Origin of the sequence: Citricoccus alkalitolerans (assembly GCF_039528175.1) — a bacterium.
GTDB lineage: Bacteria > Actinomycetota > Actinomycetes > Actinomycetales > Micrococcaceae > Citricoccus > Citricoccus alkalitolerans.
In genome coordinates this window covers 1,172,505-1,230,175 of the sequence record NZ_BAAALH010000001.1, presented here as the reverse complement: position 1 = coordinate 1,230,175, position 57,671 = coordinate 1,172,505, and the positions used below count along the sequence as shown (strand labels likewise).

Here is a 57,671-nt window from a genome sequence, read left to right as displayed (position 1 = left end):
CCTTCTGGAAGTGACCGGGGTGCTCCCAATTGCGGCGGGCGTTGACGCCCGCGACGCGCGGCAGCAGGCCCTTGGGGAGCCGCAGCCCCTTCAGGACATCAGCCAACTCCTCGTCGAGCTGCGCACTGGTCACGGTGACAGGGGCCAGTACTTCCGTCACGGAGAGGAGTGAAGCATTGGAGTGACGGAATGTCGCGTTGCCTTGCACTATGGGGCCTGGTCCGTTCGTGGGGGTCAAGGGGTTGGATAGTAGGGAGGCGGCGGTGTGGACGCCACCAACGCCCCAGCCTAGCGAACCCCGGCCGGTCGAAAGCCGGGAGTCGGCTGGGAGGCTCCTGAATGACGGCCCGGAAGTTCGGGGCGGGCCTCCACGGACGGCGATCCGGGGCGGCCGTGTCTACAGCAGCAGCACGAGCGGGAAGACGGCCAGGCACAACGCTGCCAGGACGACCGCGAGGCGCACAGCCACCGGCAGGGGGTCGGCGGGGGAGAGCAGGCGGTACAGGCGCAGGGTCAGGGGGACGGACCCGTCGCCCTGGACGTTCTCCGCCCGTGACGGGGCCGGTGCCGGCGAGGTCGGTGCCCCGGCCTCACCGGTGAGCACGATGGCGCGCACCAGGTCTCGGCGGTCGTGGACGGCCAGCGCGGCGTCGTCCGCCATCATCTCGGTGAGGCCGGCCACGGCCCGTTGGGCTATCGCGGTGGTGGGCAGCCAGGCCACGGCCCGGTGCCAGGCCTCGAAGGCCAGCCGGAGCAGGTCGTGCCGTTGGCGCAGGTGGGCCCGCTCATGGGCCACGACAGCGGCCACCTCCGGTTCGGACAATTGGTCCAGCAGGCCGCGGGAGAGCACGGTCAGGGAACCGGTCAGGCCGGGCAGGCAGTAGGCCAGGGGGACATCGTGGGGCAGTACCCGCGTGGGGGTCCCGGAGACGCCCTCTGCCAGGCGGCTGCGTTCCGAAGGCGGCGCAGCCAGGAGTTCGACCATCTGGCGGTGGCGGCGGCGGTTGGCCACGGTCCTCACGGCGGTGACGGCCAGGGTGAGCACGAGGTGGGCGAAGAGCATCAAGGCGAGGGTGGCGGCGGCGATGCGTGTGGGCAACCACGGGTCATGCGCCAGCAGCGGGATCCAGGAACCCTCGACGAGGGCCCGGATGAAGGCGGGGGCCGCCTCGACCACGGAGTCCCCGAAGGGGGTGAGCCCCCACAGGAGCGGGAAGCCGATCAGGGAGAGGCCGCCGGCGAGGGCGACGGACTGCCAGAGCGCCATGGCGGCGGCGGGAGCCCGGCGCACCCAGCGTGCGCGGCCGAGCAGGACCGGGACCGGCCAGGCCAGGATCAGGGCCAGCGCGGCGAGCAGCATGACGGACACGAGGGAAAGTCTAAGGGGCGAGATCCCCGGCCTTCAGTCGACGTGGGGTGGGCGTCAGGGCGTCAGGGCCACCCCAGGTCGACTCAAAGTCGGTACCGCGAGTCGAAATCGCGAGACGGATCAGGATTCCAGGAGCCGACGCACGGTAGCTGCCTCATCGGGACCGATGCCGCCGATGAAGCGGGCGAGGACGGCCTCGCGGTCCGGCACGGAGCCGAGTACCTCGTTGAGCAGTCCGACGGTGTGGTCCTCACGGGACGAGGCGGCGGCATAACGATGGGGCCGGCGCCCGCCGTCGCGGTGGACCAGGCCCTTCTTCTCCAGGCGTGACAGCACGGTGAGCACGGTCGTGACGGCGAGGTCCCCGGCCAGGGCGTCGCGCACGTCATTGGCCGTATGGGCTCCCGGCCGGTCCCACAGCAGGTCCATCACGGACCGTTCCAAATCTCCCAGTGCCACGGGTGCCTCCCTCAAAGCAATGATCTCCACCACAGGTGTCCATCCGGACTCGCCTTTATTCTACAGGACGTAGAACTTAGGGCTAGTCTGGTTTCTACAAGCTGTAGAAGTCGAGTGCCGGACGCCCCCTTCGCCCTGGTGAGGCGGCGTTCGGTCCGGACCGGTGCGGACCCATTCCGCATCGAGGGAAGGGTGTACCCATGGATCCCCTGGACATTGCCCGGTGGCAGTTCGGCATCACCACCGTGTATCACTTCATGATGGTCCCGCTGACCATCGGACTGGGCCTGGTGGTGGCCACCCTGCAGACCATGTGGCACCGCACCGGCCAGGAGCACTACCTGCGGATGACGAAGTTCTGGGGGAAGCTCTTCCTCATCAACTTCATCATGGGCGTGGCCACCGGACTGGTGCAGGAGTTCCAGTTCGGGATGGCCTGGTCCGAGTACTCCCGCTTCGTCGGGGATGTGTTCGGGGCTCCGTTGGCGCTGGAGGCGCTCATGGCGTTCTTCCTGGAGTCTGTGTTCCTCGGTCTCTGGATCTTCGGCTGGCAGCGGTTGCCGAAGCGGGTGCACCTGGCCTCGATCTGGTGCGCCGTCATCGGCACCGTGTTCTCGGCCTACTTCATCCTGGCCGCCAATGCGTGGATGCAGCATCCGGTCGGAGTCGAGATGGTGGACGGCCGCCCCGTGATGAACGACATCTGGGCTGTGCTGACCAACAACACCCTGCTCGTGCACTTCCCGCACACCCTGGCCGGGGCCCTCTCAGTGGCCGGAGGCTTCCTGCTCGGCATCGCGTGGTTCCACCTGTGGAAGCGGCGCCGGGACGGCATCGACGCCGTGGCCGCCGACGGCACCGTACTGGTGGCCACCACCGGCTCCAAGGGCCGGGACGAGACCGACTACCGGGTCTGGTACTCCTCCTTGCGGTGGGGTGCCTGGATCGCGCTTGTGGCCTTCCTCGGCACCGCCTTCAGCGGCCACGCCCAAGCGCAGCTGATGATCCAGCAGCAGCCGCTGAAGATGGCGGCCGCGGAGGCGGCCTGCCATGACGGGACGGCGTTCTCCGTGCTCTCCGTGGCCGATCTGCGCAGTGACGGTGCCACCGACTGCGACGACGTCGTGGGCGTCTTCGAGGTCCCCGGGCTGCTGTCCTTCCTGGCCCACAACGACTTCACCACCGACGTTCCCGGGGTGAACACCCTCATCCCGCAGTACCAGGCTGACTACGGCACCCACCTGCCGGACGATCCGATGTACGGCGAACGAGCCGGCCAGGAGATCGACTACCTGCCGGTTATGGAGGTCACCTACTGGGGCTTCCGCATCATGATCACCTTCGGTGGGCTCGCGGCCCTGGCGGCGGCGATCGCGCTCTGGCTGACGCGGAAGGGCACGGTGCCGGCGTCCAAGCCGCTGATGCGGCTGGCAGTGGCCGGCATCCTGGCGCCCTTCGGCGCCAATGCGGCCGGGTGGATCTTCACCGAGATGGGACGTCAGCCGTTCGTGGTGGCCCCGAACCCCGATCCGACCGGTATCGACCAGGTCTGGATGTACACGGCCGCGGCCGTGTCCCCAGGGGTCAGCGCGGCGGAGCTGTTGTTCTCGCTCATCCTTCTCACCACCATCTACGCGGTGCTCCTGGTGGTGGAGGTCGTCCTGCTCACCCGCTACGTCAAGGGCGGGGTGCCGGCCGGCATGCCCGAACTCACCCAGGACGAGCACGATGACGACGCCGACGGCGCGGGAGGGGGCGGCACCGTTGACTCCGATGTCCTCGCCTTCGCGTACTGACCGTGCCCCTGCGGTCCCCGCGACAGTTCCGGCAGCTGCGGCAGCCGCGGAAGCTCCGACCGTTCAGATCCCCGAGATCCCCGAGACTCCCGAGAGGTAGACCGTCATGGAATCGATCGAGTTCCTTCCCACCTTCTGGTTCATCCTGGTCGCCGTGCTCTGGGTGGGCTACCTCATCCTCGACGGCTTCGACCTCGGCGTCGGCATGCTGATGAGGGGCTGGGCCCGCAACGAGAGCCAGCGCCGCGTCATCCTCAACACCATCGGCCCCGTCTGGGACGGCAATGAGGTCTGGCTGGTCACCGCGGCGGGTGCCATGTTCGCCGCCTTCCCGCTCTGGTACGCCGCCCTGTTCGCCGGCCTCTACATCCCGCTGACGATCACCCTGCTGGCACTGATCCTCCGGGCCGTCTCCATCGAGTACCGCGGCAAGGCCCTGACCGCCCGGACCCGTGACCGGTGGGACCGGTGCATGGCCGGCGGCTCGGCCGTGGCGGCCTTCAGCATCGGTCTGATGCTGGCCGTGTCCACCACGGGCCTGCCGCTGAACGCCAACGGGGACCGCATGGGCGGGCCGTTCGCCTGGCTGTCCTGGGAGGGGGTGCTCGGTGGCCTGGCCGTCGTCGGGTTCTCGCTGGCCATGGGCTGGGCCTATCTCGGCCTGAAGACCGACGGCGCCCCGCGGGAGGCGGCGCACCGTCACCTCACCCGTTGGCTGCCCCTCTACCTGCTGCCGATGGGGGCGTGGGGCGTCGTGGTGGTCTCACGCCAGAACAGCCTCATCCCGTGGGTCCTGCTGGCCCTGGCCCTGGCCAGCGCCCTGGGAGCCCTGATGGCGGCGGGGCTCCGCCGCGAGGGCTGGACCTTCATCGCCCTGGGCGCCTCCCTGCTGGCCGGCGCCGCGGGCATCTTCCTGGCGGTGTTCCCCGTGGTGCTGCCCTCCACCATCGATCCGGCTTTCAGTCTGACAGCCATGAACTCCTCCTCCTCGGAGTACACGCTGACCTTCATGGCCTGGGTCGCCGTGATCATGGTGCCGATCATCCTGGCCTACTCGGCCTTCGTGTACTGGGTCTTCCGGCAGCGGTTGCACGAGACGCACATCCCGGAGTCGCACGTGGTGACACCGGTGTGAGACCCGAACTGCCCACCTCCCGGACCGGCCGGGCGGCCCTGGCACTGCTGGCCCTGCTCGCCGGCGTCAAGGCCGCCGGCTGGATCCTGCTCGCCACTGCCCTGGCCCGGGGCATCACCTGGCTGGCCGAGCGCCTGCCCGCGCCGGAGAGCAGCGACCTCCTCGGCCTGCTCTTCGCACCGGACCCGGCGTCCTACGACCCGCTCGCCCACGGGCTGCTCTCGGATGCAGCCGGCGCAACCCTCGCCCAGGTCATGACCCTTGGCCTGGCCGGTGTCCTCGCCCGGGCCGCCGCCACGTGGGGACAACAGGTCTTCTCCCGGCGCGCAGCCCTGGGCGCCAAGGAGGAGCTGCGCCACCGGACGGTCGCCCACCGCCTGGTGTCCGCCGGGGCCGGGGCGGACCGGGCAGGGGGGGACTCCGTGCTCGCGTCCTCCGGCCTGGACGGGCTCGACAAGTACTTCACCCAGTACTTGCCCGCACTGCTGACCGCCGCGGTCATGCCGTTCGTGCTCGGGGTGTGGATCCTCACCCACGACTGGGTCTCGGCCCTGGTGCTGGTGTTGACGATCCCGCTCATCCCCGTGTTCATGGTCCTGATCGGGCGGCACACCGAGGACCGTGTCCAGCAGGCCGCAGAGGGACTTGACCGGCTGTCCCACCACGTGCTGGAACTGGCGCGGGGACTGCCCGTCCTGGTCGGACTGCGCCGGGCCGGCACGCAGCGTCAGGCGCTGGCGGGGGTCTCGGACCGCTACCGGGACACCACCATGACCACCCTGAAGACGGCCTTCATGTCCGGCTTCGCCCTCGAGCTGATCAGCACCCTGTCCGTGGCCGTGGTCGCCGTCTTCATCGGCGTGCGGCTCGTCTACGGGGAGCTCGGCCTCTACACCGGGCTGCTCGTGCTCACCCTTGCCCCCGAGGTCTACCTGCCGTTCCGGGACATCGGCGCCGCCCACCACGCCTCCGAGGATGGGGTGGAGGCCCTTCGCCGCGCCCGCGCCGACCTCGATCGTCCCGTCCCGGCCTCGCTCTCGGGCGTCCTCGGCACGGACGTCGTGCCGGCCGGAGAGCCGGTCGTAGAACCGGCCACCAGTCAGGGCGCGGGCCCGGCCACAGAGCCGTCGGCCCACGCGGGCGACGACCGGCTGGTACTCCGCAGCCTGCGCATCGCCTACCGGGACCCCGACGGCGGGACATTCCCGGCCGTCGTCGGGCATCTGGACCTCGACCTGGCCCCCGGTGAACTGACCGTCCTCGGCGGACCCAGCGGGACGGGCAAGACGACGGCCCTGTCCGCCCTCGCCGGAGTGCTGCGGGGCGGTGGGGCCGAGTTCAGCGGCACGGCCGCGGGGCTGGGCGGCCGGCGCGTGGCCTGGCTCGGCCAGCACCCTGCGTTCAGCGAACCGACGGCCGGCGCAGAGCTGGAGTTGTACGCCGCGGCGTCCGCTGGTCCGGACGGCGCCTCGGGCCGGGGCGGCGACGCAGGCCTTCTGGTGGCCGAGGCGCTGGCCGCCTGCGGCCTCGACGGCTTCGCACCCCGCCACCCGGACGAGCTCAGCCCCGGGGAACGACGGAGGCTCGGCCTGGCCCGCGTGCTGGTCCGCCTGATGGCGGATCCGGCAGCGGACCCCGCCGCCTGGCTGATCGTCCTGGATGAGCCGACGGCCCACCTCGACACCGGGAACGCCCAGCGGATCCGCGCCGTCCTGGCCGCACTACGATCCGGGCACCTCCCGGACGGCCGTGCCGTGGAGGCCATCCTGCTGGTGGCTTCGCATGACCGAGACCTGCAGGCGCTCGCGGACAAGGTCATCGGGACGCCGACGGGGGGACCACAGAGGCCCCCGGCTTCGCCGGAGCCGCAGCTGCAGCCGCATCAGCAGCAGCCGCCACGGGTCGTGGCCTCGTGCGCGACGCCGACTGCAGACGACGGCGGCGCTTCCACCATCACCGCCGTAGTTCCTGAGACGCCGGTCGCGGCCAACGCCGGCCCCCGGGGCGACGTCCGAACCTGGCAACGCTGGCGACGCTGGAGCGGCTGGCTCCGGCTCCTGCCGCTCACGGAGCGGACGTTCATCTCCGGCGTGGCCTGGGCGACGGCAGCCACGCTGGCCGCGGCGCTGCTGTCCGCCCTCTCCGGGTGGCTGATCGTGCAGGCGGCCTATCAGCCTCCCGTGCTCCACCTGCTCTCGGTGATCGTGTTGGTGCGGTTCTTCGGCATCGGCCGAGCCCTGTTCCGCTACCTCGAACGGCTGGACACCCATGACGCGGTGCTCGCCTGGGCGAACCGGATCCGGCTGCGGCTGTGGGACGCGCTCGGCACGCAGGCGGCCCAGTGGGGCCGGCTGACCCGTTCCGGCGGGGCGCTGTCCGTGCTGGTGGCGGACGTGGACGAGCTGCGCGATGCGATGCCGCGCGTGATCGTCCCGGTTCCGGCCGCCATCATCAGTTGGCTGATCACCGTCCTCATTGTGGTCCTGATGGCACCGGCGGCCTGGTGGCCTGCGGTGGTCGCCGGGCTGGCCGGCCTGGTACTGGTGCCGCTCGTGGTGGGGCTGGCCGATCGGCAGACCACCCGCGCCCTGACGGACCACCGGACCGGACTGCTGCAGCGCACCACCACCCTGTTCGCGGCGGCTCCGGACCTGGCTGGCAACGGCGCGGCGGCACTCGCAGCGGACCGATTCGGGGCCGACGACCGCGCCGCGGACCGTCCCCTGAAGCGCAATGCGGCGGCCGCCGGACTCGGGCAGGCCCTCGCTTCCCTGCTCTCCGGCTGGGCGGCGGTGCAGACCCTGGTGCTGTGCGTCCAGAACGGCGTGACCGCACCCGTCACCGCCATGGTCGTGTTCCTGCTGCTGGCCCTGGCCGAGCCCCTGGGCCTGTACAGCACCGCCTGCCAGGAGGCGGCGATCCTGTCCCGGCAGCTGGCCAAGACCGCACCTCTGCTCACAGCGGGAAACGACTCGGGCACCGCCCCGGGGAGTGTCACCACACCCGACGCCGGGTCCGTCACCGACCTCGGGGCCGACCCAGTGGCCGATCCCATTGCCGTCACCGGGATCGTGCTCTCGGCAGCCGCCGTGCGATACCCCGGGGCGGGGGCGGACGTGTTCCAGAACCTGGACCTGGCGGTCCGCCGTGGTCAACTCGCGGTCGTCACCGGACCCTCGGGGTCCGGAAAGTCGACCCTGCTGGCGGTCCTGCTCGGCTTCCTGCGGCCCCGGCGGGGCCGGTACGCCCTGGAGACCGCCGGTGGACCGGTGAGCTCGCCAGACGCCGTCCTGAGTGCCGTGGCCTGGTGTCCGCAGGACGCGTACCTGTTCGATTCCACGCTGCGCTCCAACCTGAATCTGGCCCGAAATCCGGAGGATCGTCCCTCGGACGGTGAGCTCATCTCAGTCCTGGAACTCGTGGGCCTGGGGGACTGGCTGGGCGCCACCCCGAGCGGCCTGGACACGAGGGTCGGGCCCTCCGGACACTTCCTTTCCGGTGGCCAGCGCCAGCGGGTGGCCGTCGCACGGGCCTTGATGGCCCGTGCCGACGTCGTGCTCCTGGACGAACCGACAGCCCATCTGGGGGCCGACGAGGCGGCCGACCTGGTGGCGGACGTGCGCGCGGCCCTGGCGGACCGCACGGCGGTGATGGTGACCCATGACCGCCGGTTTGCCGGCTCCGGTCAGGTGCACCTGGAGTTGGACGGAGCCGGAGTGGTCAGTCCCCGGTGATCACCGCATCGGAGCCGGCCGCGAAGGGATCGATGTCCGTCGGAGCCTCGGCCAGGCCGCCGCGGCCCTCGGTCTCGCCGAAGAGGGTCTCTTCGAACAGGGATGGTTCCGCGGTGTCCGCCGGAGAGCCGCTTCCGGGCTGAGCAGCGGCGGTCGCTTCGCCGGCAGCGGCACCAGGCACGGAGGCCGGGGCGGAGGCGACCGGAGAGGCTCCGGCACCGAGAGCCTCGATGAGCTGGTCCATGGCCAGTCCGGAGCCGTCTCGGGGGCCGAACTCGGCTGGCAGCGCACGGGCCACACCCTGGGCGGAGGCCCCGAGTACGGGCTCGGCCCCGGCCCACGCCAGGGACAGCAGTGTCTCGCCCTTGAGCAACCGGTGGGCGCGGACGCCGCCGGTGGCGCGGCCCTTCGCCGGGAACTCGTCCAGCGGGGTTCTCTTCACGGATCCCGGAACGGTGCCGGGCAACGTGTCCTCACCCGTCGCCACCGTCACGACGACGGCCCGGTGGCCCTCCTGCGCATCCTCGCCGACGGTGTCGGCCGGGACGGCGGAGAAGTCGATCACGGCATCGTCCGCAGCCACCTTGATGCCGGCCATGCCCCCGGCGGTACGGCCCTGCGGCCGCACCATCGATGCGGCATAGCGCAGCAGCTGGCCCTTGCGAGTGATGAAGACCAGCTGGTCCTCATCGCGGGCGGTGCCGGCACCGACGACCACGTCGTTTCCCTTGAGTGCGATGGCGTCGAAGTCGTCGCGGTTCAGCGGCCACTCGGGGTTGACGCGCTTGACGATGCCGTTCTGGGTGCCCAGGGCCAGCACGGTGTTCAGGGGAACCAGGGCCACGAGCGATTCGCCGCGCTGCAGGGTGAGGAAGTCCTTCACCTTCACCCCTGCGGTGAGGTTCGGCGTGGGGGAGGGCTCCGTCAGGGCCGGGATGTCCACGACCTGCACGCGCTGGATGCGCCCGGAGGAGGTGAGGGCGCCGATCTCGCCGCGCGCCGTCGCCGGGACCACTGAGCGGTACGCATCATGGCGCTGGCGGCGCCCGCCCGTGGCCAACGGGGTGTCGTCGGCGGTACGGGCCAACTGGCCGGCCGTGCTGAGCACCACCCAGCAGGGGGTGTCCGGGACCATGAGCCCGCCACCGGTTAAGTCGGCCCGGGCGGACGCGCCGGCACCGGCCGCAGGGCTGGCCCCGGCAGTGGCGCTGACGGGAGCGAGGTTCTCGGATTCCAGCAGCACCGTGCGGCGGTCGTCGCCGTGCTCCTCGGCCACGTCTGCCAGTTCATCGGAGACGAGGTCGCGCAGTTTCTGCTCCGAGGCGAGGATGGCCTCGAGCTCGGCGATCGCCGTCCGCAGTTCGTCCTGCTCGGCCTCGAGGTCGAGCCGGGAGTACTTCGTCAGCTGGCGCAGGCGCAGCTCGAGGATGTGGTTGGCCTGGATCTCGGTCAGGTCGAAGACGCCCATCAGCCGGGACCGGGCCGCCGCCGTGTCATCCGAGGTGCGAATGATCTGGATGACCTCGTCGATGTCCACCAGGGCCAGCAGCAGACCCTCCACCAGGTGAAGGCGATCCTGCTTGCGTCCCAGGCGGTAGGCGCTGCGCCGGCGGACCACGTCGATCCGGTGGTCCACGTACACCCGCAGCAACTCCTGCAGGCCGAGGGTGCGCGGCTGGCCGTCCACGAGCGCCACGTTGTTGATGCCGAAGGACTCCTCCAGCGGAGTCGTCTTGTACAGCTGGGCCAGGACGCCCTGCGGATTGAAACCGCTCTTGAGCTCGATGACGAGCTTGAGGCCGTTCTTGCGGTCTGTCAGGTCCAGGACGTCCGCGATGCCCGTGAGCTTCTTCGCATTGACGGCGTCCTTGATCTTCTCGATCACCTTCTCCGGGCCGACGCCGTAGGGCAGCTCGGTGACCACCAGTCCCGTCTTGCGGGCGGTCACCTGCTCGACGGCGACCTTGGCGCGCATTTTGAAGGATCCGCGCCCGGACGCGTAGGCGTCCCGGACACCGTCCAGGCCGACGATGCGGCCGCCCGAGGGCAGATCGGGCCCGGGGACGTGCTCCATGAGGTCCGCCAGGGTCGCCTCCGGGTGGGCGAGCAGGTGGCGGGCCGCGGCGATCACCTCGCGCAGGTTGTGCGGGGCCATGTTGGTGGCCATGCCGACCGCGATACCGGATGCACCATTGACGAGCAGGTTGGGGAACGCGGCGGGCAGCACGGCGGGCTGCAGGAACTGGTTGTCATAGTTCGGCACGAAGTCCACCACGTCCTCGTCCAGCGAGGTCGTCATGGCCAGGGCGGCCGGGGCGAGCCGGGCCTCGGTGTAGCGCGGGGCGGCGGGGCCGTCGTCGAGGGAGCCGAAGTTGCCGTGCCCGTCTACCAGCGGCAGGCGCTGGGAGAACGGCTGGGCCAGGCGCACCATGGCGTCATAGATCGCCGTGTCACCGTGCGGGTGCAGTTTGCCCATGACCTCGCCGACCACGCGGGCGGACTTCACATGGCCTTTGTCCGGGCGCAGCCCCATCTGGCTCATCATGTACAGGATCCGCCGCTGCACCGGCTTCATGCCGTCACGGGCGTCCGGCAGGGCACGGGAGTAGATCACCGAATACGCGTACTCGAGGAACGAGGTCTCCATCTCCGAGGAGACGTCGATGTCCACGATGTTCTCCTGCTCCAGCGGGATCGCCTGGGCGGCCGGGGCGGAATTCTTCTTGGGGGTACGGGCCATGGGGTGCTCTGAAGTCCTTGTCGATCGCCGGTCGGTCGCGGCCCTGCCGCGGGAACGCGCCAGCGCGAGGGGCGGGAATTGTCTACTGTGATCCTATGGGTGAGAAGCCGAAAACCCCCGAATATCCGGCCTACTGGGAAGCCGATGTCGTCTTGCGGGACGGCACCACGGCACATCTGCGCCCGGTGCGGCCCGAGGACGCCTCGGGGCTGGCCCGGATGCACGAGGGGCAGTCCCAGAGCTCCATCTACCTGCGATTCTTCACCTTCAAGTCCTCCCTGTCCCGCAAGGAACTGGAGCGCTTCACCCACGTGGACTACCGGGACCGGGTTGCGTTCGTGGTGTTGCGGGGCGAGGAGATCCTGGGCGTCGGCCGCTACGACCGGCTGGATGACCCCCTCGAGGCCGAGGTCGCCTTCAACATCTCGGATGCCTCCCAGGGCAAGGGCATCGGCTCGATCCTGATGGAGCACCTGGCCGTGGCTGCCCGCGAGAACGGTATCCGCCGGTTCACCGCGGAGGTTCTGCCGGAGAACCGCAAGATGCTCTCCGTCTTCCAGGACACCGGGTTCGAGGTCTCCCGGCACTTCGACGACGGTGTGGTCGCCGTCGCCTTCTCGATCGACCCCACCGCCAAGTCGCGCGCCGTCATGGAATCCCGTGAACACCGCGCCGAGGCCCGGTCCGTGGCGGAGCTGCTCGCGCCCGAGGCCGTGGCCGTGATCGGCGCCAGCCGCCAGTGGGGATCCGTGGGCTTCGCCCTGCTGCAGAACATCATCGAGGGCGGGTACACGGGGCCGGTCTACGGCATCAACCCCGAGGCGCTGGAGGTGGCCGGGATGATCTCCCGCGCCTCCCTGGCGGAGGTCCCCGGCCCCGTGGACCTCGCCGTCATCGCCGTCCCGGAGGCCGAGGTCCCCGCCGTGGTGCAGGACTGCGCCCGCCACGGTGTCAAGGGCCTGCTCGTGGTCACCACCGGATACGCCGACGCCGGCCGGGAGGGCCTGGTGCGCCAGCGCGCCCTCGTCCGCCAGGCCCGGGCCAACGGCATGCGCGTGATCGGTCCGGCCTCCGCAGGCCTGATCAACACCGCGCCCGAGGTCTCCCTGAACGCGTCCGTGTCCCCGTTCCTGCCCGTGCGCGGACCCGTGGGGCTGTTCTCCCAGTCCGCGGTCATCGGCGTGACCCTCTTCGCCGCGGCCCACCGCCGGGGCATCGGGCTTTCCTCGATGCTCTCCGCGGGCAACCGCGCTGACGTCTCCGGCAACGACGCCATGCAGTATTTCGAGGACGATCCGGCCACCGGTGCCGTGGGCGTCTACCTCGAGTCCTTCGGCAATCCCCGCAAGTTCTCCCGCATCGCCCGGCGCCTGTCCCGGTCCAAGCCGGTGGTGGTGGCGCGCTCCGATGTCATGGGCCGGCGCCTGCCCCCCGGTCACGGGACGCGCACCACGCAGGCGCCCACCGGAGCCGTTGACTCCATGCTGGAGCAGACCGGCGTCATCCAGGTCGAGAACCATGACGATCTGATGGACCTGATGCAGACTGTGGCCAGTCAGCCGCTGCCGACGGGTCCCCGCGTGGGCGTGGTCGGCAATTCCCTGGCCCTGAACCGGGTGGCGATGGACTACGTGGAACACCACGGGCTGACCGTGGCGAGCACGGTCCACGTCCCCAACCTGGATGCCGCACATGTGGTGGACGAGGCAGTGCGAGCGGTGGGCCGCGCCGTGTCAGAGGCCATTGCCACCGGCGAGGTGGATGCCCTCCTGGTCGTCACCCAGGCGGGCATGCAGCAGGAGGTGGGCGACGCCGACCGGCTGGCCGCCGCGGTTGAGGAGGCCTCGCGCGGAACGTCTGTCACGGTCCTGGCCTCGCTCACCGGTGTCCTGGACCTCACCTACCGATCAGCCAGTCTGCGCGGCTCCGGCCCGTCCACCGAGGACGGGCTGCAGCGCGGAGTCCCGGTCTTCTCCTCGCCCGAGCAGGCCGCCCACGCCCTGTCACGCCTCGTCTGGTACAGCGCCTGGCGGGAGGCAGAGGCCGGGGTTCCTGTGGAGCCCGAGGGAGTCGACCGCAACCGTGCGGAGGAACTCATCGAAGGCTGGGCCTCGCGTGCCCATGGCACCGATCTGGTCCGCCTCACGGCGGAGGAGGCCGGAGAACTGCTCGGGTGCTACGGCATCCCGGTCCTGCCGGCGGCCCGCTTCACCACTGAGGACGAGGCAGTCCGGGCGGCCGACGATCTGGGCTGGCCCGTTGCGGTCAAAGCCGTGGACTCCTACCTGCGGCACCGGCTGGACCTCGGCGGGGTGCGGCTCAACATCGTGGACGCGGAATCACTACGGCGCAACGTGGCCCAGATGCGCCAGGTCCTGGAGCCCTTCGGCAGCCCCGGCCTCGAGGTGCAGTCGATGGCCCCCTCCGGGCAGGCGTGCACCATCACCGCCCTCGAGGACCCGCTCCTGGGGCCGGTGGTCTCCTTCGGCATCGCCGGGGACGCCGTGGACCTGCTGGACGACTGGGTCCACCGGGTGCCACCGCTCACCAACCAGGATCTGGACCGGATGATCCGCGCGCCACGGGCCGCCGCCAAGCTCTTCGGCTATGGGGGGCTGCCCGCCGTGGACACGGAGGCCCTGCAGGACCTGCTGGCCCGGGTGGCCGCCCTGAAGGACGATCACCCACAGGTGGCCCGGATTCGGTTCAACCCGGTACTGGCCTCGGCCCGGGGCGTCACGGTCCTCTCCGCGGACATCGACGTGGCCAACGCCGCCCAGCGGACCGACTCCGCACGCCGAGCCATGCGGGATTGACCCGCTGGCCCTGCCGATAGCATGGACACCATGACTCCACTGCGCAGGAACCCGGGACCGGGCCAGCAACCCTCCGGGCATCACTCCTCGGGGAACTCCAACACCGGGTCCGGAGCCGACTCGAATGCTCCGCAGCACCGGCCCGCACCGCCGGCCGAGAGGTCGGGGGCCTCGATGCCCAGCCTCGGGGCGGACATCGAGCGCGCCGGATTCTACCCGGAGCTCGTGGCGGACGTCCTGGACTCCGTCCTGGACTCCGTCCTGGACGGACGGGAGGTCTCGAGCCATCTGGTCCACGTGGACACACACTTCGACTATGACGAGATCCACCGCCACATCACCGTGCTGGCGCTCGCAGGGGACATCGTGGCGGCCCTGCACCTGGACGACCACGCGATGGACGACGCGGGCCAGCAGATCATGGCCCAGGTCTCCACCGAGGTGATCTCCGTGCGCCAAATCGACTCCGTGGTGGCCACCACCATGCACCCCCAGCCGCAGAACTTCCGCCGCGGCGACCCCATCGCCGAGGTCACCCTGTCCGTGACCTGGGCCGGCGGCCAGCGAATCGACCTGGCACCAGCCGCCTGCGGCGACCCCGAGTGCGAGGCCGACCACGGGTACACCGGCACCTCCACGCGCGAGGACCTCGTGCTGCGGGTCGCCGCGGAGGCCGAAGGTCAGCAGGCCGTCGACCAGGCACTGGCGTTCTATGGAGAACTGCGCCGGGCGACCACGGACGACTCCGGGGCCCGGGCCGGCTGGTGACGTCAGCACCACCGCTGCCCGCAGGTCCTCCCTTTGCCGGCAGATCCCTCTCCGGGGTCCTCACCTCCGCCGCGGCGGCCCTCGGCGCCGACGGCTTCACCAACTCTCTGCAGCTGCCGCGGACCCGGCGCGCCGTCGTCGTCATGGTGGACGGTCTCGGCAAGGCGCTGCTGAAGCGGTACGCCGGCCACGCCCCCTTCCTCCGGTCAGTCCTGGAGCGGGATGCCGCCACCCTGCAGGTCGCCTTCCCCACGACGACGGCCGCCTCCCTCTCGAGCCTCGGCACAGGTCTGGAGCCGGGCCTTCACGGCCTGGTCGGCTACGACGTCCTCGACCCGGAGCGGGACACGGTCATCAACCAGCTCGGCGGCTGGGACCCGCTGACCGATCCTCGCACCTGGCAGCCGCATCCCACGGTGTTCGAGCGCCTTGCCGCCACGCGGCCGGTGTCAGCCGGCGGCACCGGTGACATCGGCCGGAGGACCTCGGCCTTCGACGATCCCGGCGTGGATGCCGTGACCGTCTCCCTGCCGGCGTTCGAGGGCTCGGCTCTGACGGAGGCGTCCCTGCGGGGCTCACGGTTCGTCGGCGCGAAGACCCTGCAGGCCCGCTTCCAGAAGGCCAAGGAGGAACTGCACGCGGCCACCGGCCCGGTGCTCCTGTACCTCTACCTCAACGAACTGGACAAGGCCGGTCACCAGCACGGAACGGGTTCCGAGCAGTGGCTCTACGCCCTCGAGGAGATCGACGCCGCCGCCCGTCGCCTCAGCGCCGCCGTGCCGCGGGACACGCTGCTCATGCTCACGGGAGACCATGGAATGGTGGACGTGCCCGAGGCCGGCAGGATCGACTACGCCGACCTGCCGGCCCTGGTGGACGGTGTCCGGCACACGGCGGGGGAGCCCCGCTTCGTCCAGGTGCATTTCGAGGCGGACGCCTCGGAGACCGTGCGCGAGTCGACGGTGACAGCGTGGCAGGACGCCTTCGCCGACCAGGCGTGGATCCTGACACGAGAGGAAGCCGTCCGGGCCGGGTGGTTCGGGGCGGTGGACACGCGGGTGGCACCGCGCATCGGCGACCTCCTGGTGGCCGCCCACGGGCCGGTCGCCCTGTATGACGGCCGGAGGGTGGCGCCGGCGGCCTTCGAGATGGTCGGCCATCACGGTGCACCGACGCGGGCGGAACGGGAGGTGCCGCTCCTGATGATGCACCGCCCCCGGCGCTGACCACGGGGCTACGGCAGGGGAGTGGTCAGTCGCCCTTGCGGCCGAAGACGATCTCGTCCCAGCTGGGCACCGAGGGACGTTTCGACTTGGTCCCCGCATTCCGGGTCCCGTGCTTGCGCACTGGCGCCCGGCCCTTGTCCCCGGCGGCCGTGGCGGGTCCGTCCTCATCGTTCCGGGGCCGCGGCGACCCGTCGGCACTGAAGTCCAGGGCAGTCTGGTCCGGATGTACCTCGGGGACGTCGGGCTCTTCACCTGTCCGGTGACCGCCGATGGCCGTATCGGCGGGCCTGCCGTCCTCGCTGGCTCCGCCGTCCGCGTCATCGTCGCTGCCGCCGAGTCCACCGTCGATGGTGTCGTCGGCATCGTCCTCCGCGATCGCCCAGGCGTCGTGGTCAGCGCTGCCAGCCGGTGCCGTGCGGCCGAACCGACGATCCCAGCGACTGTTGCTGGTCTCTGTCTCGTGCGCGGTGTCCCCTCCCGCGTCCTCAGCAGTGCCGCCGTCGTCGTCAGCCTCGTCTTCCGGGCCAAAGGGGACGGAAGCCACGGTCAGTCGGGGCCGAGGGGCTCCTGCGGAGGACTGCTCGTCACGGGTGAGCATGAGGGCCAGCTCGTCGTCGCCGTCCTCGTCCACGCCGAGGCGTTGACCGCGGCGCGCCCGCAGCACGTCCAGCAACTCGTCCTGCGAATCGTGGTCAACCGCCGGACGGGCCACGGCGGACGTTGTGGAGGTGGGCGGCGCAGGGGTCTCGTCCTCTTCCACGTTGAACGGCCGGTCGCCCACGGCGGAGAGCCGGCGGCCCCCGAACAGCCCGTCCAGAGGGTCCAGTTCGGACAGGACCTGGGCCCAGCGGTTCTGGTTGTCGAGGTGCTGGCTGGATTGGCGATAGGTCCACAGGGCGGGCGACTGGTCTCCGATCGCGGAAGCAGACCCGTCGTGTCCGTCCGTGGAGAAGTGGAGACTGATGGTCCAGGAGCCCTCGGGGTTACGCCAGGCGTCCCACTGGGCAGTGGCCGGATCCATGCCGAGGGACGTCAGACGGTGGCGGACCATGTCACCCAGGAGGGCGGGCTCCTCTCCGAAGGTGCTGCGGTACAGGTCGTGTCCGGTCTGCGGTGCCGCGACCTCGACCTGGCGGGCCAGGTGGGCGATCCAGTCACGTTCGGCCAGGACCGGGCCCTCGTACTTCCGGACCCGTTCAAGGTCCACGCCGGACTCGGCGGAGACCTCTTCGGCGGTGGCACCGGCGCGGATGCGGGCTTGGATGTCACGGGGCGTCATCACGCCGGCTGCAGCATCGGCGGCGCGGGCGGAGGGCCGGCCGATGGGGCGGGTCGCTGCGGATCGCAGGGCCTCGGTCACCGGCAGGGAGAACTCCTCGCCGGCCTCGTTGCTCAACAGCAGGTGTCCGCCATCCTCCTGGACACCAACGAGACGGAGTTCCTGCATGTTTGTCCTCCACGGTCGGTCTACCCACATTCTCCCACCGACTTTGCCACGATTCGCCGGGGCATGCACCACGCCGGTCCGGTGTGGCGCGGATCCGTGGAAAGCAGCCGGTGCGTGTCCGCTCTCAGCGATTTGGTTTTTCCGCAGACGTGGGGAACAATCTCCACGACGCGCAGACTGAAGCCAAGGCCCTGAGGGCCTTTTGCCCCCGGTTTCTCGCGGCCGGTTTCCCCAGCCATCCCCGGGGGATCCGGTGACCTTGTCGCAACATCCCACCCACGGTCGGTCATCGCCGGCCACAGCAGCGGAGCGTGAATACACCCCTTATGGCCACCGATTACGACGCGCCACGCAAGAACGAAGATGAGCTGAACGAGAGTTCCATCGAGGAACTGAAGAACCGCCGCACGGATACGCAGTCCGCTGTGGTGGACGAGGATGAGGCTGAGGCCGCGGAAGGCTTCGAGCTGCCCGGAGCCGACCTCTCCGGCGAAGAACTGATGGTCCGGGTGCTTCCCGCCCAGGCCGACGAGTTCACCTGCGCCTCCTGTTTCCTCGTGCGCCACCGCTCCCAGGTCGCCAAAGAGAAGGACGGCCTGCTGTTCTGCAAGGACTGCGAGGGCTGAGTCAGAGGCTCTCCCAGGGGCTGTGTTCCAGCCGGACACCACACAGGCCGGCCAGGTTCTCCTGGCCGGCCTGTGGTGTTCTCGGTTCCAATCGGTTCAGTCGGATTCGACCTCGCGGGCCATGGCGCCGCCCAGGACCTCGACGAGTTGCTCCGGGTTCCTCGTGCTGGTCAGCCAGTACGGGGTCCGGTCCCGCTGGTCCTCGATCTGGATGCGGACCACTGGGTCAATCCAGCCGCGGATGCACATGAAGGCCAGGCCGTGCAGGGCCGGGCCTCGCTGGTGGGTCGCATCGTCTCCGCGGTACCCGGTCACAGCGCCGACGTGGCGGCGCTCGATTCTGGCCCGGCCGACCTGCAGTGACCGTTCCGTGACCTGGATCCTGGGTGTGGAGAGTGTCAGCAGGATCGCGATGATCGCGAAGACCACCACGGCGGCTCCCAGGCCGATCTCCAGTCCGATCGGTACGAAGACCAGAATGGACAGGCCTGAGATCATCAGGGCCATCAACCAGATCCACAGGGACGGACTCAGTCTCTCGTGGTAGAGGACCCGGTCGGGCGCCTCCGGGGTGGGTGGAAGACCGGGCTGTTCCGCAGGGACCGAGGAGGATTCGTGCATGCCTTCTAGAATCCCACGTTTCGCGTGGCAAGGTGAATCGGCGTCGTTGATCCGCAACCGGGTGGACCGGGGTTCTCCGGTACAGTGGCCGCGTGAATCAGCCAGCAGAGTCCCTCGATATGCCTTCCGTTGACGGTGCCGTGGAGCGGCCCACGATCGCCCTGACCATGCTCGACGACGGCATCGAGCCCCCGGCGTACGCTCTTCCGGGTGACGCCGGTGCGGACCTGCGGACCACCGAGGACGTGGTGCTGGAACCGGGCGCACGCGCCCTGGTGCCGACCGGCGTCGCACTGGCGCTGCCCGTGGGCTTTGTGGGCCTCGTGCACCCGCGGTCCGGACTGGCCGTGCGCCAGGGGCTCAGCCTCGTCAACGCGCCCGGGACCATCGACGCCGGGTACCGGGGTGAGATCAAGGTGCCGCTGCTGAATACGGACCGGACCGAGGCGATCCGGCTCCGGCGGGGGGACCGGATCGCCCAGTTGGTCATCCAGAGGGTGGCCCAGGGACAGTTCGTGCTCGTGGATCAACTGCCGCCCTCGGACCGCGGTGCCGCAGGGTTCGGCTCGACCGGCGGATTCGGTACGGAGGCCCCGGTACCCGGGGCGTGACGGTTCTGCCGCACCGCCGCACTGACCTAAGCTGGACTGGCCCTCCCAGCACGGACGGCCGGCCCGGTCCAGTCCGGTCGGCCGGACGGCGGCACCGGCCAGGTAAGAACCAGGCATCTCCTACAGCATCTTCTACACGTGACACGGATTGGCAGGCAGGCACATGATCTTCGGCCGTAACCGGAACGTCAAGACCGAGACGGTCGTCCTTCCAGAGGAACTCCAGGATCCCCGGGACCAGCTGACGACCGAGCCCGAAGTCGAGGCCACCGGCCCCTTCGACATCGCCGACCGCCCCGACGCGGACGGCTACCTTGACCTGGGGTCCCTGCGCATCCCGGTGGTGAAGGATATGAAGGTCCGCCTCGACCTTGAGGACACCACCAAGCGCCTGATCGGCGTGACCCTGCAACTGGGCCAGTCCTCCCTGCAGGTGCAGGCCTTCGCGGCCCCGCGCGCCGGTGGCATCTGGAACGAGATCCGTGCCGAGATCCTCGAATCCGTCACCGTCACCGAAGGCGCCCAGGTGGGGGAGCAGGAGGGTCAGTTCGGCACCGAGGTCGTCGCCCGGATCCCCGCCAAGATGCCCGACGGAGCGGCCGGCTGGCGGGTGGCCCGCTTCGTCGGCGTGGATGGCCCCCGATGGTTCCTCCGCGGCGTGATCGGCGGCGAGGCGGCCTTCAAAGCGGAAGCCGTGGGGCCCATCAACGAGCTGTTCTCCCGCATCGTGGTCCGGCGCGGGGATGATCCCCACCCGCCGCGGGAATTGTTGCCGCTCACCCCACCGGAGAACATGCGTCCCGTGCGTCAGCCTGGCCGGGCGGGCGAGGAGGGTCAGGGTGGCCAGTCCGGTGAGTCGGACGGAACCGGGTCTTCCGGACCGGCAGATTCCCCGAAACCGACCGGCCGGTCCGAGGCACCGACCATCGTGGATCCGCGCCAGCGACCGCCGGAGCGCGGACCGGAAGTGACGGAAGTCCGCTGACACCGACCATGTCCGCCTCCGCCGAGCCCGCACCCCCGACCCTCCCGCAGGCAGGGGCGCGGGGTGCCGCACGCCGTGCAGCGCATGGGGCGCTCGTGCAGCGGGTGGGCCTGGTGGCCGCCGTGCGGTTGACGGCTGCGGCCGGACCGGTGCGTTTCGCCGTCGACCTGGTGACCGAGGCTCCCCGGCCCGGCAGGGTGTCCACCGGCGGCGAGCGGCTGCGTCTGGTCTGGATCGGGCAGCGCCGGATTCCCGGCATCGATGCCGGTCGCTGGCTGCGCATCGAGGGATTCCTCTCGGAGCACGATGACCTCCCGACGGTCTTCAACCCCCGTTACGAACTGTTGGCAGGAGCGCCGCATGACCCACGATCCTGAGACCCCGGGCTCACTCGCACCACAGGACACTCCGAAGGTCAAACCCCCTGCCGACGGCGACCCGGAGCGGGACGATCCGCGCGACCAGCTCGACGCGGCCCTGCGCAGGGTCGGGTCCGGCACCGCCGTGACGGAGGACGGGGAGATCGATGTCCTGGCGACGGTCGGTGGGTGGCGTGGCCTGTTGGAATCGGTCCTGCCCTCCGCCGTCTTCCTGATCGCCTTCATCACCACCCAGAACCTGTGGGGTGCTGGCACCGCCGCCGTGGTGGTGGCCGCCGCCTTCAGCGTGGTCCGCCTTCTTCAGCGGCAGAGTCCGATCCAGGCCCTGGCAGGTCTGGCCGCCGTGGTGCTGTGTGTGGTGGTGGCGCTGAACACCGGCGAGGCGAAGGACTACTACCTCTGGGGATTCTTCACCAATGCGGCTTATATCGCCGCGATGGCCGTCTCCGTCATCGTGGGCTGGCCGTTGTTGGGGCTGGTGTTCGGACTGGTCCGCAACGAGGGGATCGCCTGGCGCCAGGACCCGCAGCGACGCCGTCGGTATGCCCTGGCCACCTGGATCCTGGTGGCCGCCCTCGCCCTCCGGCTGGCCGTCCAGGTTCCCCTCTACGTCGCCGACCTGCTGACGGCTCTGGGCACCGCACGGCTCGTGATGGGCCTGCCGCTGTATGCGCTGGCCCTGTGGTTCGGTTGGCTGGTCTCCGCCCGGCAGGACACGGAAGCGGTGTCCGAGGACCGTCCGGACCAGCCCAGCACCTGAACCTCTTCGCCCACGCTCGACCCTCTCGCGACCCTCGTTCGGCCCACTATCCGCGCGTCTCGCGCTGGGACAGCGATTCGCGCTGACCACGGGCCTGCCGCTCGTCCTCCGGCACGAGGACGTCCCGCAGCCGTGACTCCGCCTCCTCGGTCGCCAGGAAGAACAGTTCGTCACCCGCTTCCATGACGTCGTCGTCACTGGGGGTGATGGGGCGGGTGTCCCTGATGATGGACACCACGGACATGTCCTCCGGCCAGGACACCGAGCCGAGCCGGCGTCCATCGGCCCAATGCCCGGCGGGAACCGTGAACTCCACGAGCGTGGTCTGTCCCGACTTCAGCGTCAACAGTCGCACGAGGTCACCGGTCTCCACGGCCTCCTCCACCAAGGCGGTCATGATGCGCGGCGTGGAGACGGCCACGTCCACCCCCCACGCCTCATCGAAGAGCCAGTCGTTCTTCGGGTTGTTCACGCGGGCCACGGTCCGGCCCACCCCGAACTCGGACTTGGCGAGGAGGGAGACCACGAGGTTGGCCTTGTCATCGCCCGTGGCAGCCACCAGGACCTCTGCCGTCTCCAGGTGGGATTCCTGCAGGACCGTGAGTTCGCAGGCGTCCCCCATGAGCCATTTGACTCCCCGCAGCCCAGAGCGGGCGACGACCTCGGGTTTGATGTCCACCAGCAGGACCTCATGGCCGTTGGTCAGCAGTTCACGGGCGATCGAGGAACCGACGGCTCCGGCTCCGGCAATGACGACCTTCATGCTCGGTCCACCTTTCCGCTGCCCTCCGGGCGGTCCTCCAGCAGGTCGGCACCGGTCTGTGGACCGGCCGCCAGAACCCGTTCGGCCTCGGACTGACCGGACACGGCCATGGCGGCGTGCACGATGTCGCCCTGCTGGTAGAGCGTGCCACCGGTGGGGACCATGCCCTCGCCCATGCGCGTGACGAAGGCGACGCGGAGGCCGGCCTCGGCCTCCAGCTCAGTCAGGGGACGCCCGATCCAGGCGGGCGACACCCGGACTTCGGTCATGATGATCCGACCCGACGCGTCCCGGAAGTCTCCGGTCAAGTCCGCGTCCGGCAGGATCCGGCGCAGGACCTGGTCCGTGGACCAGCGCACAGCGGCCACCGTGGGGATGCCGAGCCGCTGGTAGACCTCTGCGCGGCCCGGGTCGTAGATCCGGGCGACGACGTGTTCCACGCCGAAGGTCTCCCGAGCCACGCGGGCGGCGATGATATTCGAGTTGTCCCCGGAGGAGACCGCGGCGAAGGCGTAGGCATCGTGGATCCGGGCCTTGGTCAGGGCGTCCCGGTCGAACCCGACGCCGGTGACCCGCTGTCCGCCGAAGTGCCGTCCCAGACGCCGGAAGGCCCGCTCGTCCTGGTCCACCACGGCGACCGTGTGGCCGCCCCGCTCCAACGTCAGGGCCAGGGAGGAACCGACGCGGCCGCAACCCATGATCACGAAGTGGGCCATCGGATTCCCTCCTGAACTCACCGGCCTGAGGTATCGGGCGAGCACCCGGCAGGGCCGGCACCGCCTGCGAGTCCAGTGTGCCACGCTCGGCCCGCACCCCGGGCCGTGGCATGCCGTGGCGGCCGGACCCTCGGCCGCGTGGAGCGCAGGCACGGCGGGTGGGCAGCGTGGATCGGCGGGCGCGGTACCGTAGTTCCCGTGGCAAGGGTCCTGGACAGCATGCGCCGCCTCCTCGTGGGCCGGCCCTACGACACGGAGCGGCTGAACCGCCGGCCCCTGGGCCGGTTCACCGCCCTGCCCGTGTTCTCCGCGAACGCCTGGTCCTCCATCGCCTACGCCCCGGACGAGATCCTGCTGACCCTGGCCCTGGGCGGCACGGTTGCACTGGCCCTGGGTCCCGAGATCGGTGTGGCCGTCGTGGCGGTGATGCTGCTGATCGTCGTGTCCTACCGGGTGTCCATCCGGGCCTACCCCGAAGGTGGGGACTATGCGATCTCAAGGGCCAACCTCGGTCCGTGGGCCGGCCTGACGGTGGGCGCCGCCATGATGCTCGACTTCGTCTTCACGGTGGCGGTGTCCATGGCTGCCATGGCGCACTACCTCACTGCGGCCGTCCCCGCGCTGGGAGGTGGGGAGACGGCGGTGGCCGTGGCCGGCGTCGTGGTCCTGGCCATGGCGAGCATCCGCGGAGCCGGACGCGGACGGGTGACGCCCGCCGCACTCGCCTACGTCTTCCTCGCCCTGCTGTTCGGCATGATCGTGGCGGGCCTCGTCCAGGACGTGACGGGCACCCTCGGTCCGGCGACGTCGGCCGGGGTCGAACCCGTGCCCGATCCCGCCTTCTCTGAGGGGCTGAGCGGCCTGGCGCTGGCGGTCCTGGTTCTCCGGGCATTCTCCTCCGGCTCGGCGCTCGCCACCGGGGTGGAGGTCCCGGCCTCGAACGTGGGAGCCATGGCCAAGCCGAGGGTCCGCCTGGCCCGGTCCGTGATGCTGGCGATGGGTCTGACGGCCGGCGCGTCCACGATCGGGGTGATGTACCTGGCGGACCGCACCGGGGTGGTGTTCGTCCTGGACCCGGCCGGACTGCAGGCCGTCGGGGGTGGCCCGGTGTCCGAGGACTATGTGCAGAATCCTGTGCTGGCCCAGTTGGCCAATGCGATCCTGGGCCACGGTGGGATCCTGGCCGGGGCCCTGATCCTGATGGTCGCAGTGCTGTTGGTGCTGGCCGGCCACTCGGCGTTCAAGTCCTTCCCGGAGCTGGCCTCACGGCTGGCGGCGGACGGTTACCTGCCGCGGCAGCTGCTCACCCGCGGCGACCGCCTGGGGTACACCAACGGCGTCGTGCTGCTGGCCCTGGCCGCACTGGCCCTCGTGGTCGTCTTCCAGGCCCAGACCGCACTGCTCGTCCAGCTCTACGTCATCGGCGTCTTCCTGTCCTTCACGGTCAGTCAGCTGGGAATGGTGCGGCACTGGAGCCGTCACCTCGCGAACACGCCCGGAGTCCGGGCCCGCCAGGCCGTCCGAACCCGGATGCTGGTGAACCTGGTGGGGCTCGTGGTCACCGCCCTGGTCGCGATGGTCGTCCTCGTGACCCGGTTCGGCCAGGGGGCCTGGGTGGCGCTGCTGGCGATCGCGGCGATGGTGCTGGTGATGTCCCGGATCCAGGGTCATTACGAGGCGGTGGCCTCTGAGCTCGACCTGACCTCGACCGAGGATGCCCGGGCGCTGCCGTCCCGGGTCCATGCCGTCATCCTGGTGATGTCCGTCCAGCGGCCCACGCTGCGGGCCCTGGCCTATGCCCGCGCCTCGCGGCCCTCCAGCATGGAAGCCGTCGTGGTGGACCTGGACAAGCCGGCCACCAGCAAGCTGATGGCGGCGTGGGACCGGCTCGGCCTGCCGGTGCCGATCACGGTGTTGGCCTCGCCCTACCGGGAGATGTCGGAACCCCTGATCCGTCACCTGCGGGCCCTGCGGCGCACCTCACCACGGGACCTGGTGGTCGTCTACATCCCCGAATACGTCGTCGGAAGTGGTTGGCAGGCGCTCCTGCACAACCGGACCACCAAGCGGATCAAGGCGCGCCTGCACCACGAGCCGGGCGTCATGGTCGCCTCGGTGCCGTGGCAGCTGGAGACGACCCGGCGAGGAGCCGCCAACTCTCCACGGACCGGCACATCCCTCCCGCCCACCGGACCCTGGACCGGCCCAGTAGAGTCTGGGGTACAGGGCAACGGATCCTCGGCCGATCAGGCCGACCGCCCATGACTGCTCAGGAGGACGGCGAGGATGACCACCATCCGCGACACCAGCAATGTTGACGTAGCCCGCCAACCGGTGCACGGTGCATCCGGGGCGGCCGGGTTGCCGGAGATACCCCAGATCCTCGAACTCGAGGCCGGGCCGATGGCCCACGGAGGCCACTGCGTCGCCCGGCATGAAGGTCGAGTGGTGTTCGTCCGCCACACCATCCCCGGCGAGGTGGTCCGCGCCGTCGTGACCGAGGCGGGGGAGGGAGCCCGGTTCTGGCGTGCCGACACCGTCGAGGTGCTTCACGGCTCCGAATTCCGCCGGACCCACCAGTGGAAGCTGGCCGACTCCCTGCGTGCGCACGCCGCCGGCCGGCTACCCGTGGGCGGTGCCGAGTACGGGCACATCGTGCTGCCACACCAACGGCGCCTCAAGGCTCAGGTGTTCCGGGACACCGTGGCCCGGATCGCCGGGCTGCAACTCGAGGTGCACGTCACCGGGGCGCCGGGGGATGATCCATCCGGGCTGCACTGGCGCACCCGCAACGCCTTCGCCGTGACACCCACCGGTCGGCTGGCCATGCACGCGCACCGCTCCACCGTGCTGGTGCCGGTCCGCAACATGCCCCTCGGGGTGCCGGGCCTGGATGCCCTCAAGCTCTGGGAAGTGGACTTCACCGGTCTCTCCCGGGTGGACGTGGCCACGCCCGCCTCCGGCGAGCCGGCCCTGGTGCTGCTCACCCCTGCCGACGGTGCCGATCTGTCCCAGCTGGGCGGCCGAATGCACCGGCAGACCAGCCGGCTGCCGGAGGGCACTTCCGTGTCGCTGATCGTACCGGGAGAGAACCCGAACGACCGGCCGGAGTTACACCGCCTGCGCGGCCGGACCTGGACCCAGGAGTCGGTGGCCGGCGCCGGCGGGTCAGAACATGCCTTCCGGATCACCGGGGACGGCTTCTGGCAGGTCCATCGTTCCGCTCCCTCCATGCTGGTCGACGCCGTGCTCGCGGCGGCAGATCCGCAGCCAGGACAGGTCATCGCCGACCTATACGCCGGTGCCGGACTGTTTTCCGCGTTCCTGGCTGACGCGGTCGGGACCGAGGGGCTGGTGCTGTCCGTGGAGGCCGCACCGGGAGCCAGCAGGGACGCCCGGCGCAACCTGCACGGGGTCACCCAGGCAGCCGTCCTCAACGGCATGACGGACCGGGTCCTGGGCGGCTGGCTGTCCAAGCCGGACGAGCCGGTCGCCGACTGCGGCCTGGGCGGACGTTCGGTCGACACGGTGGTGTTGGACCCGCCCCGGGCGGGCGCCGGCAAGACGGCCGTGGAGCGGATCCACCGACTGGACCCGGAGAGGATCGTCTACGTGTCCTGCGATCCCGCGTCCTTCGCCCGCGACCTGGGGCTGTTGTCCCAGGCCGGCTGGACCGCGGCGAAGGTCGACGTCTACGACCTCTACCCGGACACCCACCACATGGAATCCGTGGCGCTCCTCACGAAGTCCTGACCGCGGTGCCGGAGTCAAGAGAACATGCGGCTCCGTCAAGAACGCCACAAATCTCCCCGTCACGCACGACTTCTGGGCGGGTGAAGCGCGGGATCCTGCCGTCCCTCGGGATAGGATGGTGACCGAGCCCCCTGTGACGGAGTCGTCAGACTTCGGCCCAGGTTCGGCATGTGGCCGCCACCACCGGTCCCTTACCGCCCGCACGCGGTACGGGACGCCCGGTGGCACGGCAATGGCACTCAAGACCGGCCAATCGCCCTGACCCAGGGCGGGAAGAGGAGTCCTCCGTGACTACTGTTGACAGCTTCGGCTCCAAGGGCGTCCTGGACGTCAATGGCGCCGAATACGAGATTTTCCGGCTCAACAAGGTGGAGGGTGCCGAGAAGCTGCCCTATTCCTTGAAGGTCCTGTTGGAGAACCTGCTCCGCACCGAGGACGGCGCCAATATCACCGCCGACCACGTGCGAGCGCTGGCGTCCTGGGACCCGACCGCGCAGCCGGACACCGAGATCCAGTTCACCCCCGCACGCGTCCTCATGCAGGACTTCACCGGCGTGCCCTGCGTCGTGGACCTGGCGACCATGCGTGAGGCCATCAAGGATCTCGGCGGCGATGCCAACCGGGTGAACCCGCTGGCCCCGGCTGAGCTCGTGATCGACCACTCCGTGCAGATCGACTCCTTTGGCAATGAGCAGGCGATCGAGCGCAACATGGACATCGAGTACCAGCGCAACGGTGAGCGGTACCAGTTCCTGCGGTGGGGCCAGACCGCCTTCGACGACTTCAAGGTCGTCCCCCCGGGCATGGGCATCGTCCACCAGGTCAACATCGAGAACCTGGCGCGCACCGTCATGACCCGAGATGTGGACGGTGTCCTCCGTGCCTACCCGGATTCCTGTGTCGGCACCGACTCCCACACCACCATGGTCAACGGCCTGGGTGTGCTGGGCTGGGGAGTGGGCGGCATCGAGGCCGAGGCAGCGATGCTCGGCCAGCCGGTCTCCATGCTCATCCCGCGCGTCGTCGGCTTCAAGCTGACCGGTTCCATCCCGGCCGGCGCCACCGCCACCGATGTGGTCCTGACCATCACCGAGATGCTGCGCCAGCATGGCGTGGTCGGCAAATTCGTCGAGTTCTACGGTGAAGGCGTCGGCTCCGTGCCGCTGGCCAACCGCGCCACCATCGGCAACATGTCCCCGGAGTTCGGCTCCACCGCCGCCATGTTCCCGATCGACCAGATCACCCTGGACTACCTGCGCCTGACCGGTCGCTCCGAGGAGAACATCGCCCTCGTCGAGGCATACACCAAGGAACAGGGCCTCTGGCACGACGCCTCCGCGGAAGTGCACTACTCCGAGTACCTCGAGTTGGACCTGGGCACCGTGGTGCCCTCGATCTCCGGCCCGAAGCGCCCGCAGGACCGCATCCAGCTGACCGATGCCAAGGACCAGTTCCGCAAGGACATCCACAACTACGCCACGGAGGATGAAGCCGGTTCCGGCCGTCCGTCCAAGTCGGTGGACGTGGCCATGGAGGACGGCCGTGAGTTCCAGCTGGACCACGGCGCCGTCTCGATCGCCTCCATCACCTCCTGCACCAACACCTCCAACCCCTCGGTGATGATGGCCGCCGCCGTGCTGGCCCGCAACGCCGTGGAGAAGGGCCTCGCGTCGAAGCCCTGGGTGAAGACCTCCGTGGCTCCCGGCTCCCGAGTCGTCACCGAGTACTACGAGAAGTCCGGCCTCATCCCGCACCTGGAGGCCCTGGGCTTCCACATCGTGGGCTACGGCTGCACCACCTGCATCGGCAACTCCGGTCCGCTGGAGTCTGAGGTCTCGCAGGCCATCCAGGACAACGACCTGTCCGTGACCTCGGTGCTATCGGGCAACCGCAACTTCGAGGGCCGCATCAACCCGGACGTCAAGATGAACTACCTGGCCTCGCCGCCGCTGGTGGTCGCCTACGCCCTGGCCGGCACCATGGACTTCGACTTCGACAACCAGCCCCTGGGCCAGGATGCCGAAGGCCAGGACGTGTTCCTGAAGGACATCTGGCCGGACCCGACCGAAGTGCAGCAGATCATCGACCGCTCGATCGACACCGAGATGTTCACCCGCGAGTACGGCACCATCTTCGATGGTGACCACCGTTGGCAGGCGCTCTCGACTCCTGAGGGCGACACCTTCGCGTGGGACGCCGAATCGACCTACGTCCGCAAGCCCCCGTACTTCGAGGGCATGCAGGCACAGCCGGAGCCGGTCCAGGACATCGAAGGCGCCCGGGTGTTGCTCAAGCTCGGCGACTCCGTGACCACCGACCACATCTCCCCGGCAGGTTCCTTCAAGTCGGACACCCCGGCCGGAAGGTACCTGCTGGAGAACGGCGTGGAGCGCAAGGACTTCAACTCCTACGGCTCCCGCCGTGGTAACCACGAGGTGATGATCCGCGGTACGTTCGCGAACATCCGCATCAAGAACCAGCTCCTGGACGGTGTGGAGGGCGGCTTCACCCGTGACTTCACCCAGGACGGCGCCCCGCAGGCCTACGTCTACGACGCCGCCCAGAACTACCAGGCCGCCGGCACCCCGCTGGTCATCCTGGCCGGCAAGGAGTACGGTTCCGGCTCGTCCCGCGACTGGGCCGCCAAGGGCACCGCGCTGCTGGGCGTCAAGGCTGTCATCACCCAGTCCTTCGAGCGCATCCACCGCTCGAACCTGATCGGCATGGGCGTGCTGCCGCTGCAGTTCCCTGAGGGCGAGTCCGCGGACACCCTCGGCCTGGACGGTACCGAGACCTTCGCCATCTCCGGCGTGACCGCCCTGAACGAGGGCACCACCCCGAAGACCGTCAAGGTCACGGCCACGCACCAGAACGGCAAGGTCACCGAGTTCGACGCGGTCGTCCGCATCGACACCCCCGGTGAGGCCGACTACTACCGCAACGGCGGCATCCTGCAGTACGTGCTGAGGCAGATCGCGACCAAGTGATCGTCCGCCGGCTCCCCGCACCGGGGGACCGGCTGTAAGAGGACGAAGGGCCGGACCCCGTGTGGGGGTCCGGCCCTTCGTCCTCTGGTGGTCCCCGCCGCGCGGTATTCTGGTGGGACCAAGTTCTTCCCCGGCCGAAAGGACCGCTTGCCCGTGGGCCTTCTCGAAACCATCCATACCCCGCAGGACCTCACCCGACTCACCGGTGGTCAGTTGCGGCAGTTGGCCGAGGAGATCCGCAGCTTCCTCATCGCCACCGTCTCCCGCACCGGCGGCCACCTCGGGCCCAACCTCGGTGTGGTCGAGCTGACCCTGGCGATCCACCGGGTCTTCGACTCGCCCCGGGACGCCGTGATCTTCGACACCGGGCACCAGTCCTACGTGCACAAGCTCGTCACCGGTCGCCAGAACTTCTCCACGCTGCGCCAGGAGGGCGGGCTCTCCGGCTACGGGGACCGCGGCGAGTCCGTGCATGACGTGGTGGAGTCCTCCCACGCCTCCTCGTCCCTGTCCTGGGCGGACGGGATCTCGCGGGCCTGGTCCCTGCGTGGGGACGGAGACCGTTCCGTGGTGGCCGTGATCGGAGATGGTGCCCTGACCGGTGGCATGGCCTGGGAGGCCATCAACAACATCGCCGCGGATCGCGACCGGCGCGTCGTGATCGTGGTCAATGACAACGGACGCTCCTACGCGCCCACCGTCGGCGGGCTCGCCAACCAGCTCTCGGGGCTGCGCCGGGCGTTCCTGGACAAGCTCCGGACCCACCGCACCTACGAGGACACCCTCGACTTCTGGAAGTCCCGGCTGCAGACCTCCGGAACGGCCGGGCGGTTCGTGTACAAGTCCCTGCATGCCACGAAGAAGGGCATCAAGGACTGGTGGGCTCCGCAGGGCCTGTTCGAGGACCTGGGGATGAAGTACATCGGTCCGATCAACGGACACGACCAGGCAGAGCTCGAGGAGGCGCTGGCGGACGCCAAGAACTACGCCGGCCCCGTCATCGTGCATGCCATGACGGAGAAGGGCCATGGCTATGCCCCGGCGGTGGCCCACCAGGACGACCAGTTCCACGCCATCGGCAAGATCGACCCGGAGACGGGCGAACCGGTGGCCTCCAGCTCCGGCCCCTCCTGGACGTCCGTGTTCGGTCAGGAGATCTGCGCGATCGCGGACGAGCGCGAGGACATCGTGGCCATCACCGCGGCCATGAAGATCCCCGTCGGCCTGGGGCTCATGGCCGAGAGGCATCCGCGACGCGTCTACGACGTCGGGATCGCCGAGCAGCATGCCGTCACCTCGGCCGCCGGCATGGCCTTCGGCGGGCTGCATCCCGTGGTCGCCGTGTATGCCACCTTCCTCAACCGCGCCTTCGACCAGGTCCTGATGGACGTCGGCTTGCACCGGGCCGGGGTCACGTTCGTCCTGGACCGGGCCGGCGTCACGGGACCGGACGGGCCCAGCCACCACGGCATGTGGGACTTGGCCCTGCTGCAGTCTGTTCCCACCCTGCGCATCGCCGCACCCCGGGACGCCCAGCGGCTCCGGGAGGAACTACGCGAAGCCGTGTCCGTGGAGGATGCGCCCACGGTCGTGCGGTTCTCGAAGGGATCCGTGGGACCGGAGATCGCCGCGCTGGAGCGGCTCGCGGACGGCGTGGACGTGCTGGTCCGCCTGGGAGGGGCCTCAGAGGAGCCCGGGACCGAACGCGACGTGCTGATCGTCGCCGTCGGGACCATGGCCGAGCTCGGCCTGGACGTGGCCGCCCGGCTGGCCGACCAGGGGATCTCCGCCGCCGTCATCGATCCGCGGTGGGTGCTGCCTGTGCAGGAATCCGTGATCGAGATGGCCGCCCGCCACCGGATCGTCGTCTGCATCGAGGACGGTGTGAAGGCCGGCGGCGTCGGCTCGCGGATCCGACAGGAGATGCGCGCCCGCGGCGTGGACACGGCGCTCAACGAGGTCGGCCTGCCGGTGGAGTTCCTGGCCCACGCCTCCCGGGACCAGGTGCTCGAGCGCACCGGCCTGACGGCGCGGCGGATCGCCCAGGACACGGTGGCGCAGGTACTCGGCACGAAGGTGCCGTTCGCGCGGCCCCTGACGGGCCAGATGAGCCAGGTCCGGGCGGCCGGGGACATCGGCGGCAAGGATGACAACACGGGGCAGATCCCGTCAACGAAGGGCAAGTCTTGAGCATTGTGCGTACCTACCGGCGGACCGAGCAGGACGGCCAGCAGCGTCTGGACTACCGCGAGGCATGGTTCGAGCCCGGCAGCGGGGAGGTCGTGGTCCACCACGGCCGGATCGGCAGCACGGGAACGACGTCGGCCGAGCAGGTCCCGGACGACGCCACCGGCGAGCAGCTGCTCGCCGGCTTCGCCGCGCAGTGCGCGGAGGACGGCTTCGCCGTGCTCCCGGCGGACGAATCGAAGCATTTCGAGGTGTACTACCGGCTGAAGGGCGCAGAGCCGACGGCCGTGGAGACCACCCTGGTAGCCAAGCTGCGCGGAGAGATCACCAATCAGCTGGCCTGGCGCGGCCTGGGTGAGGTCGTGGACGAGCGCGCGGAGTCCGGCCGCGTGGTGTTCGATGTGGCCACGCCGCACCCACGCAAGGCTGCCGCCGAGATCCCGGCCGCCACCAAGTTCGCGGGCGTCCAGCCCTCCCGCGTCACCACCTCCCGCTGAATCGACGCTGCTGCGGCCCTCTCGCCGTGGCACGCCGACCACATCACTCGAAGGATTGAATTCCATGGAACACCGCCGTCTCGGGCGCTCAGGCCTGTCCGTCTCCGTCGTCGGGCTGGGGTGCAACAACCTCGGCCGCCCCGGCACCGTGACGAAGAGCCAGGAGGGGACGGACGCCGTCGTGCATGCGGCCCTGGACGCCGGGGTGACCCTGTTCGACGTGGCGGACACCTACGGGGCGAGCCCCGGCCTGAGCGAGGAGCGGCTGGGCCGGGCCCTCGGGGCCCGGCGCGAGGAGATCGTGCTGGCCACCAAGTTCGGCATGGACATGGGTGGCGTCAACGGGAACGACTTCGGGGCCCGCGGCTCGCGCCGGTACATCGTCAAGGCCGTGGAGGCCTCGCTGCGGCGGCTGGGCACGGACTGGATCGACCTGTACCAGTTCCACACTCCGGACGATGCGACGCCAATCGAGGAGACACTCTCGGCCCTGGACGACCTGGTGCGCTCAGGCAAGGTGCGGTACCTCGGTCATTCCAACCGGGCGGGGTGGCAGATCGCCGAGGCCGAGTTCGTGGCCCGCGAGCTCGGGACCGAGAAGTTCATCTCCGCCCAGAACCACTACAACCTGCTGGACCGCCGCGCCGAGCTCGAGGTCCTGCCCGCAGCGAGGGCCTTCGGGCTCGGGGTGCTGCCGTACTTCCCGCTGGCCAACGGCCTGCTCACGGGCAAGTACTCGTCCGGCCGGGCGCCCGAGGGGTCGAGGCTGACGCACAGCCGCCAGCACCTGGTCTCGGACGCGGACCTGGACCAGCTCGCGCGGTACGGTGAGTTCGCCCGGGACCGGGGGCTGTCCGAGGTGGACCTCGCCTTCTCCTGGCTGGCCGCCCAGGAACCGGTCGCCTCCGTGATCGCCGGGGCCACCCGGCCGGAGCAGGTCCGTCAGAACGCCGAGGCCATCCGCTGGGTGCCCACGGACGACGAGCGGGCCGAGCTGGACGGCATCTTTCCGGCCGCCCCGAAGATCGCCCTGTTCTAGTGGGATCCACTCTCCTGGGAGCAGTTGTCGTCGGCGCCGCCGGGCCGACGTTCGGCCTCAACGCCGTGGAGATCCTGCTCTGGATCGTGGTCATCGCCGTGGTCGGGATGCTGGTGTGGTCCCTGGTCTCCCTGTCCCACTCACCCCTGGACCCGGGACGGCGCATCCCGTGGGCCTTCCTGATGTTCCTGCTGCCCGTCCTGGGGCCGGCGGTGTGGCTGTGGTGGCGGTTCTACTACTACCCGCGGCGCAAGACCGAGCAGCCGTCCTGGGACCCCAACAGCCGCGAGATCGTCGTGAATCCGCCGCGGCGCCCGACCGCGGGCAACTAGTCCGCCGGCGTTTGATAGCCCAGCGCCACCTACAGGGTCACGAGGACGCGGTCACCGTCCACGGTGGCGGTGTACTCGGTCAGTGGCTTCTGCGCCGGTCCGCCGTAGGGTGCCCCGGTGGCCACGTCGAAGTGCGAACCGTGGCAGGGGCAAGCGAAGACCTCCTCGCCGTTCTCGGTGGCGGGAGCCACGGTGCAGCCCTGGTGCGTGCAGACGGCCGAGAAGGCATGCACCTCGTCCTCCGCCGGTCGGCTGATCAAAAGGGTCCGACCCTCGACCATGACGCTGGTCATCCCACCGACGGGCAGGTCTGCCAGGTCGATAGCCGGAGTCGGGGAGCCGCCCACGTGATGTGAGGGGGCGTTGTCCTCGGCGCGGATCTCATCCGTGCACGCCGTCAGTCCGAGGGTGCCGGCCACCCCCACCGCGCCGAGCAGCGTGCCGCGTTCCAGGAAAGACCTGCGGGAGGGTCCGCAACCGTCACAGGGGGCGCCGGCGTCGTGCTGGTCCTGCGGTCCGGCGGCTCCGGTGGAGGCCTGGTGAGCGGAAGTCATCCCTCCATTATCCGCCGTCCGTGGCCGAACGGCGAGCAGCCCGTGGCGGTGTCGGCCGCCCTCGTGATGCCCCGCGTGGCGACCGTCAGGCGTGGAACCGCCGGCCGTTGACCCGCTCGGAGGCGCCCACCTGATCGAGGTACGGGGTGATGCCGCCCAGATGCATCGGCCAGCCGGCCCCGAGGATCATGCAGAGGTCGATGTCCTCGGCATCCGCCACGACACCCTCGTCCAGCATGAGACCGATCTCCTGGGCCAGGGCGTCCTGCACCCTGATCAGCAGCCCCTCGTCCGTCTCGGGGGAGTCGCCGAACTCCAGGACCGCCAGGGTCTCGGAGGGGATGGCCTCCTGGCCGTCCTCGCCCTTCGCCCACAGGGACGTGATGCCGGCGTCGATCAGTGACTGCAGGTTCTTCGAGACCGGGAACCGCTCGTCCCCGAAGGCGGTGTTGAGAGACTCGGTGACGTGCTGGGCCACGGGGATGCCCACCATGGACAGCAGCGTGAACGGCGTCATCGGCAGCGCCATCGGATCCAGGGCGTGGTCCGCCACGGTGGCGTCCGTGCCCTGGTCGAAGGAGTGCTGGACCTCGCCCAGCATCCGCAGCAGGATGCGGTTGACCACGAAGGCGGCGGCATCTTGCACCAGCACGGCGGTCTTGCCCAGACCCCGGGCGGTGGCGAAGGCGGTGGCCAGTACCGCGTCCGTGGTGGCCGGCCCGCGCACGATCTCCACCAGGGGCATCACCGCCACCGGGTTGAAGAAGTGGAAGCCGACCAGCCGCTCGGGATGTTCCAGTCCGGAGGCCATCTCCGTCACGGACAGGGAGGAGGTGTTGGTGGCCAGGATGCACCCGGGCCTGACGACGGCCTCGACCTCGGCCAGCACGGCCTTCTTGACCCCCATCTCCTCGAAGACGGCCTCGATCACCAGGTCGGCATCCGCGTAGACGTCCTTGGAGACGGATCCGGTGACGAGGGCCTTCAGCTGCCCGCCCTGTTCGGCGCTCAGCTTGCCCTTGGCCACCAGCGTCTCCACCTGACCGTGCACGTGGCCGACGCCGCGGTCCACGCGGGCCTGGTCCACATCCGTCAAGACCACGGGGACGTTCAGCCTCTGCGCGAAGACCAGCGCCAGCTGGCCGGCCATGAGGCCGGCACCCACCACGCCGACCTTCTGAACCGGACGGGCCAGCTCCGGGGAGGGGGCGCCAGCCGGCTTCTTGGAGCGCTTCTGGACCACGTCCAGGAAGGCGTAGACGGTGTGGGCGAACTCGGGGGTCAGCATCAGCTCACCCAGGGCGGCGGCCTCGGCGGCGGCTGATTCCTCCCGGGTCCAGTGACGGCCGGCGGCGAAGAGCTCCATGGCCTTCGCCGGTGCCGGCACGTATCCGCCGGTCTTGGCAGCCACGATTGCCTGGCCCTCGGCGATGGCCTCGTCCCAGGCCTGGTCGGAGTGGTCGCGGTCCCGGTGCTGCTCCAACGCGGCCACGGTGCCGGCGTCCCCGGTCAGTATCCGAGCTGCCCACGCCGTCGAGGCCTCGATGAACACGGCCGTATCGGCAGGATCGGCGGCGGGGTCGAAGACCGCGTCCGCCAGGCCGATGCGGTAGGCGGTGCGGCCGTCGATGTTGCGGTTGTTCGCCAGCGGGTTCTTGATCATCACCGTTAAGGCGTCCTTCGGGCCGGTGAGCCGCGGGGTCTTCCACACGCCGCCCCAGCCGGGGACCAGGCCGATGAAGGCCTCGGGCAGGCCCAGGCCCTTCGCGGCGGAGGACACGGTGCGGTAGTTGGCCGCCAGGGCGATCTCCAGACCGCCGCCGAGCGCCACACCGTTGATGAACGCGAAGGAGGGTACCGGGAAGTCGGACAGGCCGTTGTAGACCTCGTGCCCGAGCCGGCCCAGCAGGACGCCGTCCTGAGGGTCGGTGAGCCGGTTGATGGTCCCCAGGTCCGCACCGGCGACCAGGAAGCCGGCCTTCCCGGTGATGGCGACGGCGGTGATCTCGCCGCGGTGTGCCCGTTCGGCCTGGGCCTCGAGCACCTGGCCGATCCCGATCAGGGAATTCGGACCCAGGGTCGTGGGACGCCGGGGCCCGGCGTCATTGTCCAGGACCAACAGCGCCAGGGTCCCGGCGCCGTCGGAAAGATCGATGTCCGTCACCGTGGCCCGTGTGAGGACCTCGTCCGGGAATCTCGCGGCGAGGCCGCGGTACGGCGCGAACCGGTCTCCGTTCGCGTCGGTGGTGGACGTCGGGACGACTGGCTCGGACATGCTGCTCCTGAGTGGGAGGGACGGGCGTCTACGCCATCGTATCGGAACTCGTGACCAGCGAATAGGGGACTGAGTTTCAGGTTGGGTCGGGGTCCAGCAGCGCCACCGTCACGATCGGTGCCACGGCCGTGACCTGCCACGGCCGGGCGCCGAGTCCGGCCAGGGCGGCTGAGACCGAGTCCAGATCGATGGTCTCCGGAGGAGTCCAGCACAGCCGGCGCAGGGTGTCCGGCGTCAGGAGGTTCTCCGTGGGCAGTTCCAGCTCCTCGGCCCTGTTGCCGACCCAGGCCTTCGCCGTCTTCAGTCGGCGGTCGGCCAGCGGGTTGCGGTCCCGCCAGGCGCGCGGCGGGGGCGGGCCGTCATTCGGCAGGTGCAGCGGGGGCAGGCCGGCCTTGGTCCGCGCGGCGGCCTGCCCTGCCTGGATGGCCCGGATCCAGCGGGGGCCCTCCTTGGCGGCGGCCCGGCCGTGGAAACCCTGCGTCTTCAGCAGGGCGGGCACGGTGGTCGGCTGGCTGGCGGCGGCGGCCACGATCGCGGCGTCCGGGATCAGGCGTCCGGGCGCCACATCCCGGTTCTGGGCCAGGGCCTCCCGGGTCTCCCAGAGCTCCCGCACCACGGCGAGCTGTTCCGGTTTGCGCAATCGGTGCATGCCCGAGGTGCGTCGCCAGGGGTCTTTGCGTGGGCCGGGCAGCGGTGCCTTGCGGATGGCCTCGAACTCCTGGTTCGCCCAGTCCAGCTTGCCGGCCTCGGTCAGCATCGTGATCATCGCGGCCCGCAGCTCGACCAGCAGCTCCACGTCCAGAGCGGCGTACCGCATCCAGTCCTCCGGCAGCGGCCGCTTGGACCAGTCCGCGGCGGAGTGCTCCTTCGCCAGGGTCACCCCGAGGAGCTGTTCCAGGACGGAGGCGAGCCCCACGCGGGGCAGTCCGAGTAGACGCCCGGCCAGCTCGGTGTCGAACAACCGGTCCGGCCACATCCCCAGCTCGGCGAGACAGGGCAGGTCCTGACTGGCCGCATGCAGGATCCACTCGACTCCTCTCAGGGAGTCCTGGATGATCTCCAGGTCCTCGAAGGCCTCGGGGTCGATGAGCCAGATCCCGGCACCCTCGCGCTTGATCTGGATCAGGAAGGCCCGCTGGCCGTAGCGGAAACCTGAGGCCCGTTCGGCGTCCACGGCCACGGGGCCGGTGCCGGCCTTCAGGAGCCGAGCACACCGCTCCAGCTCCTGGCGGGAGTCCGTGACGAAGGGAATGCCGCCGGCCGGCTCGGTGAGGAGCCGGGGCGGTTCGGAGGCGGTGGCCTCCGTCAGGTCCTCTTCCGGGGTGGCGCTGGTGTCCGCAGTGATGTCAGTTCCTCCTGATACGCGGCAAGGGTGTGACACCGTCCGGGACCGGCGGCAGCCCGGCGAAGGCACAGACCATGTCCGCCCAGGCCTCCAGATGATCGGTGCTGTCCGGGCCCTCGGGTGTCCAGGAGGCCCGCAATTCGATGTCGATGGTGTCCGGACGGGTGGCCAGGCCGCCGAAGCTCTCGGACAGCACCCGGGTGGCGGTCCCGCCGGCCTCCGTGTAGCGGGCCCGGTGGGTCTCGAGGGCCTCCACCAACCAGGTCCAGGCCACGGCGCCGACCATGGGATCATTGCCGAGATCGGACTCCAGCGACGCCCGGATATAGGTCACCACCCGGAACGTGCCCTTCCACACCGGGGACCCGGCGGGATCGTGCAACAGGACGAACCTGCCGGTGGCCAGCTCGGGCCGGCCCTCCACCGTCGGATCGTGGACCTCGGCCGCCAGGGCCACGGCAAACGGGGCGAGACGCCCCGGAGCGGGGATCTCGTCCAGGGTGATCTCCTGCCGGTGCTGAGCACGGCGCAACCCTGACAACGCCTCACGGAACTCTCCGGGAAGGCGTCGCGTCTCTGCGGAGCGGTGGCCAAGGGCAGTCACGCAACCAAGGTTAAAGCCGCCCCCGCTGGATCCTGGGGCGGCGCGCCGTGGCCGGCTACACGCGCGCCCCGGCGAGGGCTGCGGACAGGGCGGACACGAAGCCGTCGACGTCCTGCTCGGTGGTGTCCCAGGACGTCATCCAACGCACCTCATTCCGGGGGACGTCCCAGTCGTAGAAGGGGTAGTCGGTCCGCACGTCAGCCGCGACCGTGGGATCCAGGACCGCCAGGACCTGGTTCGCCTGGGGCGTCTGGGTGAGGGTGACGCCGTCCAGTGCACCGGCCCCGGCGGCGAGCCGGGCTGCCATGGTGTTCGCATGCCGGGCTGAGCGCAGCCACAGCTCGTCGGTGAGCAGGGCGACCAGCTGGGCGGAGACGAAGCGCATCTTCGAGGCGAGCTGCATGGAGGCCTTGCGCAGGTAGCCCACTGCCTGGGCCGCACCCTCGTGGCGCCGGCCCCCGGGGCCGGACAGGACGGCGTCGGGATTCAGGACCACCACCATCTCGGCGCCCAGGGCACCGTTCTTGGTACCGCCGAAGGACACCACGTCCACGCCGGCGTCCACGGTGAAGGAGCGCAGGGAGGACCCCAGGGCGGCAGCGGCGTTCGCCAGCCGCGCCCCGTCCATGTAGACGGACATCCCCCGGGAGTGGGCATGGTCCGTGACGGTACGGACCTCCTCCGCCGTGTAGACCGTGCCCAATTCGGTGACCTGGGCGATCTCGACGACGGCCGGCTGGGCCCGGTGCACGAAGCCGACCCCGTGGGCCTGGAGGTCGATCAGCTCCGGGGTCAGCTTCCCGTCCTCCGTGGGGACCGTGTAGAGCTTGGTGTGGGCGATGCGCTCGGGGGCGCCGCCCTCATCCTGGTGGATGTGGGCGGATTCGGCGCAGATCACGGCTCCCCACGGTGGGAGCAGGGCCTGCAGCGCCAGGACGTTGGCGCCCGTGCCGTTGAAGACCGGGAAGGCCTCTGCCTGCTCGCCGAACTCGGAGCGGACCAGGCCCTGGAGGCGCGCGGTCCAGGAATCGTCACCGTATGCCGGCTCATGGTCCACGTTGGCCTGACCGAGGGCCGCCAGGACCTCAGGGTGGACTCCCGCGTAGTTGTCCGAGGCGAAGCCCCTCACGCGTCGGTCTTCGGCTGGAGCGTCAGGGAGACGGAATTCATGCAGTAGCGCAGGTCCGTGGGCGTGTCGAAGCCCTCGCCCTGGAAGACGTGTCCCATGTGGGAGCCGCAGTTGGCACAGCGGACCTCGATGCGTTCCATGCCCAGGGCGGTATCCCGGATGTACTCGACGCGGTCCTCGGCCAGGGGTGCGAAGAAGGAGGGCCAACCGCAGTTGGCGTCGAACTTCGCCTCCGAGCGGAACAACTCGGTCCCGCAGGCCCGGCACGCGTAGATGCCCTCTGTCGTGGCATCCCAGTACTCGCCCGTGAAGGGCCGTTCGGTGCCGGCCTGGCGGAGGACCTGGAATTCCTCGGGACTGAGCCGCTCGCGCCATTCGGCGTCCGAACGGTTCCGGGCGGCGGGATCCGGGGTGCCCGGGGCATTCGGGGCCCGGTCTGGCTGGTCGGCGGGGGAGGAGGAAAGGGGGGTATCGCTCATGACAGCCATAACACCACGAACTGCCCCATTGTTTCCGCCCCGGGAGTCTCAGGACGGTCTCAGGGCGGTCTCAGGTCAGTCGCCGGGCATCGGCCGGCACGCGCCGCACCGTCCGCACGCAGTCACGGCAACACCGCGGCGGTCCTCGTGGCGGTCCCTCTGCAGCCATCCGGGTACCCGGCTGGCAAAGGTGAGCCGGACATGGACAGAATGGGGCATGACTTCCCGCCCTTCCCGCTCATCCCGTTCGGCGAGCCGCCGCACCAAGATCCAGAAGTCCATCGGCCAGGCCGAACCGGTCATGCGGTGGTCCTCCCTTGCCGCCGTGGGCGGAGTCGTGGCCGGCTCGGTGGCGGCCGGGACCGTGTCCGGGCTGGCGGGCCTCTTCGCCCGTACCGTGGTCACCCCCGTCAAGACCCCGGCCGAGGACCTCGAGGTCCTGGCCGTGGTGCAGGGGGCCTCCGGCCTGGAGATCATCCTGCCCGTGACGGCGGAGACCACCGTCCCCGGGACCTACTCCCTGGTGTTCGACGGCGGCGCCGGGACCGCGCGCATCGGTGCGGTGACCTCGTTCGACCCACGCGACGGCACGGTCCAGCGGGAGGTCGAGGAGGTCTACAGCGGTGACCTGCACCGGGCCGTCCGTGGCCGGTGGACCGGATTCGTCTACCCCGAGCCGCGTACCCGAGGCTACGAGACCGAGGACGTGAGGATCCCGGTCGAGAACGGCACGGCCCCCGCCTGGCTCGTCCGCCCGGAACCGTCCCCGGCAGTCGATGACGCCGCACGCCTCGCACCCCGGCTCGCCGGGGAGGGCGTGTGGGCCATCATGGTCCACGGCCGGGGCTCCAAGCGGGCTGAGGGCATCAGGGCCATCGGAACGGCCCGGGCCCTGGGGATGACCTCGCTGCTGATCTCCTACCGCAACGACGGGGAGGCGCCGGCGGCCGGGGACGGTCGCTACGGCCTGGGCAGCACGGAGTGGAAGGACGTCGAGGCGGCCGTGGCCTATGCGCTCGAACAGGGCGCCCGCGAGGTGGTCCTGTTCGGCTGGTCCATGGGTGGGGCCGTGTGCCTGCAGATGGCGGACCGCTCCGAGCTGTCGTCGATGGTCGCCGCCATGGTCCTGGACGGGCCCGTCATCAACTGGATCGACGTGCTGGCGCACCAGGCCCGGCTGAACCGGCTGCCGGACGCGGTGGGCCGGCTGGGGCAGTGGCTCATGAGCAACAAGGCCGGACGGTGGGCCACCGGACTCGCCGCGCCCGTGGATCTCAAGGCGATGGACTGGCTGTCCCGGGCGGACCACCTGCGGGTGCCGACCCTCATCCTCCACTCGGAGGACGACGACTTCGTTCCGGTGGGACCGTCCATGGAGCTCGCCGCCAAGGTCCCGCAACTGGTCACCTTCGTCCGGTTCCATCTGGCGCGCCACACCCGTGAGTGGAACGTGGACCCCGAGAAGTGGGACCACGCGGCCCGCCTGTGGCTGCACGCCGTGCTGACGTCACCGCGTCCCGGACTGGCCCAATTGACCACCTAGCCCGGCTCCTCAGATGAGAGGGTCAGCTGAGCAGCCCCCGGCGCCGCAACAGGTGCTCCGGGTCCGCCTCGCCGCCGCGGAAACGGCGGTAGGACTCCATCGGGTCACGCGTGTTGCCGCGGGCGAGCAACTCAGAGCGGAATCGCTCACCGTTCTCCCGGCTCAGCCCGCCGTGGGCACGGAACCACTCCACGGTGTCCGCGTCCAGGACCTCGGACCAGAGGTAGGAGTAGTAACCGGCGGCGTACCCGCCGCCGAAGATGTGCTTGAAGTAGCTCGAGCGGTACCGGGGAGCCACAAGATCCGGGTCCAAACCGGCCGCCCGCAGCTGATCAACCTCGAAGGCCAGCGGATCCTCCACCGTGGTGCCCGGTGCCAGGGAGTGCCACGCGAGGTCCAGCATGGTCGCCCCGAGGTACTCCGTGGTGCGGAAGCCCTCGCCCCACAGGGAGGAGGCCTCGATCGCCGCCAGCACGTCCGGGTCGATCGTCTCACCGGTTCCCACATGCCGTGCGTAGGCGGAGACGATCTCCGGCCAGTACATCCACATCTCGTTGACCTGCGAGGGGAACTCCACAAAGTCGCGGGGAACGGCGGTTCCGGCCAGGGTGGCGTACCGGCCGGAGGACAGCAGGCCGTGCAGGGCGTGGCCGAACTCGTGGAACAGGGTGTTCACCTGGTCCACCGTCAGCAACGCCGGTTCGCCGGCCGCCGGTCTCGGGATGTTCAGGTTGTTGCTCACCACCGGGCGCTCGCCGAAGAACGTGGACGCCTCCCGGAACGAGTTCATCCAGGCTCCGCCGGACTTCGTGGGGCGGGTGAAGAAATCGCCGACGAACAACCCGAGCCCGGTGCCATCGGCCTCCCGCACCTCCCAGACACGGACATCCGCCTGATACCCCTGCAGGTCGGGGCGCTCGCGGAAGGTGATGCCGTACAGGGCCGTCGCGGCGGCGAACACGCCCTCGGTGAGCACCCGGTCCAGCTCGAAGTAGGAGCGCAGGGCGGAAGTGTCCACCCGGTACCTCTCCCGCTCGATACGGGCCGCGTAGAAGGGCCAGTCCCAGGCCTGAACCGGGTGGCCGGCCTCGGCCTCGATCTCGGCCTTCTCCCTTCGGGCGTTCGCGGTGGCCGCCGGGATGATCCGGGCCAGCAGATCGCGGACGGCGTCCAGGCTCGGGGCGGTCCGGTCCTGCAGCGCATAGTCGGCCCAGCTGGAGAAACCCAGCAGGCCAGCCTTCTCGGCGCGCAGGCCGGCCTGCTCCACGGCCAGGTCGAGGGCGAAGTTCTCACCCGGGGTGGTGCCGCGCTGCCAGGCGGACTCGTGGACGCGGCGGCGCGACTCCGGGTTCTCGAGGGTCTCCAACCAGGGCTGGGAGGTGAACATGGACAGCGTCAGGAGGTAGCCGGCGTCGTGCCCGGCGTTTCGGGCCGCGGCGGCAGCTGAGGCGAGGTCCTGCTCCGAGAGCCCGGCCACCTCCTCGGCGGAACCGAACCAGACGGCCGAGGCGGTGTTCTCCGCGACCATGCGACGCCCGTACTGGGAGGACAGCACGGCGAGTCGCTCATTGATGGCCGCCAGACGCACCTTCGCCTCTCGGTCGAGGTCGGCGCCGAGTAGCCGGAAGGTCTTGAGGGTCTCCTCGGCCAGCCGGCGGTCCTCTGCCTCCAGCCCGCCGTTGCTATCCAGATCCACTCTCGCCAGCCGGCTGTAGAGGGCCGCGTCGAGGTGGATGGCGTCCCAGTGGGCGGATAACTCGGGGCTGATCTCCTCGTCGATCTCCTGCCGGACCTCGGTGCCGTCGGCGGCTACCAGGTTGGAGAAGACCTGATGTACCCGGCGCAGCAGCTGCCCGGAACGCTCGAAGGCGAGAAAGGTGTTCTCGAACGTCGGCTCGGCGGGATCCGCGGTGATCGCCTCGAGTTGGGCGCGATGCTCGGCCATGCCTGCACGGAAGGCGGGGAGGAAGTGCTCGTCGTCGAGGGTAGCGAAGTCGGGGAGCCCATAGGGCAGCGGGGACGGCGCCAGGAGGGGGTTGGTGCCGGTGGCGGAGGAGGTGTCGGTCGTCATAGTCAGCAACTGTTTCATATCTGGGGTCCGCTGGACAGGGTCCGGGAGAACGGGTTGTCCGCACCGTGTCCCGCACGGACGGGGGCACCGGCGGCTCCTCCCGTAGAATCGAAGCCAGACTTCTGCCGGCAGCGGCAGGGCCCGGCGCAGTGGCGCCCGGACCAGGACGAACCCGATCATCACCAACAGCCGATGCGGGCCGTGCTCAGGCGCGGTCGGCGCGGAGAGGAGAACACGTGTCAGGGCATTCCAAGTGGGCGACCACCAAGCACAAGAAGGCCATCATCGACGCCCGGCGCGCCAAGGCCTTCGCCAAGTACGTCAAGGGCATCGAGGTGGCGGCCCGCGCCGGAGGTCCCGACCTGGACGGCAATCCCGCCCTCGAGCTGGCGGTCACCAAGGCCAAGAAGCAGTCTGTGCCCAATGACAACATCGAGCGTGCTATCAAGCGCGGCGCCGGCCTGACCGGTGAGGTCATCGAGTACACGGAGATCATCTACGAGGTTCGCGGGCCGCAGGGATCCGCCCTCATGGTCGAGTGCTTGACGGACAACAAGAACCGCGCCGCCGCCGAGGTCCGCACCGCGGTGACCCGCAGTGGCGGCACCATGGCCGACTCGGGCTCTGTGGCCTTCCTGTTCAACCGCACCGGCCTGGTCCGGTTGCCGGCCGAGGGGCACGCCGAGGACGACATCCTGATGGCGGTGCTGGACGCCGGCGCCGAGGAGGTCATGCAGTCGGGGGACTCCTTCGAGATCCTGTGCGACCCCTCCGACCTGCGGGCCGTGGCCACCGCCCTGGAAGAGGCCGGGATCGAATACGACACGGACGAGATGGAGTTCGTGGCCACCATGAAGGTGGACCTGGACGCCAAGGGCGCCAAGACATACTTCAACCTGGAGGACGCGCTGGAGGACCTGGACGACGTGCAAAGCGTCTACTCCAACGTGGACATCTCCCCGGAGGTCCTCGCCCAGCTGGACGAGGACTGATCCGCCCTTGACCCTCAGCCCCGGGAGCGCAGCACGCCGGGCACCGAAACCTCTGCGGGTGTTCGGTGTCGACCCGGGTCTGACCCGCTGCGGCATTGCCGTGGTGGACGTCGCGCCCAACCGCACCGCAACGCTGGTGGCGGTGACGGTCGTCGGCTCCCCGGCCGAACAGTCCCTCGACCTGCGGCTGCTCGCCATCGACGAGGCCATCAACGAGTGGCTCGACCGCCACAGCCCGGACCACGTGGCCGTGGAGCGCATGTTCGCGCAGAACAACACGCCGACCGTGATGGGTACCGCCCAGGCCTCCGGCGTGGTCATCGCGGCGGCCGCCCGGCGCGGCATTCCAGTGGCGCTCCACACTCCCTCCGAGGTGAAGGCCGCGGTCACCGGCAGCGGCACCGCGGGTAAGGACCAGGTCACTGCCATGGTCACCAGGATCCTGCGCCTCGACGCCCCGCCCAAGCCCGCCGATGCCGCCGATGCGCTCGCCCTGGCCATTACCCACGCGTGGCGCGGCGGGTTGATGGGGCGCGGGCTGGAGACGGGCAACCTCACCAGCCCCCAGCGCGCATCGCGCTTCCCGACGCCGGCCGGCGGTTCCGGCGGCCGCCGCACCGGGGGATCGACGCCGGCTCAGCAGGCCTGGCTCGCTGCCGAACAGCGAAGCCGGGGCGCGAAGGGCTGGAACGGCGGTTCCCGGATCTGAATCCCGCTATGGGCTAGGGTCTTCGTAGATACGTTCGAACCGGGCGGCGGTCCGGCCCCCGTCCGGCTGTAGTTCCATTGCCAATCCGAGAAGAGCGAGTTGAGCATGATTTCGTCCCTGACCGGCACCGTGGAATCCGTGGCGTTGAACCACGCCGTCCTCACCGTGTCCGGCTTCGGTATGCGGTTCTCCGCCACCCCGCAGACGCTGGCCGGGCTCCACCTGGGGGAGGCCGGGCGAGTCCTGACCTCCATGGTGGTGCGTGAGGACTCGATGACCCTGTTCGGCTTCGCCACGGAGGACGAGAGGGACGTCTTCGAGGTGCTGCTCGGGGTCTCCGGCGTCGGCCCCCGGCTGGCCCTAGCCGTGCTGGCGGTCCATGATCCGGAGACGGTTCGCGTGGCGGCGTCCACGGGGGACGACAAGGCCTTCACCAAGGTCCCGGGCATCGGCCCCAAGGGCGCGCGTCGCATCGTCCTGGAGCTGACGGACAAGCTCGTGCCCACCGGCGCGCCGGCCTCCGGGGCCGAGGATCAACCAGCCCTGGCCGGCTCGATGCCGTGGATGGACCGCGTCCTGGAGGCGCTGACCGGCTTAGGCTGGACGGAGAAGGACGCCGAGAAGGCAGTCCGGGACACCATCCGGCATGAGCCCGAACTCGAGGAGTCCGGCACCGTGGCCAGCGTACTCAAGTCCACGCTGCGCCACCTCGGCCAGGGGCAGTCCGCCCGGTCGGGCCGGTAGGAGGTAGAGCATGACGCAACAGCCAGACGGACGGCTCGTGGCCGGGGCAGCTGAAGGTGAGGAGCGGGAACTCGAGGCCGCCCTGCGTCCCAAGAACCTCGACGACTTCGTCGGTCAACAGCGGGTCCGCCGGCAGCTCTCACTGGTCTTGGAGGCCGCCCGGCTGCGCGGCCGCACCGCTGACCACGTGTTGATGTCCGGACCGCCCGGCCTCGGCAAGACCACGCTGGCCATGATCATCGCCGGGGAGATGAACGCGCCCCTGCGGATCTCATCCGGCCCGGCCATCCAGCACGCCGGTGACCTGGCCGCCATCCTGTCCTCCCTGACGGAGGGAGAGGTGCTCTTCCTGGACGAGATCCACCGGATGTCCCGTCCGGCCGAGGAGATGCTCTACATGGCCATGGAGGACTTCCGGGTGGACATCGTGGTCGGCAAGGGGGCCGGTGCCACCTCCATCCCCCTGGAGATCCCGCCCTTCACGCTGGTGGGAGCCACCACCCGCGCCGGGCTGCTGCCCGGGCCGCTCCGTGACCGCTTCGGCTTCACCGGCCACCTCGAGTTCTACAGCACCGAGGAACTGGAGCTGGTGCTGCGCCGGTCCGCCCTGTTGCTGGACATGAAGGTCAACTCCGCGGGGTTCACCCAGATCGCCAGCCGCTCCCGCGGGACGCCGCGCATCGCCAACCGGCTGCTGCGCCGGGTGCGCGACTGGGCCCTGGTCGGCGGGCTGGACCAGGTGGACTCGCGCGCCGCCTCCGCCGCCTTGGAGATGTATGAGGTGGATGAGAAGGGCCTGGACCGTCTCGACCGTTCTGTGCTCGAGGCACTGTGCCGCAAATTCGCCGGGGGACCGGTGGGCCTGTCCACGCTGGCCATCGCCGTGGGGGAGGAGACCGAGACGGTGGAGACCGTGGCCGAGCCCTTCTTGGTGCGCGAGGGCCTGTTGGGGCGGACCCCTCGGGGCCGGATCGCCATGCCGGCCGCCTGGGAGCACCTGGGCCTGGTCCCGCCCCCCGACTCTCCGGGGGCGGCCTTCTGGATGGTGCCGACGCCGACGGATGCCGGTGCGGACTCCAACCGGCCGGACAGTGCCGACGAAGTCGACACGCTGTTTGATCCCTGAGCCCGGATCGGTCCCTGAACCCGCATCCTGACTTCTGTCCCCGCGTTCGACGTGGTTCTGGGAAATCGGTGAACAATGTGCCACGGGAGGGCGCGTCTGAACGGACAGTGAGAACCTACCCGTAGACTAATCGGGTTGTCCTGTGCCCCGACTCTGGAATGTGGTGTCCCCGAAGTGACCCAGCTGATCGCCCCCGCAACTGCCTCGCTTGTCGCCGAAGGCGCCAACCCGGAAGGCGGTGGCGGCCTGCCGTTCGACCCCTTCCTGCTGATCATGCTCGCGATCTTCGCGCTGCTGATCTTCAGCATGTTCCGCCGCAGCAAGAAGGCCCAGCAGCAGCAGCAGCAGCTGCACCAGTCGCTCGGTCCCGGCGTTGAAGTCATGACCACCATGGGCCTGTTCGGCACCATCCTGTCCGTGGACAAGGACGAGAACAAGGCCGTCATCGAGATCTCTCCGGGCAACACGGCCACCGTGCACCTGCAGGCCATCGGCAAGGCCGTGGATCCCGCCGCCGGTGCCGCCGGTACATCCGTGGGTGGCGAGCCGGAGACCACCGTTCCGGATTCCCCGGCAGGCCTGGAAGAGGCCAACGGTGGCACCGACCGCAACAACGAGACCGATGGCAACGGCCCGGACGACCAGCGTCCTGGCACGGATCGCCCGTCTGCCTGACGTCGGCTGACTCAGCAGACGCCCTCCCTCGCCCCGTGAACCGAAAGCCGTAGCCCTCCATGTCTGATAAGACCCCCCGGGGACGCGCCAAGCGCACCCTCTGGTGGCTCGCCGGCCTGATGGTCGCCCTGGCGGCGATCCTCGGTGTCGGCGTGGCCACCGGCCAGGCCCAGTTGGCCCCCAAGCTCGCCCTCGACCTGGAAGGCGGCACCCAGATGGTGCTCGCCCCGGAGGTCACCGGTGGCCAGGAGGTGTCTGCGGAGCAACTCGACCAGGCAGTGGAGATCATCCGCCAACGTGTGGACGGCTCCGGTGTCTCCGAGGCGGAGATCTCCACCCAGAGCGGTCGCAATGTGGTGGTGTCCCTGCCCGGAGTCCCGGACCAGGAGACCCGTGAGCTGATCCAGGCATCCGCCAACATGGAGTTCCGTCCGGTCATCACGATGGGGTCCTTCACCGCCACACCGGAGGACCAGCGGACACCGGCGGAGGAATTCCCAGAGCCCACGGCCGAGCCGGAGAATGGCTCGGACCCGAACTGGATTACCCCGGAGCTGGCCGCCGAATTCGAGGCCCATGATTGCCCCGCCGTGCTCGAGGACCCGAACCGGGAGTCACTGCCCACGGACGAGGCAGCTATCGTCTGCGATCCGAATCAGGGCGTGAAGTACATCGTCGGTCCGGTGGAGGTCCCGGGCACCGACATCGCCGACGCCGACTACGGCCTGGTCAACACGGCCACCGGTGTGTCCACCAACCAGTGGGCCGTCAACCTGACCTTCAACAACGCCGGCGCGGATGCCTTCCGCGAGGTCACCCAGCGCCTGACGCCCTTCCAGGAGGGAGACCCGCGCAAGCAGTTCGCCATCGTCCTGGACGGCATGGTCGTCTCCGCGCCGCAGTCCCAGGCCGTCATCACCGACGGCCGGGCGCAGATCTCCGGCAACTTCACCGAGGAGTCGGCCGCGGCCCTGGCGGAGCAGCTGAAGTACGGCGCCCTGCCGATCAGCTTCACCATCGAGTCCGAGCAGCAGATCTCCGCCACCCTCGGTGCTGACCAACTGCGCCTTGGCCTCATCGCCGGGCTCATCGGCCTGGCCCTGGTCGCCGTGTACTCGTTCTTCCAGTACCGCCTGCTGGGGCTGGTCACCATGGCCTCCCTCGTGGTGGCGGGGGTGCTGACCTACCTGGCGATCGTCCTGCTGGGCTGGTCGGACAACTATCGGTTGTCCCTGGCCGGCATAGCGGGGTTGATCGTGGCCATCGGCCTGACGGCGGACTCGTTCATCGTCTACTTCGAACGCATCAAGGACGAGTTGCGCAACGGGCGAAGCCTGGCGGAGGCTGTCGAGTACGGCTGGCTCCGGGCCAAGCGCACCGTGGTGGCCGCCAAGGCCGTCAACCTGCTGGCCGCCGTCGTGCTGTACTTCGTGGCGGTGGGCAATGTGCGCGGATTCGCGTTTACGCTCGGTCTGACGGCGGTGGCGGACCTCGTGGTGGTGTTCCTGTTCACCCACCCGGTGCTCCAGTTGCTGGCGAACACCCGGTTCTTCGGTGGCGGGCACAAGTTGTCCGGGCTCGATCCCTCGCTGCTCGGACGTGAACCCCTGTACCAGGGGGCTGGCAAGGTCCGCGATTTCAGGCCGGTCCCGGCCGCGTCCGGCAAGGCGACGAAGAAGAGCCAGAAGTCCTCCAAGGAGGCGGCCAAGCGGCAGACGATCGCGGAACGCCGGCGGGCCGAACAGCTCGCGGCGGTCGGCGATGGCAGCAGCGCCGACGATTCTGCCTGGGACTTCGCTGAGGCCAGTACCACCTCAACCGAACGGACGGAGGAGCAAAAGTGAGTGCACTGGCCACCTGGGGTAACCAGCTCTACACCGGCAAGCGTTCCTACCCCTTCACCACGAGGTGGAAGACCTGGTTCTCCGTCGCCCTGATCATCCTCGTGGCGGTGGTCGGCCTGACCCTGGCCCGCGGTGGATTCAACCTCGGCATCGATTTCCGGGGCGGCTCCGAGTTCACCGTCTCCGCCGTGTCCAACACGGACATCGCGCCCGGTGAGGACGCGGTGCAGGATGCCGTGCCGCAGGCGGAAGCCACCGTCACCAACATCGCGCCGGGCACCATGCGGATCCAGACGGACCTGTTGGACGATGATCAGACCCTGGAGGTCGCGGCGAACCTGCAGGCGGCCTACGGGGTCGAGCAGGACCAGGTGACCTCCAACTTCGTGGGCCCCACCTGGGGCCAGGGTGTGACGCAGCAGGCCTTGCTCGGCCTGGTCATCTTCGTCGTCCTCGTGGCGCTGCTGATGGCCGCCTACTTCCGCACCTGGAAGATGTCACTCGCTGCGGTGATCGGTCTGCTGTACGTGGTGGGGGTGACCGCGGGCATCTACGGTGCCACCGGCTTCGAGGTCACCCCGAGTGCCATCATCGGCTTCCTGACCATCTTGAGTTATGCGCTCTATGACACGGTGGTGGTCTTCGACAAGATCCGGGAGAACACGGAGCACAACCTCGAGGAGACCACCCGGACCTTCCAGGAGAACGTCAACCTGGCGATCAACCAGACGCTGGTCCGGTCGATCAACACGTCCGTGGTGGCCATCCTCCCGGTGGCCTCAATCCTGTTCATCGGCGCGTTCCTGCTCGGCGCCGGCACGCTGCGAGACATCTCGCTGGCCATCTTCGTGGGCATCATCGTGGGCACCCTGGCCACGATCTTCATCCAGGCCCCGCTGTACGCGTTGCTGCGCAAGGGCGAACCGAAGATCCAGGCCAATGACGCCAAGGTCCTGGAACGGCGTGAAGCGGAGGCGTCAGCTGCGGTCTGATCTGCGCTGATCACCTCCGGTGGCCGGTACCCTGACTGCAGGGTGCCGGCCACTACTCGTGGTGGCCCTAGAATGGATCACTACCCCGTTGAGGGTTGAGCACAGTGGCAGCGAGGGAGACCCGAGCTGACCGCGGGAAGGACGGCAGCCATGGGTACAGAGTCAGAACGGCCACGCCCGGCCAGCTCCGGTGCCGTCCCGCACCCCACACCCAACCAGACGTATTCCTCGGCCGTGCCCAGCGGGCCGGGCGAGGAAGCGGAAACCGAGGGGCCGACGTCGGCCACCAGGACTGAGGTGTCCGCGCCACCGGAGCGCACCCCCACCGCACCGGTGACGAGCCCGGCTCCGAGCACCCCGTCCACCATCCGGCCCAGCGGACCGTCCGACGCGGCCACGGCTGGCAGCCCGGCGAGCGGTGCGATCGTCTCACGGCGGCCCCGTAGCCGGCTGGCGCGGCTGACCGGCCGCGTCGCCAACGATTATTCGCCGATCCTGGAGCCCCTGGTCCGGACCCTCAAGGTCCGCCAGCCGAAGGAAGATCTCGACCTGATCATCCGGGCCTTCGAGGTGGCCGAAAAGGCCCACGCAGGCCAGAAGCGGAAGAGCGGCGACCCGTACATCACCCACCCCGTGGCCGTGGCCACGATCCTCGCCGAGCTGGGCATGACCGGCACCACCCTGGCCGGGGCCCTGTTGCATGACACGGTGGAGGACACCAGCTACTCGCTGGTGCAGCTGCGCCGGGATTTTGGGGACGAGGTGGCCGTCCTGGTGGACGGGGTCACCAAACTGGACAAGGTCAAGTTCGGGGATGCGGCGCAGGCCGAGACCGTCCGCAAGATGGTGCTGGCCATGGCGGACGACGTCCGGGTCCTGGTCATCAAGCTTGCCGACCGCCTGCACAACGCCCGTACGTGGCGCTATGTGGCCCCGGCCTCGAGCGCACGCAAGGCCAAGGAGACCCTGGAGATCTACGCGCCGTTGGCCCACCGGCTCGGCATGAACACGATCAAGTGGGAGCTCGAGGACCTGTCCTTCGCGGCCCTGTACCCCAAGGTGTACGCGGAGATCGTGCGGCTGGTGGGGGAGCGCACCCCCGAGCGTGAGAAGAACCTGGCCGTGCTGCGCGGACAGATCGAGAAGGACCTCAAGGAGGCCCGGGTGCGGGCCACCGTCACGGGACGGCCGAAGCACTTCTACTCGATCTACCAGAAGATGATCGTCCGGGGGAAAGACTTCGACGAAATCCACGACCTCACGGGCGTCCGCGTGCTGGTCGACTCGGTCCGGGACTGCTACGGCGCGCTCGGTGTCCTGCACGCGAAGTGGAGCCCGCTGCCGGGCCGCTTCAAGGACTACATCGCGATGCCCAAACTGAACATGTACCAGTCGCTGCACACCACGGTGATCGGTCCGGGCGGCAAGCCCGTGGAGATCCAGCTGCGCACGCATGAGATGCACCGTCGCGCGGAGTACGGCGTGGCGGCGCATTGGAAGTACAAGGACCAGGCGGCCCAGGGTGCCCCGTCCAGTGGAGACCAGACCCCGGGGTGGCTGCGTTCCGTCATGGACTGGCAGAAGGACACCAAGGACCCGAACGAGTTCCTGGAGTCACTGCGCGCGGAGATCGACGCCGCCGAGGTCTTCGTGTTCACGCCCAAGGGCGAGGTGATGGCCCTGCCGGCGGGCTCGACCCCCGTTGACTTCGCATACGCCGTGCACACCGAGGTGGGCCACCGCACCATCGGCGCCCGCGTCAACGGCAAGCTCGTCCCGCTGAACAGCGAACTGCACCACGGTGACTGGGTGGAGATCTTCACCTCGAAGACCGAGGGCGCCGGGCCCAGCCAGGACTGGCTCGGTTTCGTCCGCAGTCCGCGGGCTCGGAACAAGATCCGCCACTGGTTCTCGAAGGAACGCCGCGAGGAGTCCATCGAGAAGGGTAAGGAGCAGCTCACTCGCCAGTTGCGCAAGATGAGCCTGCCCCTGCACCAGATGATGGCGTCGGATTCGCTCACCGAGGTGGCGGGGCAGCTGAACCTGCCGGACATCTCCACCCTCTACGCCTCGATCGGGGACGCCAACGTCTCCGTGCAGAACGTGATCGAGCATCTGCAGAAGCTGCACGCGGTGGAGGAGGAGACCGAGGAGTCCCTGGACACCTCGGCGATCCCGATCACCCGCATCGCCGCTCCGAGCAGGCAGTCCGACTCCGGGGTCATGGTGCAGGGATCCGGCGATGTGATGGCCAAGCTGGCCCGGTGCTGCACCCCCGTGCCACCGGACGAGATCATCGGTTTCGTCACCCGCGGCTCCGGCGTGTCCGTGCACCGCACCGACTGCAAGAACATCGACCACCTTCGGGAGGAACCGGACCGGATCGTGGAGGTCTCCTGGGCACCCACGCAGTCCTCGGTGTTCCTCGTGGAGATCCAGGTCGAGGCGCTGGACCGCAAGTCCCTGCTCTCGGACGTGACACGGATGCTCGCAGAACACCACGTGAACATCCTCTCTGCATCGGTGAACACCTCCCGGAGCCGCGTGGCCATCAGCAAGTTCGTCTTCGAGATGGGGGATCCGAAGTACCTGAGCCACGTGCTGTCCTCGGTGCGGCGCATCGACGGGGTCTATGACGTGTACCGCACCGCCGGTCAGAGCCGCCCCGCAGCGGAGGACTGAGACCGGCCGATTCCTCAGAAGGACAGATAGTCCAGGCTGACGGAGTTCTAGGGCCGACTGGGTCTCACCCCGGCAGCAGGCGCTCCAATGCTCGCCTGGCTGTTGCCATGCCGCACCGTTTGCGGCGGGATTCGAACCGGTCCCGGAGCGCGACTGTATCGGTCAGCGGCAGCAGTCGCGCCGCCGCGGTCATCGCCGCCGCAGCCCGGTGAGGGTCCCCGGCGCGGCGCAGCAAGTCCTCGATGGTCCGCTCCACGCTCGTGCACGGCAATCCGAAGGCGTCCACGACGTCGGCCGGTTGGCTCGCGGCGTCAGACTGTTCCAACCGCAGCCCGACGGACAGCGGCTGCAGCGGGATCCGGTGGAAACGTTGCACGGAGGCCTCCAGCGCCGCCGGTGGCGGCCCGCCCGCGAGCACCCAGGCCGCCGTCAATCCCATGGCCGCCCACCGGCCCGCGACGACGGGCGCGGCGAGCCGGAGCACCGCCGCCGCCCGCATCCTCGGTGCCGCCGCCCCCGAACCGGGCTGGTCGGCCTCCACGTACAGGTCCCCGATGACGTGGACGATCAAACCGGAGAGCTCCATGCCCCGGAGCTCCGGACCGGCATAGGGGAGTCCGGGCACCAGGAACTCCATCGGCTCGACGCCGGGATTCGCCACCGTCGGTCCGCGGGTGGGCTGGACGGCGGATTCAGCAGGGCGTCCAGCAGGGGATGCAGTGCCGGGTGCAGCGGTCAGGGTCACCGTCCCAGCGTCGCAGAAACAGCTGTGGCCCGGCACGGAGCCGGGCCACAGCTGTGGACAATGCAGGACTCAACGAGGGATTCACAGGAATCCACACGGGGCCCACCCGATGTCAGCGGGTCAGCGCAGTCCCTGAGCCGACTTCTGCAGGGTCTCGAGCCACATCTTGCGGGCATCGAGCGCTTCCTGCGCCTTGGCGATGGCCTTGGCGTCACCCTTGGACTGGGCCTTGGCCAGATCATCCTCGAGTTCGGCGACCTTGTCCTCGAGCTGGGTCAGGGCGGAGTTCGTCCGGGCCTTGGTCTCGGGGTTGGTCTTGCGCCAGTGCTCGTCCTCGGCCGACTTCAGGCCTTCCTCCAGCTTCCGGAACGCGGACTCCATGCGGGTGACATCCTTGCGGGGCACCCGCCCGGCGTCCTCCCAGCGGCCCCGCAGATCGTTCAGGACCTTGCGAGCGGCCTTGACGTCCTTCACTGGCAACAGCTTCTGCCCCTCGGCCAGGATCTGCTCCTTGACCTTGAGGTTCTCGCCGTATTCCTTGTCGATCTCCTCGTTGGTCGCCTTGCGGGCGTTGAAGAAGACGTCCTGCGCAGCGCGGAAGCGGGCCCAGAGGGCATCGTCCTCCTTGCGGGAAGCGCGCGGGGCAGCCTTCCACTCGTCCATGAGGTCCCGGTAGGCGCCGGCCGTGGGTCCCCAGTCGGTCGAGGTGGAAAGGGCCTCGGCGCGGGCGATCAGCTTCTCCTTGGCGGCTTTGGCCTTGGAGTTGGTGGCGTCCAGTTGGGAGAAGAAGGCTCGGCGGTGCTTGTCGTGCGTGGTGCGGGCCGTACGGAATCGCTTCCACAGGCCGTCCTCGACCGACTTGCCAAGGCGGGGACCGGCCTTCTGCGCGGACTTCCAGTTCTCGAACAGCTCAGCCATGCGGGCGCTGGCCTGCTTCCACTGCACCTGCTGAGGGTCCTTCGCGGCCAGTTCCTCGGCTTCGGCCACGATTGCCTCGCGGGTGGCCAGCTGCTCGGCCTGCGCCTTCTCCAGGGCCAGCTTCTCGGCCAACTTGAGATCGTCCAACCGGGTCTGCAATGCCTCGACGCGGGCGCGCAGGGCGGGCATGTCACCCACCATGCCCCGTTCGCCGATGGTCTGGCGCAAGTGGCCCAGGGTCTTCTGGATCTCGCCCGCCGGTGCGCCCGTGGCCACGCGCTGCTCGAGGAGCATGACCTGGGAGACGACCTCGTCGTACTTCCGGCTGAAGTACGCGAGGGCCTCGTCCTTGGTGCCGTCCGGGAACTGGCCGACCGGGTGCTCCTCAGCGCCGTCGATCAGGATGACGTGGCCGTCGTCGCTGACCTTCGCGAACTTCGCGGCATCCTCCAGGGGAGTGGTGAAGCTGGGTGCAGGCATCGGTGAGACGGGAGCGGTGGCCGCGGGTGCCTTCCCCTGGCCAGCCGGGGTGGCGGGACGCGGCAGATGGGAGGGCTTCGGGGCCTTGCCGGGTTTCGGCACGCCGGGCTTCGGGGCCGCGGGAGCCGAGGCCTCTTCGCTAGGCGCCGGTGTCGAGGCCTCCTCGCTGGGCGCGGGAGCCGAGGTCACCTCATCGCTGGGCGCGGGGTCGACCGAAGGTGCCTCGGTCGCCTCGACGGAGGCCAACACGGCCTCGGTCTCCTCTTCCGCGGCGGACACCTGTTCCTCGGCCTGGGCCGGGGCCTCGGTTGGCACCGCAGACTCAGCGGGGTCGGCGGCGGGTTCGGTCGCCTGCCCTGCTACCTGCTCCGGAGTGTGTGGGGCGGACTGCTCGGACGCGGCCACGGGGGCCTCGTCAGAGGTCCGCTGGGTGGACTGCTGGTCGTCGGATTCTTGACTGGTGGTCACCGCTAGAACTCTCTGCTGGTGCCCTGCACCGGCGCGCGGCCGCAGGGAATAGTGGATACGGTCACGTCCAGCGTACCGGCTGGACCTAGAATGGGGAGCCGAATGTCCCCCCAGCAGTTCCTACAGAAGGTGGCCCATGTCCCGCAAGGCATCCCTGTCCGGTTTCCACGAGTGGCTTCCCGCCGAGCGGATCGTGGAACAGCATGTGCTGGACACCCTGCGGAACACCTTCGAGCTGCATGGCTTCTCCTCCATCGAGACCCGCGCCGTGGAGACCCTCGGTCAGCTGCTGCGCAAGGGCGAGATTGACAAAGAGGTCTATGCGGTCTCGCGGCTGCAGGCAGACGCGGATCAGGGAACGGCGCGGGCCCAGGACGCCCAGGACCCGAATCGCCTGGCGCTGCACTTCGACCTGACGGTGCCCTTCGCCCGATACGTGGTGGAGAACGCCGGGCACCTGTCCTTCCCGTTCCGCCGGTACCAGATCCAGAAGGTCTGGCGTGGTGAGCGTCCCCAGGAGGGCCGGGCCCGCGAGTTCACCCAGGCGGACATCGACGTGGTGGGGGACGGCACACTGCCATTTCGATCCGACGTGGACGTCGCCCTCGTGATGGCCGAGGCCCTCGGGGCCCTGCCGATCGGCGACTTCACCATCCGCATCAACAATCGCAAGCTCGCCGAGGGCTTTTACCGCGGGCTCGGCCTCGAGGACACCGCCGGGGTGCTGCGCAACATCGACAAGCTGGAGAAGATCGGCGCGGCCGAGGTGTCCCGACTGCTCCAGTCCGAACTCGGTGCCACCGAGGACCAGGCCACGCAGGCCCTCGCCCTGGCGGCGATCCGCACCGAGGACACGTCCTTCGTGGAGCAGGTCCGCGCCCTGGGGGTGACCCACGAGCTGCTGGAGGAAGGGCTCGAGGAGCTGGCCGGCGTCGTCGGCGAATTGCACCGGCGCGCCCCCGGGCGCGCCGTGGCGGACCTGTCCATTGCCCGCGGACTCGACTACTACACGGGAACGGTCTACGAGACCGTGTTGGTGGGCCATGAGCAGCTCGGTTCCATCTGTTCCGGCGGCCGCTATGACGCCCTGGCATCCAAGGGAAACCGTACGTTCCCGGGCGTGGGACTCTCCATCGGCGTGACCCGGCTCATGATGCGCATCTTCTCCCAACAGATGGCCAGTGCCACCCGCTCCGTGCCGACGGCCGTCTACATCGCCCTGACGCACGACGACGACTGGTCGGCCGCGCAGGACACCGCGCAGTCCCTGCGCGCCCGGGGGATCCCCGCCGAGGTGGCCGTGTCCGCCGAGAAGTTCGGCAAGCAGATCAAGTACGCGGACAAGCGCGGCATCCCGTACGTCTGGTTCACGTCCGTGGGGGAGGACGGTACGGCCGAGCACCAGGTCAAGGACATCCGGTCCGGTGAGCAGGTTGACGCCGACCCCGCTAGCTGGATGCCCCCGGCCGAGGACGTGCGGCCCCAGGTCCTGGAGGGCTGAGGTCCGCGTCACGCTTTCGTCAGGTCCTGGGCGAGCATCACGAGGATG

At 69.6% G+C, this 57,671-nt stretch carries 46 protein-coding genes (2 of these 46 cut by a window edge); 28 read left to right on the top strand and 18 right to left on the bottom strand.

Annotated features, from left to right (window positions below):
• The 3 genes from ABD134_RS05500 to ABD134_RS05490 form a co-directional block, all read right to left on the bottom strand.
• Positions 1-208: the beginning of a 3-oxoacyl-ACP synthase III gene (locus ABD134_RS05500; protein WP_344227727.1), read on the bottom strand. It extends 815 nt beyond the left edge of the window; 208 of the gene's 1,023 nt are visible here — the first part of the coding sequence; it begins with the start codon at positions 206-208; the stop codon falls past the left edge of the window.
• A gap of 189 nt (positions 209-397) precedes the next feature.
• Complete coding sequence (locus tag ABD134_RS05495; protein WP_344227725.1) at positions 398-1,360, bottom strand: M56 family metallopeptidase; 963 nt, start codon at positions 1,358-1,360, stop codon at positions 398-400.
• Positions 1,361-1,489: 129 nt separating this feature from the next.
• Positions 1,490-1,828, bottom strand: coding sequence for a BlaI/MecI/CopY family transcriptional regulator (locus ABD134_RS05490; protein ID WP_344227377.1), 339 nt, complete (start codon positions 1,826-1,828; stop codon positions 1,490-1,492).
• 200 nt (positions 1,829-2,028) lie between these two features.
• On the opposite strand from ABD134_RS05490, the gene ABD134_RS05485 reads away from it, so the two are divergent.
• The 3 genes from ABD134_RS05485 to cydC all read left to right on the top strand — a co-directional run bounded on the left by ABD134_RS05485 (position 2,029) and on the right by cydC (position 8,493).
• A complete protein-coding gene (locus ABD134_RS05485) occupies positions 2,029-3,624 on the top strand; it encodes a cytochrome ubiquinol oxidase subunit I (protein ID WP_344227375.1) in 1,596 nt (531 codons plus the stop codon).
• A gap of 115 nt (positions 3,625-3,739) precedes the next feature.
• A complete protein-coding gene (gene cydB, locus ABD134_RS05480) occupies positions 3,740-4,759 on the top strand; it encodes a cytochrome d ubiquinol oxidase subunit II (RefSeq protein ID WP_344227724.1) in 1,020 nt (339 codons plus the stop codon).
• Positions 4,756-8,493, top strand: a complete 3,738-nt coding sequence (gene cydC, locus ABD134_RS05475) for a thiol reductant ABC exporter subunit CydC (RefSeq protein ID WP_344227373.1) — start codon at positions 4,756-4,758, stop codon at positions 8,491-8,493. Before cydB ends, cydC begins: the two co-directional genes overlap by 4 nt.
• Here the strand turns inward: cydC and ABD134_RS05470 are convergent.
• Positions 8,480-11,233: a DNA gyrase/topoisomerase IV subunit A gene (locus ABD134_RS05470; RefSeq protein ID WP_344227371.1), complete on the bottom strand. Its 2,754-nt coding sequence runs from the start codon at positions 11,231-11,233 to the stop codon at positions 8,480-8,482. The genes cydC and ABD134_RS05470 overlap by 14 nt on opposite strands.
• Positions 11,234-11,328: 95 nt before the next feature.
• On the opposite strand from ABD134_RS05470, the gene ABD134_RS05465 reads away from it, so the two are divergent.
• Genes ABD134_RS05465 through ABD134_RS05455 form a run of 3 tightly spaced genes read left to right on the top strand, consistent with a single transcriptional unit; the run spans position 11,329 to position 16,043 of the window.
• Positions 11,329-14,049 carry a bifunctional acetate--CoA ligase family protein/GNAT family N-acetyltransferase gene (locus ABD134_RS05465; RefSeq protein ID WP_344227369.1) on the top strand — a complete coding sequence of 907 codons (2,721 nt, stop codon included), beginning with the start codon at positions 11,329-11,331 and terminating at the stop codon, positions 14,047-14,049.
• A gap of 30 nt (positions 14,050-14,079) precedes the next feature.
• Positions 14,080-14,817: a DUF5998 family protein gene (locus ABD134_RS05460; protein WP_344227367.1), complete on the top strand. Its 738-nt coding sequence runs from the start codon at positions 14,080-14,082 to the stop codon at positions 14,815-14,817.
• Entirely contained in the window at positions 14,814-16,043 is a 1,230-nt protein-coding gene (locus tag ABD134_RS05455; protein WP_344227365.1) for an alkaline phosphatase family protein, read from the top strand. Before ABD134_RS05460 ends, ABD134_RS05455 begins: the two co-directional genes overlap by 4 nt.
• A 25-nt stretch (positions 16,044-16,068) precedes the next feature.
• Here the strand turns inward: ABD134_RS05455 and sepH are convergent, their stop codons facing one another.
• Positions 16,069-17,490: a septation protein SepH gene (gene sepH / locus ABD134_RS05450; RefSeq protein ID WP_344227363.1), complete on the bottom strand. Its 1,422-nt coding sequence runs from the start codon at positions 17,488-17,490 to the stop codon at positions 16,069-16,071.
• Between the two features lie 326 nt (positions 17,491-17,816).
• On the opposite strand from sepH, the gene ABD134_RS05445 reads away from it, so the two are divergent.
• Entirely contained in the window at positions 17,817-18,116 is a 300-nt protein-coding gene (locus ABD134_RS05445) for a DUF4193 domain-containing protein (protein ID WP_159554876.1), read from the top strand.
• 96 nt (positions 18,117-18,212) lie between these two features.
• Here ABD134_RS05445 and ABD134_RS05440 read toward each other — a convergent pair whose 3' ends face one another.
• Complete coding sequence (locus ABD134_RS05440; RefSeq protein WP_344227361.1) at positions 18,213-18,737, bottom strand: DUF3093 domain-containing protein; 525 nt, start codon at positions 18,735-18,737, stop codon at positions 18,213-18,215.
• A gap of 119 nt (positions 18,738-18,856) precedes the next feature.
• Here ABD134_RS05440 and dut point away from each other — a divergent pair, with 119 nt between their 5' ends.
• The 4 genes from dut to ABD134_RS05420 all read left to right on the top strand — a co-directional run bounded on the left by dut (position 18,857) and on the right by ABD134_RS05420 (position 21,473).
• Positions 18,857-19,348 (top strand): dUTP diphosphatase, encoded by a 492-nt coding sequence (gene dut / locus ABD134_RS05435; RefSeq protein ID WP_344227723.1) that lies wholly within the window; start codon positions 18,857-18,859, stop codon positions 19,346-19,348.
• Between the two features lie 163 nt (positions 19,349-19,511).
• Complete coding sequence (locus ABD134_RS05430; protein ID WP_344227359.1) at positions 19,512-20,333, top strand: DUF3710 domain-containing protein; 822 nt, start codon at positions 19,512-19,514, stop codon at positions 20,331-20,333.
• 8 nt (positions 20,334-20,341) lie between these two features.
• Complete coding sequence (locus ABD134_RS05425) at positions 20,342-20,710, top strand: single stranded DNA-binding domain-containing protein (RefSeq protein WP_344227358.1); 369 nt, start codon at positions 20,342-20,344, stop codon at positions 20,708-20,710.
• The gene (locus tag ABD134_RS05420; RefSeq protein ID WP_344227357.1) at positions 20,694-21,473 is read left to right on the top strand and encodes a DUF3159 domain-containing protein; all 780 of its coding nucleotides are present in this window, start codon (positions 20,694-20,696) and stop codon (positions 21,471-21,473) included. Before ABD134_RS05425 ends, ABD134_RS05420 begins: the two co-directional genes overlap by 17 nt.
• A 46-nt stretch (positions 21,474-21,519) precedes the next feature.
• Here ABD134_RS05420 and ABD134_RS05415 read toward each other — a convergent pair whose 3' ends face one another.
• Together ABD134_RS05415 and ABD134_RS05410 are read right to left on the bottom strand one after the other, a co-directional pair.
• Complete coding sequence (locus ABD134_RS05415; protein ID WP_344227356.1) at positions 21,520-22,236, bottom strand: potassium channel family protein; 717 nt, start codon at positions 22,234-22,236, stop codon at positions 21,520-21,522.
• Positions 22,233-22,952 carry a potassium channel family protein gene (locus ABD134_RS05410; protein WP_344227355.1) on the bottom strand — a complete coding sequence of 240 codons (720 nt, stop codon included), beginning with the start codon at positions 22,950-22,952 and terminating at the stop codon, positions 22,233-22,235. The genes ABD134_RS05415 and ABD134_RS05410 overlap by 4 nt, the downstream gene beginning before the upstream one ends.
• Positions 22,953-23,150: 198 nt before the next feature.
• Here ABD134_RS05410 and ABD134_RS05405 point away from each other — a divergent pair, with 198 nt between their 5' ends.
• From ABD134_RS05405 to ABD134_RS05375, 7 genes are all read left to right on the top strand, one after another.
• The gene (locus ABD134_RS05405; protein WP_344227353.1) at positions 23,151-25,217 is read left to right on the top strand and encodes an APC family permease; all 2,067 of its coding nucleotides are present in this window, start codon (positions 23,151-23,153) and stop codon (positions 25,215-25,217) included.
• A gap of 21 nt (positions 25,218-25,238) precedes the next feature.
• Positions 25,239-26,705 (top strand): class I SAM-dependent RNA methyltransferase, encoded by a 1,467-nt coding sequence (locus ABD134_RS05400; protein ID WP_344227351.1) that lies wholly within the window; start codon positions 25,239-25,241, stop codon positions 26,703-26,705.
• A 287-nt stretch (positions 26,706-26,992) separates the two neighbouring features.
• Entirely contained in the window at positions 26,993-29,692 is a 2,700-nt protein-coding gene (acnA, locus tag ABD134_RS05395; protein ID WP_344227349.1) for an aconitate hydratase AcnA, read from the top strand.
• A gap of 153 nt (positions 29,693-29,845) precedes the next feature.
• On the top strand, positions 29,846-31,882 hold the full coding sequence (gene dxs, locus ABD134_RS05390; RefSeq protein ID WP_344227347.1) for a 1-deoxy-D-xylulose-5-phosphate synthase: 2,037 nt from the start codon (positions 29,846-29,848) through the stop codon (positions 31,880-31,882).
• A gap of 5 nt (positions 31,883-31,887) precedes the next feature.
• Entirely contained in the window at positions 31,888-32,376 is a 489-nt protein-coding gene (locus ABD134_RS05385; protein WP_344227722.1) for a hypothetical protein, read from the top strand.
• A gap of 64 nt (positions 32,377-32,440) precedes the next feature.
• On the top strand, positions 32,441-33,415 hold the full coding sequence (locus ABD134_RS05380) for an aldo/keto reductase (protein ID WP_344227345.1): 975 nt from the start codon (positions 32,441-32,443) through the stop codon (positions 33,413-33,415).
• A complete protein-coding gene (locus ABD134_RS05375) occupies positions 33,415-33,747 on the top strand; it encodes a PLDc N-terminal domain-containing protein (protein ID WP_344227343.1) in 333 nt (110 codons plus the stop codon). Before ABD134_RS05380 ends, ABD134_RS05375 begins: the two co-directional genes overlap by 1 nt.
• A gap of 29 nt (positions 33,748-33,776) precedes the next feature.
• On the opposite strand, the gene ABD134_RS05370 is transcribed toward ABD134_RS05375, so the two are convergent.
• The 6 genes from ABD134_RS05370 to msrB all read right to left on the bottom strand — a co-directional run bounded on the left by ABD134_RS05370 (position 33,777) and on the right by msrB (position 40,142).
• Entirely contained in the window at positions 33,777-34,301 is a 525-nt protein-coding gene (locus ABD134_RS05370; protein WP_344227341.1) for a QcrA and Rieske domain-containing protein, read from the bottom strand.
• An 85-nt stretch (positions 34,302-34,386) separates the two neighbouring features.
• On the bottom strand, positions 34,387-36,576 hold the full coding sequence (locus ABD134_RS05365; RefSeq protein WP_344227339.1) for a 3-hydroxyacyl-CoA dehydrogenase NAD-binding domain-containing protein: 2,190 nt from the start codon (positions 36,574-36,576) through the stop codon (positions 34,387-34,389).
• A gap of 76 nt (positions 36,577-36,652) precedes the next feature.
• Entirely contained in the window at positions 36,653-37,885 is a 1,233-nt protein-coding gene (locus ABD134_RS05360; RefSeq protein WP_344227721.1) for an HRDC domain-containing protein, read from the bottom strand.
• Between the two features lie 37 nt (positions 37,886-37,922).
• On the bottom strand, positions 37,923-38,525 hold the full coding sequence (locus ABD134_RS05355; protein ID WP_344227337.1) for a DUF3000 domain-containing protein: 603 nt from the start codon (positions 38,523-38,525) through the stop codon (positions 37,923-37,925).
• A 55-nt stretch (positions 38,526-38,580) separates the two neighbouring features.
• Complete coding sequence (locus ABD134_RS05350; RefSeq protein ID WP_344227335.1) at positions 38,581-39,654, bottom strand: threonine aldolase family protein; 1,074 nt, start codon at positions 39,652-39,654, stop codon at positions 38,581-38,583.
• Positions 39,651-40,142 carry a peptide-methionine (R)-S-oxide reductase MsrB gene (msrB, locus tag ABD134_RS05345; RefSeq protein WP_378108337.1) on the bottom strand — a complete coding sequence of 164 codons (492 nt, stop codon included), beginning with the start codon at positions 40,140-40,142 and terminating at the stop codon, positions 39,651-39,653. The genes ABD134_RS05350 and msrB overlap by 4 nt, the downstream gene beginning before the upstream one ends.
• Positions 40,143-40,350: 208 nt before the next feature.
• Here msrB and ABD134_RS05340 point away from each other — a divergent pair, with 208 nt between their 5' ends.
• Positions 40,351-41,676: an alpha/beta hydrolase family protein gene (locus ABD134_RS05340; protein ID WP_344227331.1), complete on the top strand. Its 1,326-nt coding sequence runs from the start codon at positions 40,351-40,353 to the stop codon at positions 41,674-41,676.
• 22 nt (positions 41,677-41,698) lie between these two features.
• Here ABD134_RS05340 and ABD134_RS05335 read toward each other — a convergent pair whose 3' ends face one another.
• Positions 41,699-43,747, bottom strand: coding sequence for a M3 family metallopeptidase (locus ABD134_RS05335; protein WP_344227330.1), 2,049 nt, complete (start codon positions 43,745-43,747; stop codon positions 41,699-41,701).
• Positions 43,748-43,983: 236 nt separating this feature from the next.
• Here ABD134_RS05335 and ABD134_RS05330 point away from each other — a divergent pair, with 236 nt between their 5' ends.
• From ABD134_RS05330 to ABD134_RS05295, 8 genes are all read left to right on the top strand, one after another.
• The gene (locus ABD134_RS05330; RefSeq protein WP_344227328.1) at positions 43,984-44,739 is read left to right on the top strand and encodes a YebC/PmpR family DNA-binding transcriptional regulator; all 756 of its coding nucleotides are present in this window, start codon (positions 43,984-43,986) and stop codon (positions 44,737-44,739) included.
• Positions 44,740-44,791: 52 nt separating this feature from the next.
• The gene (gene ruvC, locus ABD134_RS05325; RefSeq protein WP_344227720.1) at positions 44,792-45,448 is read left to right on the top strand and encodes a crossover junction endodeoxyribonuclease RuvC; all 657 of its coding nucleotides are present in this window, start codon (positions 44,792-44,794) and stop codon (positions 45,446-45,448) included.
• 105 nt (positions 45,449-45,553) lie between these two features.
• On the top strand, positions 45,554-46,192 hold the full coding sequence (gene ruvA, locus ABD134_RS05320) for a Holliday junction branch migration protein RuvA (RefSeq protein ID WP_344227719.1): 639 nt from the start codon (positions 45,554-45,556) through the stop codon (positions 46,190-46,192).
• Between the two features lie 10 nt (positions 46,193-46,202).
• Positions 46,203-47,318, top strand: coding sequence for a Holliday junction branch migration DNA helicase RuvB (gene ruvB / locus ABD134_RS05315; RefSeq protein ID WP_344227326.1), 1,116 nt, complete (start codon positions 46,203-46,205; stop codon positions 47,316-47,318).
• Positions 47,319-47,492: 174 nt separating this feature from the next.
• Positions 47,493-47,993 (top strand): preprotein translocase subunit YajC, encoded by a 501-nt coding sequence (gene yajC, locus ABD134_RS05310; RefSeq protein ID WP_344227324.1) that lies wholly within the window; start codon positions 47,493-47,495, stop codon positions 47,991-47,993.
• 59 nt (positions 47,994-48,052) lie between these two features.
• Positions 48,053-49,837: a protein translocase subunit SecD gene (gene secD, locus ABD134_RS05305; protein ID WP_344227322.1), complete on the top strand. Its 1,785-nt coding sequence runs from the start codon at positions 48,053-48,055 to the stop codon at positions 49,835-49,837.
• Entirely contained in the window at positions 49,834-50,829 is a 996-nt protein-coding gene (gene secF / locus ABD134_RS05300; RefSeq protein ID WP_344227320.1) for a protein translocase subunit SecF, read from the top strand. The genes secD and secF overlap by 4 nt, the downstream gene beginning before the upstream one ends.
• Before the next feature lie 150 nt (positions 50,830-50,979).
• Positions 50,980-53,511, top strand: a complete 2,532-nt coding sequence (locus ABD134_RS05295; protein WP_344227318.1) for a RelA/SpoT family protein — start codon at positions 50,980-50,982, stop codon at positions 53,509-53,511.
• Between the two features lie 64 nt (positions 53,512-53,575).
• Here the strand turns inward: ABD134_RS05295 and ABD134_RS05290 are convergent, their stop codons facing one another.
• Entirely contained in the window at positions 53,576-54,256 is a 681-nt protein-coding gene (locus ABD134_RS05290; RefSeq protein ID WP_344227316.1) for a hypothetical protein, read from the bottom strand.
• Positions 54,257-54,376: 120 nt separating this feature from the next.
• Complete coding sequence (locus ABD134_RS05285; RefSeq protein ID WP_344227314.1) at positions 54,377-56,122, bottom strand: DUF349 domain-containing protein; 1,746 nt, start codon at positions 56,120-56,122, stop codon at positions 54,377-54,379.
• 136 nt (positions 56,123-56,258) lie between these two features.
• Between ABD134_RS05285 and hisS the strand changes: the two genes are divergently transcribed.
• A complete protein-coding gene (gene hisS / locus ABD134_RS05280; RefSeq protein WP_344227312.1) occupies positions 56,259-57,623 on the top strand; it encodes a histidine--tRNA ligase in 1,365 nt (454 codons plus the stop codon).
• Positions 57,624-57,631: 8 nt separating this feature from the next.
• On the opposite strand, the gene ABD134_RS05275 is transcribed toward hisS, so the two are convergent.
• Positions 57,632-57,671: the end of a VOC family protein gene (locus ABD134_RS05275; RefSeq protein ID WP_344227310.1), read on the bottom strand. It continues 398 nt past the right edge of the window; only the last 40 of its 438 coding nucleotides appear in the window; its start codon lies off the right edge, out of view — the gene reads right to left on this strand; the stop codon is at positions 57,632-57,634.

Bases quoted from the DNA above. Each gene is read 5' to 3' on its own strand.
- ABD134_RS05425 (WP_344227358.1), top strand. From the start codon at position 20,342: ATGTCCGCCTCCGCCGAGCCCGCACCCCCGACCCTCCCGCAGGCAGGG.
- ABD134_RS05410 (WP_344227355.1), bottom strand. From the start codon at position 22,952: ATGGCCCACTTCGTGATCATGGGTTGCGGCCGCGTCGGTTCCTCCCTG.
- ABD134_RS05420 (WP_344227357.1), top strand. From the start codon at position 20,694: ATGACCCACGATCCTGAGACCCCGGGCTCACTCGCACCACAGGACACT.
- secD (WP_344227322.1), top strand. From the start codon at position 48,053: ATGTCTGATAAGACCCCCCGGGGACGCGCCAAGCGCACCCTCTGGTGG.
- ABD134_RS05335 (WP_344227330.1), bottom strand. From the start codon at position 43,747: ATGACGACCGACACCTCCTCCGCCACCGGCACCAACCCCCTCCTGGCG.
- ABD134_RS05485 (WP_344227375.1), top strand. From the start codon at position 2,029: ATGGATCCCCTGGACATTGCCCGGTGGCAGTTCGGCATCACCACCGTG.
- ABD134_RS05470 (WP_344227371.1), bottom strand. From the start codon at position 11,233: ATGGCCCGTACCCCCAAGAAGAATTCCGCCCCGGCCGCCCAGGCGATC.
- ABD134_RS05370 (WP_344227341.1), bottom strand. From the start codon at position 34,301: ATGACTTCCGCTCACCAGGCCTCCACCGGAGCCGCCGGACCGCAGGAC.
- ABD134_RS05445 (WP_159554876.1), top strand. From the start codon at position 17,817: ATGGCCACCGATTACGACGCGCCACGCAAGAACGAAGATGAGCTGAAC.
- ABD134_RS05495 (WP_344227725.1), bottom strand. From the start codon at position 1,360: ATGCTGCTCGCCGCGCTGGCCCTGATCCTGGCCTGGCCGGTCCCGGTC.
- sepH (WP_344227363.1), bottom strand. From the start codon at position 17,490: ATGCAGGAACTCCGTCTCGTTGGTGTCCAGGAGGATGGCGGACACCTG.
- ABD134_RS05465 (WP_344227369.1), top strand. From the start codon at position 11,329: ATGGGTGAGAAGCCGAAAACCCCCGAATATCCGGCCTACTGGGAAGCC.
- ABD134_RS05365 (WP_344227339.1), bottom strand. From the start codon at position 36,576: ATGTCCGAGCCAGTCGTCCCGACGTCCACCACCGACGCGAACGGAGAC.
- ABD134_RS05340 (WP_344227331.1), top strand. From the start codon at position 40,351: ATGACTTCCCGCCCTTCCCGCTCATCCCGTTCGGCGAGCCGCCGCACC.
- msrB (WP_378108337.1), bottom strand. From the start codon at position 40,142: ATGGCTGTCATGAGCGATACCCCCCTTTCCTCCTCCCCCGCCGACCAG.
- ABD134_RS05295 (WP_344227318.1), top strand. From the start codon at position 50,980: ATGGGTACAGAGTCAGAACGGCCACGCCCGGCCAGCTCCGGTGCCGTC.
- hisS (WP_344227312.1), top strand. From the start codon at position 56,259: ATGTCCCGCAAGGCATCCCTGTCCGGTTTCCACGAGTGGCTTCCCGCC.
- ABD134_RS05430 (WP_344227359.1), top strand. From the start codon at position 19,512: ATGATCTTCGGCCGTAACCGGAACGTCAAGACCGAGACGGTCGTCCTT.
- ABD134_RS05415 (WP_344227356.1), bottom strand. From the start codon at position 22,236: ATGAAGGTCGTCATTGCCGGAGCCGGAGCCGTCGGTTCCTCGATCGCC.
- ABD134_RS05460 (WP_344227367.1), top strand. From the start codon at position 14,080: ATGACTCCACTGCGCAGGAACCCGGGACCGGGCCAGCAACCCTCCGGG.
- ruvB (WP_344227326.1), top strand. From the start codon at position 46,203: ATGACGCAACAGCCAGACGGACGGCTCGTGGCCGGGGCAGCTGAAGGT.
- ABD134_RS05440 (WP_344227361.1), bottom strand. From the start codon at position 18,737: ATGCACGAATCCTCCTCGGTCCCTGCGGAACAGCCCGGTCTTCCACCC.
- ABD134_RS05380 (WP_344227345.1), top strand. From the start codon at position 32,441: ATGGAACACCGCCGTCTCGGGCGCTCAGGCCTGTCCGTCTCCGTCGTC.
- ruvA (WP_344227719.1), top strand. From the start codon at position 45,554: ATGATTTCGTCCCTGACCGGCACCGTGGAATCCGTGGCGTTGAACCAC.
- ABD134_RS05400 (WP_344227351.1), top strand. From the start codon at position 25,239: ATGACCACCATCCGCGACACCAGCAATGTTGACGTAGCCCGCCAACCG.
- dut (WP_344227723.1), top strand. From the start codon at position 18,857: ATGCCTTCCGTTGACGGTGCCGTGGAGCGGCCCACGATCGCCCTGACC.